The 54,446-nt window shown below is 41.2% G+C and carries 44 protein-coding genes and 5 pseudogenes; 29 read left to right on the top strand and 20 right to left on the bottom strand.

What is annotated here, in order from left to right; genetic code table 11:
* The coding region (locus B2866_RS02195; protein WP_296190243.1) for a serpin family protein at positions 1-994 on the bottom strand (994 nt) is incomplete at its 3' end.
* 102 nt (positions 995-1,096) lie between these two features.
* Between B2866_RS02195 and B2866_RS02190 the strand changes: the two genes are divergently transcribed.
* The gene (locus B2866_RS02190) at positions 1,097-1,606 is read left to right on the top strand and encodes a hypothetical protein (protein ID WP_296190240.1); all 510 of its coding nucleotides are present in this window, start codon (positions 1,097-1,099) and stop codon (positions 1,604-1,606) included.
* Positions 1,607-1,881: 275 nt separating this feature from the next.
* Positions 1,882-2,271: a hypothetical protein gene (locus tag B2866_RS02185; protein WP_296190238.1), complete on the top strand. Its 390-nt coding sequence runs from the start codon at positions 1,882-1,884 to the stop codon at positions 2,269-2,271.
* Between the two features lie 89 nt (positions 2,272-2,360).
* Here the strand turns inward: B2866_RS02185 and B2866_RS02180 are convergent, their stop codons facing one another.
* The 5 genes from B2866_RS02180 to B2866_RS02160 form a co-directional block, all read right to left on the bottom strand.
* Positions 2,361-2,813: a PH domain-containing protein gene (locus B2866_RS02180; protein ID WP_296190235.1), complete on the bottom strand. Its 453-nt coding sequence runs from the start codon at positions 2,811-2,813 to the stop codon at positions 2,361-2,363.
* A gap of 396 nt (positions 2,814-3,209) precedes the next feature.
* The gene (locus B2866_RS02175; RefSeq protein ID WP_296190232.1) at positions 3,210-5,522 is read right to left on the bottom strand and encodes a DEAD/DEAH box helicase; all 2,313 of its coding nucleotides are present in this window, start codon (positions 5,520-5,522) and stop codon (positions 3,210-3,212) included.
* A gap of 39 nt (positions 5,523-5,561) precedes the next feature.
* Positions 5,562-6,875 carry an ATP-binding protein gene (locus B2866_RS02170; RefSeq protein WP_296190228.1) on the bottom strand — a complete coding sequence of 438 codons (1,314 nt, stop codon included), beginning with the start codon at positions 6,873-6,875 and terminating at the stop codon, positions 5,562-5,564.
* Positions 6,876-6,912: 37 nt separating this feature from the next.
* Entirely contained in the window at positions 6,913-9,381 is a 2,469-nt protein-coding gene (locus tag B2866_RS02165) for a TerB N-terminal domain-containing protein (RefSeq protein ID WP_296190225.1), read from the bottom strand.
* 52 nt (positions 9,382-9,433) lie between these two features.
* Complete coding sequence (locus B2866_RS02160; protein ID WP_296190222.1) at positions 9,434-10,300, bottom strand: exonuclease domain-containing protein; 867 nt, start codon at positions 10,298-10,300, stop codon at positions 9,434-9,436.
* A gap of 298 nt (positions 10,301-10,598) precedes the next feature.
* Between B2866_RS02160 and B2866_RS02155 the strand changes: the two genes are divergently transcribed.
* The 3 genes from B2866_RS02155 to B2866_RS02145 all read left to right on the top strand — a co-directional run bounded on the left by B2866_RS02155 (position 10,599) and on the right by B2866_RS02145 (position 12,891).
* On the top strand, positions 10,599-11,450 hold the full coding sequence (locus tag B2866_RS02155) for a thermonuclease family protein (protein WP_296190219.1): 852 nt from the start codon (positions 10,599-10,601) through the stop codon (positions 11,448-11,450).
* A gap of 95 nt (positions 11,451-11,545) precedes the next feature.
* Positions 11,546-11,836, top strand: coding sequence for a hypothetical protein (locus B2866_RS02150; protein WP_227692404.1), 291 nt, complete (start codon positions 11,546-11,548; stop codon positions 11,834-11,836).
* Between the two features lie 80 nt (positions 11,837-11,916).
* The gene (locus B2866_RS02145) at positions 11,917-12,891 is read left to right on the top strand and encodes a hypothetical protein (protein WP_296190216.1); all 975 of its coding nucleotides are present in this window, start codon (positions 11,917-11,919) and stop codon (positions 12,889-12,891) included.
* Between the two features lie 112 nt (positions 12,892-13,003).
* On the opposite strand, the gene B2866_RS02140 is transcribed toward B2866_RS02145, so the two are convergent.
* Positions 13,004-13,411 (bottom strand): hypothetical protein, encoded by a 408-nt coding sequence (locus tag B2866_RS02140; RefSeq protein ID WP_296190250.1) that lies wholly within the window; start codon positions 13,409-13,411, stop codon positions 13,004-13,006.
* Positions 13,412-13,676: 265 nt separating this feature from the next.
* On the opposite strand from B2866_RS02140, the pseudogene B2866_RS02135 reads away from it, so the two are divergent.
* Positions 13,677-13,967 (top strand): annotated as a pseudogene (locus B2866_RS02135) (IS3 family transposase); the annotation flags it as partial.
* Between the two features lie 79 nt (positions 13,968-14,046).
* On the opposite strand, the pseudogene B2866_RS02130 reads toward B2866_RS02135, so the two are convergent.
* A pseudogene (locus B2866_RS02130) lies at positions 14,047-14,334 on the bottom strand (YciI family protein).
* Positions 14,335-14,545: 211 nt separating this feature from the next.
* The gene (locus tag B2866_RS02125) at positions 14,546-14,767 is read right to left on the bottom strand and encodes a helix-turn-helix domain-containing protein (protein WP_296190248.1); all 222 of its coding nucleotides are present in this window, start codon (positions 14,765-14,767) and stop codon (positions 14,546-14,548) included.
* Between the two features lie 221 nt (positions 14,768-14,988).
* Between B2866_RS02125 and B2866_RS02120 the strand changes: the two genes are divergently transcribed.
* From B2866_RS02120 to B2866_RS13285, 3 genes and pseudogenes are all read left to right on the top strand, one after another.
* A complete protein-coding gene (locus B2866_RS02120) occupies positions 14,989-15,276 on the top strand; it encodes a hypothetical protein (RefSeq protein WP_201625865.1) in 288 nt (95 codons plus the stop codon).
* A 38-nt stretch (positions 15,277-15,314) separates the two neighbouring features.
* Positions 15,315-15,611, top strand: coding sequence for a hypothetical protein (locus B2866_RS02115; protein ID WP_227692403.1), 297 nt, complete (start codon positions 15,315-15,317; stop codon positions 15,609-15,611).
* 235 nt (positions 15,612-15,846) lie between these two features.
* A pseudogene (locus B2866_RS13285) lies at positions 15,847-16,708 on the top strand (transposase).
* Positions 16,709-16,856: 148 nt separating this feature from the next.
* Here the strand turns inward: B2866_RS13285 and B2866_RS02090 are convergent.
* Positions 16,857-17,446 (bottom strand): annotated as a pseudogene (locus B2866_RS02090) (HAD-IB family hydrolase).
* Positions 17,447-17,502: 56 nt separating this feature from the next.
* A pseudogene (locus B2866_RS02085) lies at positions 17,503-18,728 on the bottom strand (IS3 family transposase).
* A gap of 143 nt (positions 18,729-18,871) precedes the next feature.
* On the opposite strand from B2866_RS02085, the gene B2866_RS02080 reads away from it, so the two are divergent.
* The 6 genes from B2866_RS02080 to B2866_RS02055 all read left to right on the top strand — a co-directional run bounded on the left by B2866_RS02080 (position 18,872) and on the right by B2866_RS02055 (position 25,442).
* Positions 18,872-19,519, top strand: a complete 648-nt coding sequence (locus tag B2866_RS02080) for a metallophosphoesterase family protein (protein WP_296190205.1) — start codon at positions 18,872-18,874, stop codon at positions 19,517-19,519.
* Positions 19,520-19,812: 293 nt separating this feature from the next.
* Complete coding sequence (locus B2866_RS02075) at positions 19,813-20,373, top strand: GNAT family N-acetyltransferase (RefSeq protein WP_201625862.1); 561 nt, start codon at positions 19,813-19,815, stop codon at positions 20,371-20,373.
* Positions 20,374-20,803: 430 nt separating this feature from the next.
* Positions 20,804-21,811, top strand: coding sequence for a CBASS cGAMP-activated phospholipase (locus tag B2866_RS02070; RefSeq protein WP_201626029.1), 1,008 nt, complete (start codon positions 20,804-20,806; stop codon positions 21,809-21,811).
* On the top strand, positions 21,804-23,150 hold the full coding sequence (locus B2866_RS02065) for a CBASS cGAMP synthase (RefSeq protein ID WP_201626028.1): 1,347 nt from the start codon (positions 21,804-21,806) through the stop codon (positions 23,148-23,150). Before B2866_RS02070 ends, B2866_RS02065 begins: the two co-directional genes overlap by 8 nt.
* Positions 23,143-24,942: a ThiF family adenylyltransferase gene (locus tag B2866_RS02060; protein ID WP_296190200.1), complete on the top strand. Its 1,800-nt coding sequence runs from the start codon at positions 23,143-23,145 to the stop codon at positions 24,940-24,942. Before B2866_RS02065 ends, B2866_RS02060 begins: the two co-directional genes overlap by 8 nt.
* A gap of 11 nt (positions 24,943-24,953) precedes the next feature.
* On the top strand, positions 24,954-25,442 hold the full coding sequence (locus B2866_RS02055; RefSeq protein WP_093071335.1) for a Mov34/MPN/PAD-1 family protein: 489 nt from the start codon (positions 24,954-24,956) through the stop codon (positions 25,440-25,442).
* Between the two features lie 837 nt (positions 25,443-26,279).
* Here the strand turns inward: B2866_RS02055 and B2866_RS02050 are convergent.
* Positions 26,280-28,004 carry an isovaleryl-CoA dehydrogenase gene (locus B2866_RS02050; RefSeq protein ID WP_296190196.1) on the bottom strand — a complete coding sequence of 575 codons (1,725 nt, stop codon included), beginning with the start codon at positions 28,002-28,004 and terminating at the stop codon, positions 26,280-26,282.
* A 90-nt stretch (positions 28,005-28,094) separates the two neighbouring features.
* Between B2866_RS02050 and B2866_RS02045 the strand changes: the two genes are divergently transcribed.
* Positions 28,095-28,895, top strand: a complete 801-nt coding sequence (locus B2866_RS02045; RefSeq protein ID WP_296190194.1) for a PaaX family transcriptional regulator C-terminal domain-containing protein — start codon at positions 28,095-28,097, stop codon at positions 28,893-28,895.
* A 109-nt stretch (positions 28,896-29,004) separates the two neighbouring features.
* On the opposite strand, the gene B2866_RS02040 is transcribed toward B2866_RS02045, so the two are convergent.
* Together B2866_RS02040 and B2866_RS02035 are read right to left on the bottom strand one after the other, a co-directional pair.
* Entirely contained in the window at positions 29,005-29,493 is a 489-nt protein-coding gene (locus B2866_RS02040) for a hypothetical protein (protein WP_296190192.1), read from the bottom strand.
* Between the two features lie 170 nt (positions 29,494-29,663).
* Positions 29,664-30,632 (bottom strand): hypothetical protein, encoded by a 969-nt coding sequence (locus B2866_RS02035; RefSeq protein WP_296190189.1) that lies wholly within the window; start codon positions 30,630-30,632, stop codon positions 29,664-29,666.
* A 262-nt stretch (positions 30,633-30,894) separates the two neighbouring features.
* Here B2866_RS02035 and B2866_RS02030 point away from each other — a divergent pair, with 262 nt between their 5' ends.
* From B2866_RS02030 to acnD, 5 genes are all read left to right on the top strand, one after another.
* Positions 30,895-31,872, top strand: coding sequence for a LysR family transcriptional regulator (locus tag B2866_RS02030; protein WP_296190186.1), 978 nt, complete (start codon positions 30,895-30,897; stop codon positions 31,870-31,872).
* Between the two features lie 331 nt (positions 31,873-32,203).
* Complete coding sequence (locus tag B2866_RS02025; protein ID WP_296190183.1) at positions 32,204-33,502, top strand: NRAMP family divalent metal transporter; 1,299 nt, start codon at positions 32,204-32,206, stop codon at positions 33,500-33,502.
* Positions 33,503-33,882: 380 nt separating this feature from the next.
* Positions 33,883-34,773: a methylisocitrate lyase gene (prpB, locus tag B2866_RS02020; protein ID WP_296190180.1), complete on the top strand. Its 891-nt coding sequence runs from the start codon at positions 33,883-33,885 to the stop codon at positions 34,771-34,773.
* Positions 34,774-34,878: 105 nt separating this feature from the next.
* Positions 34,879-36,006, top strand: coding sequence for a bifunctional 2-methylcitrate synthase/citrate synthase (gene prpC, locus B2866_RS02015; protein WP_296190176.1), 1,128 nt, complete (start codon positions 34,879-34,881; stop codon positions 36,004-36,006).
* Between the two features lie 255 nt (positions 36,007-36,261).
* A complete protein-coding gene (gene acnD, locus B2866_RS02010; RefSeq protein WP_296190245.1) occupies positions 36,262-38,895 on the top strand; it encodes a Fe/S-dependent 2-methylisocitrate dehydratase AcnD in 2,634 nt (877 codons plus the stop codon).
* A 110-nt stretch (positions 38,896-39,005) separates the two neighbouring features.
* Here the strand turns inward: acnD and B2866_RS02005 are convergent, their stop codons facing one another.
* Positions 39,006-39,296 (bottom strand): type II toxin-antitoxin system RelE/ParE family toxin, encoded by a 291-nt coding sequence (locus B2866_RS02005; RefSeq protein ID WP_296190174.1) that lies wholly within the window; start codon positions 39,294-39,296, stop codon positions 39,006-39,008.
* 12 nt (positions 39,297-39,308) lie between these two features.
* Positions 39,309-39,530 carry a TA system antitoxin ParD family protein gene (locus tag B2866_RS02000; protein ID WP_068404729.1) on the bottom strand — a complete coding sequence of 74 codons (222 nt, stop codon included), beginning with the start codon at positions 39,528-39,530 and terminating at the stop codon, positions 39,309-39,311.
* A 100-nt stretch (positions 39,531-39,630) separates the two neighbouring features.
* Here B2866_RS02000 and prpF point away from each other — a divergent pair, with 100 nt between their 5' ends.
* The 4 genes from prpF (at position 39,631) to B2866_RS01980 (ending at position 45,190) form a co-directional block, all read left to right on the top strand.
* The gene (prpF, locus tag B2866_RS01995) at positions 39,631-40,872 is read left to right on the top strand and encodes a 2-methylaconitate cis-trans isomerase PrpF (protein ID WP_296190172.1); all 1,242 of its coding nucleotides are present in this window, start codon (positions 39,631-39,633) and stop codon (positions 40,870-40,872) included.
* Positions 40,873-41,017: 145 nt separating this feature from the next.
* Positions 41,018-42,865 (top strand): ABC transporter ATP-binding protein, encoded by a 1,848-nt coding sequence (locus B2866_RS01990; RefSeq protein WP_296190169.1) that lies wholly within the window; start codon positions 41,018-41,020, stop codon positions 42,863-42,865.
* Between the two features lie 77 nt (positions 42,866-42,942).
* Complete coding sequence (locus B2866_RS01985) at positions 42,943-43,533, top strand: GNAT family N-acetyltransferase (protein WP_296190166.1); 591 nt, start codon at positions 42,943-42,945, stop codon at positions 43,531-43,533.
* A gap of 139 nt (positions 43,534-43,672) precedes the next feature.
* Entirely contained in the window at positions 43,673-45,190 is a 1,518-nt protein-coding gene (locus B2866_RS01980) for a bifunctional 2-methylcitrate dehydratase/aconitate hydratase (protein ID WP_296190163.1), read from the top strand.
* 68 nt (positions 45,191-45,258) lie between these two features.
* On the opposite strand, the gene B2866_RS01975 is transcribed toward B2866_RS01980, so the two are convergent.
* Positions 45,259-46,014 carry an SDR family oxidoreductase gene (locus B2866_RS01975; RefSeq protein ID WP_296190161.1) on the bottom strand — a complete coding sequence of 252 codons (756 nt, stop codon included), beginning with the start codon at positions 46,012-46,014 and terminating at the stop codon, positions 45,259-45,261.
* Between the two features lie 236 nt (positions 46,015-46,250).
* Here B2866_RS01975 and B2866_RS01970 point away from each other — a divergent pair, with 236 nt between their 5' ends.
* Positions 46,251-47,648: a DUF2868 domain-containing protein gene (locus B2866_RS01970; RefSeq protein WP_296190158.1), complete on the top strand. Its 1,398-nt coding sequence runs from the start codon at positions 46,251-46,253 to the stop codon at positions 47,646-47,648.
* Between the two features lie 55 nt (positions 47,649-47,703).
* On the top strand, positions 47,704-49,323 hold the full coding sequence (locus B2866_RS01965) for a DUF3482 domain-containing protein (RefSeq protein WP_296190155.1): 1,620 nt from the start codon (positions 47,704-47,706) through the stop codon (positions 49,321-49,323).
* A gap of 53 nt (positions 49,324-49,376) precedes the next feature.
* Here the strand turns inward: B2866_RS01965 and B2866_RS01960 are convergent, their stop codons facing one another.
* The 3 genes from B2866_RS01960 to B2866_RS01950 form a co-directional block, all read right to left on the bottom strand.
* Entirely contained in the window at positions 49,377-50,420 is a 1,044-nt protein-coding gene (locus B2866_RS01960; RefSeq protein WP_296190153.1) for an ArsA family ATPase, read from the bottom strand.
* A 68-nt stretch (positions 50,421-50,488) separates the two neighbouring features.
* Positions 50,489-50,803, bottom strand: coding sequence for a cory-CC-star protein (locus B2866_RS01955; RefSeq protein ID WP_296190150.1), 315 nt, complete (start codon positions 50,801-50,803; stop codon positions 50,489-50,491).
* 126 nt (positions 50,804-50,929) lie between these two features.
* Positions 50,930-52,609, bottom strand: coding sequence for a carbon starvation CstA family protein (locus B2866_RS01950; RefSeq protein WP_296190148.1), 1,680 nt, complete (start codon positions 52,607-52,609; stop codon positions 50,930-50,932).
* A 376-nt stretch (positions 52,610-52,985) separates the two neighbouring features.
* Between B2866_RS01950 and B2866_RS01945 the strand changes: the two genes are divergently transcribed.
* On the top strand, positions 52,986-53,654 hold the full coding sequence (locus B2866_RS01945; RefSeq protein WP_296190145.1) for a hypothetical protein: 669 nt from the start codon (positions 52,986-52,988) through the stop codon (positions 53,652-53,654).
* Positions 53,655-53,756: 102 nt separating this feature from the next.
* Entirely contained in the window at positions 53,757-54,320 is a 564-nt protein-coding gene (locus tag B2866_RS01940) for a hypoxanthine-guanine phosphoribosyltransferase (RefSeq protein WP_068404752.1), read from the top strand.
* Positions 54,321-54,446: the final 126 nt, after the last annotated feature.

The following is a 54,446-nucleotide window of genomic DNA, read 5'->3' as shown; positions in this document are numbered from 1 at the left end:
ATACTTTTTGAAACACCACCAAATTCTTAACCAATGCCTGCATAGCAGCGGCTTCTTTTGATTTTGGCAAGACGATCAGCATCGACAGGTCATCGCTTTTATAAGGCAGCTCTACCACTTGTACTTGCTCATCTTCCGTGTAATTAGAGTTTTCTATGCTATACATAAAATTCGTATCGGTGATTGTGCCATTGAGGTTATAAAAGGGTTGAGTACTACCTCGTAGACCTAGAGGTTGTGCCCATTCGCTTTTAAAATAAACGGCATTGGTTAGTACAGCAGCGGTAGATGACTTGATACTCCCTTCTGGCAGTAGTTCAGGAATCATCTGCTTGGTATGATTAGAAATAGTCTCATTGATAGTCTTACGTGATGGCTCGGGACGGCTCGCAAAATCAAGATTGGTGACTTGACCGCCATAATAGCGTTTTACGGTATCCAAATAACTTTGATTGGGACTCAAGCCTTGACGCATCCATAAGTCATTAACCGTGCTTAAGTCATAGTTTGGATTGGGTTTATTGAATTGATTGTAGAGTGCTGCACTATTGGGGTTAAGGATAGCTGGTGCTGGATAATGAAAGGTCTTCTGAATTTGCTGTTTAGTTTCACCCTCTGCTGCGGCAAAGAGCATGGCCATCGCCGTAGACAAGCTATAGGGCGAGAAGAAGATGTTTTTATCTGATTGTGCAGGTTGCTTATTTATCTGCTGATATAAATCTATAGCAAATTGATTGTTGGCATCGACGACTTGTTTGACACCTTCAGGTGTTGAAGCAGAGTCGTCAGCAGCGATATAGTTCTTATCAGTCTTTGAGATCGAAGGGGTGTCAGTCTTTACGACTATGGGTTTGCTATTTGTCTGTTTTATCGGTTGATTATCAACCAAGCTATTATTACAACCCGCAATTGCCAGTAAACTGCCTAAAGCAAGCGTACCGACGCTGAATTTAATTGCAGGCTTTTTATAGACGTATTGGTTACGATTTTTCACGGCGTTGTACCTCTTTATAATTCGGATGATGTCCTGATTATATACAAGGGTTTAGGCTGATTTAGTAAACATATGCTAATAAATTTAAGGGTAATAATTCAAATGAATACAGTATATAAGGACAGCTATAAGCTTAAAACATGCTCAATCGTATTTGTAGCAATCTTAATGTCAGGTTGTATGACACCTTCAAAAAACACGATCAATAAGACCGCTAGTGAGAATAAAGTCCTGAAGACTGAAATAGAGGATATCTCGAATATATTAACACCGACATATGCAGATATATTTACATACCCTTTTGATCCTGAGGAACCCCAGTTAGATATGGGGGTCGGTGGACGATTGGTTGTAATAGAGGGTTGTTTATTAATAGAGTCAAGTGATGGCATGTTTTCTACGCCTATACTGCCTGAAGGAGTGACCTATTGGGATAAAGATAAAGGCATTGTCTATATTTATGACAGAGGCTTTTTAATAGGTAATATTATTCGTTCAAATGGTGTTGCTTTAGATAGTCAGTTTCAAAAAGTACAAAATATTTTCATATCAAAAGCGAAGCCCTCATGCCTCAAACGTCATTCAATATTGTTTGGTACTAAATTTGACTAGCAGTCAAATTAGCTTGAAAGGTCAATTATAAAGAGAGTGTGCTGTAAATAAGCTAGGCAGTTAAAGTGCTTTGCAATGTATGAGGGATTCAGAGACTCACTTCAAGTTTATACTGGAGAATTAGAAGTATAATCTATTGATATAAATAATGATTGAGTCATTCTAACCAAGAAGGAATCAGTAAGAATTGTGCTAATATTGCTACTTTGACAGTATGACGGGTTTTCTCATTTTATAATGAAAACCCCCCTTAAATCCAAAAGTGAGAAGAATGAATGAACGCCCATCTTGATTTGACAGTGTATGAACGGAGTCTGATTGATAATGGTGTGAGGATTGCGATGAAAGAAAACGATAAGAGTAGCATGGGATCCACGGATGAACTCATTAAAAAATATCACCAAGACAGTAATTTAGGACTCTTTGAATTACGTTCAAAAATCAAGACACATGATTTGGGTAAGTATAAAAATCTATCACTAAATGATCTCAAGTTGATTACAAACTGTCTAACCCTATGGGATGATTTTACTTATCAAAAAAGCTTAGAGGAAACAGAGAAACATAAAGTAGAGTACTACAAGGACTGCGAATTGCAAATGAGCGCACTACGCGAAAAGCTAAGTGCCATTGAATTGCATACCATGTATAGCGGCATGTTATAAATAGTAAACCCTCACCTATGCTGCTCATTTTTTATCAAGGTTATATCTAACACTGCTGTTCGATGCTTTTAAACGCATCGAACTATTAGCTAATTCCTTATCAAGCCATCATCACCATCGGTCTCTAATGCAGGAACACGTTCTTGTATTGCATGATAAAACCCCTCTTTGTCTTTTGGTGATATCACTATACTCCCCCCTTCATATCTTATCTCAATTCGATCTAAAGATAGGGCTGGAGCAGACAACATACTGTTGGTAGGAATGATATAGATAATGTCTTTCAATGGGATGCTCTGAGTAGAAAAACCATTCTTCACAAACAGTTCGTCATCTGACAAACTGTACTTTACGTTGAAAAATATTAACAAGAGCAATATTGCACCTGGCATGGTAAAAAGACTAATAAACAGTATTCTTTTGATAGAACTATTGTTATACATCCATTCCCATACAGGTACCAAAATGAGTAGTAAGCTAGAACCTAATATTAAAAACGCTAACCAGAAATCGATCTTTGATGTAAATACAGCATTTACCATAATTTTTTTAGTAAAAAGCCCTTAGTTAATGTTTATATTCGGAAAGCTGGCTTCATGTACACCTAGAAGGAAACTGCCACAATTTTAATAGCTGTATCTACTGGTGTATATAGTGCATAGTTGAATATTCAAGTTTTCCCTAAGGAACCTAAATCACTGAATGAGGTAATAATTATTAAGGTGCCTTAATTGGAGTGACTTTCCTATACAGGCATAGAACTACTAGTACCTTATGTAAAGTTAATGACTATGAGATATACAGCATTGGTCATTATTATCAAGTTCTGTGATTAAAATTTCCCAAGTTAGTTTCTACAGGATTATCAGCATAGCTTAGTTTCATCGAAGTATATTTTATTAAAATGGGTAGCTAAAAAACTTACTATCAAACTCACATCATAATCCTAAGTCTGTTTTTTTGAAGTCCTCCAGCCACTTTTTCAACCCAATAATATCAAACGCTTGTGCACCGTAACCAATATTGAGCAAATCATCAGGTAAGTACTCATCAAACTTTTCGGTCATCTTAAAAGGTACAGTTTCAGCAAGCTCAGTTGCTGTAGGTAATACCTGATTGGCAAGCTTCTGTAAAAATTGACAAACCTGAACCGAATCAATCTTATTAACACAAATAACACCTGCATATGCTTCAACAGTGAAGTCATCTCGTATAAGCAACGCCGTTAAGGTATTTACAATTTTATCTCCACGCCACATAAATATATAACTATTTCCATCTTTGTCTACAACAGGCTGATTACTTAAATCATACCTATTAAAAGTATCAATACTTTCTGAAAATAATTGTCTTGCCGTTTTATCAGCAAAATCTAAATGTTGCTCACCAACTTGAATACGGTAATCACCGTTACTTAATACCTCATACATCTCTTGGCGTACTCGGTCATGTATCGACATACTACCGCCACCAAAAGTTGGAGGCTTGCCACCACCTTTGACAGAGATAACATCAACTACTTTTTTATCCATGTCAATATTTTTGACTTGCCAGCGTTTACCCCCAAAAATAATATATTGCTCAGGTAACAACATGGTCTCAATTGGTAAAGTGCCAAGCGTTCTATTACCAGTTACGATACGGTATTCTTCTGGCGTCTTAAAGACTGCATAAAAAGTATAATGACTAACAATACGCTCACCGACAACACCTAACACCAATTGATTATTACCAAGCTGAGTAAGTAGCTGCAACTCTCCCATTTGACTAAGTAGAGACTTAAAGTGCGCTGGTTGTATTTGTTGAAAGGGTCCTTGTCTACATAACAGTATATAAAGCTGGTCGGCACGAATACCGCCCCATTGACCGATAGTCGCTAGCACCTGATGCAATAGCGTTGAGAAGTGATATAACGACGTATCGGCAGGTTCAAACCACTTATCAACAATCAACAGTCTTATCATTGCAAATGACTGGATTAATTCAAGACGTAGCTTGTCAATGAGACTGGTATCTTTATCAATCTCTTTTTCAGTAATCAACATTCTAAGTACTGCCGAACCACCACGCCTACCCGAACGCCCAAGCCGTTGCCTAAGACTGGCTACAGAGTGCGGAGCCGTCACTTGCACTACAGTATCAACCTTACCAATATCAATCCCTAGCTCTAAGGTCATAGTACACACGGCGGTAGTCGGCAACGCTTCTTTCTGTAATCGTGTTTCCAAGCTTTCTCTAAGCTCTTTTGACAATGAGCCGTGATGAGGGAAGAACTCATTAGGCACGATATTATAATCACACAAATCACTAAGCTCTGTCGCTATCATCTCCGTACGTCTACGGCTATTAGCAAATATTAGATGACTACCGCCCCGGCATAATCGGTACAAGTCCGAACAAACTTGCGCCTCGGCAGTATAAGGATACTGAATACCAATATTTTGAGAGTCAGAACTTGCAATACTATTCTTTTTAGAACCTGACTCAAGTGCTAATTGACTAGGCTCTATGTAACCTTTTACTTGTACTTTAATACTAGCCTTTGCGTCATCATCTTCAATAATGACGCAAGGTAGTGACTGATTAGGCCTTAATGACTGCGGTACGCTTTTCAGATCTCCCAACGTTGCACTCAGCGCTACTCTCGGAATAGGTGAATTTAAACGTTCAGTGACATGCTCAAGCCGCGTCAAAAGAGATAATAAATGCTGACCACGCTCGCTACCCAAAAAAGCATGAAACTCATCAATCACAATATATTTTAGGCTACTAAAAGCTTGTTTGACCCAACCTGCATCCCGAATCAATAAAGATTCAAGCGACTCAGGCGTAATCAAAATAATTCCTGATGGCGACTTTTTTTGTTTATTCTTTTTACTCTGTGGGCTATCGCCATGCCATGGCGTCACTTGCATATCAAGCAACTCTGCTAGACTCTCAAGCCTCCGATATTGATCATTAATTAGCGCTTTCAGTGGGCTAATATATAGGATGCCTACTCCGTTGCCCCGCCCTTCTTTTTTATATAGTCCTACATTCTGACCATCGTCTGACTTAACAAGGGCGCTACATGCTGGTAAAAAGAACGCTTCAGTTTTGCCGGCAGCAGTCGCCGCACTAATAAGTACGTCGGTTTTTCCAGACAAAATTGGTGCAATAGCCTTAGCCTGCACTTCACGCAATCCACTCCAACCTTGGTTAAATATCCAACGCTGTATACGGAAGTCGAGCTGGAGATGAGCATCTCTCAAAGGTAGTTTCTCATATTTTTTGTTAAAATTATTATTGACCTATAACCTAAAATCGGCAAGTTCGTCTTCCTCATCGATACTACTCATATCAATATCCATATCAGAGGGCATTTCAGGGTCAATAGATACTGAGTTAATAAGTTGATCCCACGAAATAGCTGGATTTTGATCAATGACAGCTAACATATCCAAAAATGCTTTAATGGTATTACGAGGTGTTCTAAAATAAGCATCACCTATCGTTTGACTGCAATGCTGTAAAAAAGCTTGCAAGGACTCATCAGGTACTAGATATTCTGCTTCGTCACCACCTGCATAAACATGACGTAGGTTTTTCAGTAAAATATATAGCTCTTCTGGTGTAAGACTTGCTAAATGCAGTGCAGGCGACGAATAGTCGATCACGCCTGCCTGCTTAGCAAAGCTATTATCTGCTAAGCGCGTTTGCAAGGCATCATAGCTATACAATCCTTTACGCGGATCAAGTAAGAACTCAGGCGTACCGCCTAACAAAAATCCTAGATGCTCAGCAGTACCTTGCAAACAGTCATTTAGAATACGTAGAATCTGCTCATAATTGGCTTGGCGTGCTTGTGTGCTATTAAGCTTATACAAGTTGACCATCTCATCGAGATTGACTAACAAACCTTGATAGCCTGCTTGCCGTACGAATAGACTCATGATTTTGAGTGCATCATAAAAAGACGCGTCAGATATGATAGTACGCACACCTAAATCGCGCCTTGCATCAGTCTTAGCTGAGTACTCTGCACGCAACCATCGAATCGCATTGACCTTTAACTCATCATTATCTTCTTCATGACCTCGCCAATAAGCTTCAATAACTTTAGCAAAGTCGTAACCGCCAACCAATTCTGTCAATTCAGCTAACTTGTCTTGGATAACATCGCTAATTGCCTCACCTGTACTATCCGCTTGTTTACGGGCTTCAGTAATGAAACGTTCGACTACACTGGCTAAACCATTACCATCCGGTTTATTACGAGTAGATAGATTGCGCATAAGCTCAGAATATAAGTTTCTTGCTTGTCCTGACGATGCTTGAATACGTCTATCAGGTGATAAATCAGCATTAACAGTAACCAGCTTACGCTCAAGCGCAATTGCCCTTACCACACTCAAAAAAAAGGTCTTACCTGAACCATACTCGCCAATAATAAGACGAAACGCCGAGCCACCATCAGCGACGCGCTCAATATCACTTATTAGCGCTCTAAGCTCATTGATACGTCCTACTTGGATGTGCTGAATACCAACCTTAGGTGTGACTCCTGCCTTGAGCGACTGAATGATAGCATCGCGCTCTTTTGCTCTAATTTTTTTACCGGTCATTATTTATCCTTGATAGCTCTATTATTGATTCTTATTTTTAGTACAATGCCTTTAATTCTTCGACAATCTCAAAGTCAATTATTACTTCATCATTTTCTTCTAATACTGGTGCATCGACATTATCATACGCCCAATCATTGATGGTCTCGATAGCACCATTTATCATCAAATTTAGTGACCCACACAGAACCTCAGCTTCTTCTCGTTGCCATACCTCTTTACTAATCAGTTGCTGATAAAGCTGACTATGAATAGTATCTAAACCTTTAACAACAGACTCGTTAATCACATCAACTTCACTACAGTTATCTACTTGTTCATTTGGTTGTGACTCATAATCGCTTTCCATATCGTCATCATCTACTGCAAAAATGCTCGCCAGCATTGCTTTAGCATCGCCGGTCTCGCTTTCATACAAGGCTAATAACTCAGCATTAAAAATATACGTCTTACTATTATGATTGGAAATATCACCGTTAGCACCCATACCTTGCTCATTACTATTCTTAAGCTGTGCCTCATTACTGAACGTTGGCATTATCTTTTTAGCGCTAGTTAAGTGATGAATATCATTAACGACCGCATTTTTATCGAGCCCTAAGGCCTGATACAGCTTTTCAATTTGTTTGATTTGACTGGGTTCGACATTACCATTAGCTAAAGCAACGGAGATAATAAAGCGACTGATAAAGCTAATGTGCTTGTCATCAAGTACTGCTAGCTTTGCCTTTAGACCTGACATATTAGCAGGGCTATTTAAGCGCCATAACAGATAAGCCTTTAATGACGCTTTTTCAATAGTAGTAAGCTGAGTGTCTTGCTCAATAATCGCCAGTAGCGTATCTACCTCTCTTTTATCAACATAGCCATTAATGGTTGCAACCATGCCACCCAATCTAAGTGCTAAACTGATTTGATGAAATGAGGTGCTCGGCTCAAAGTCTTGTCCATGACCGCTATCAAATAGAATCACATATCCATCTGGTTTAAAACTGGTCTGATGGTATCGTTGGTCTGGCACAATACCAAAGCCTGCTAACTCAGCTAAACTTGTAATAATTTCATTATGCTTTTTGGTAAATGTTTTAGGCATCTTATGCGACGACCGCTCATCCAAATACCCACATAATTCTTTAGCCGTCGTCAGACCTTCATCATTTTGAATAACAGATTTTGCCCATGCTTTAAATTTTTGTATTACTGGGTATTTTTCTTGATAGGCTTGCTGCTGAATAAGCGCTTTTGGTAGTAATAAAATAGCATCTATATCTGTTTTATCATTACTATCACGACCTAAATAACGACTATAGGCGTCTAAAGCATCATTACATTGTTCGGCAACAGTAATCAGTTTTTTGATGGGCGCTTTTAATATACTAGGATCTTGTAGATCATCAAGCGTCAGATCAACATAACCAATTGAGCGGCTGGCAGCGTTATAATTTAACGTTAGCTTGGTTTTATTGGGAGAAACGGTGAATCCATTTGGATAAGCTTCTTGATATAAAATATCGAACAGATCTTTGAATTCTGACTCACAGCGCCTTGCAGGCGTCCTAAAGTTATATTCATTAGAAAAAATGAGCCACTCCCATGCTAAAGTGGCAGGAATTGGCAGATTTAAGGTTACCGTTTTTGCTAATTGCATTTTAAAGGTTAGGTTGCGACTACTGGCAGGCGGCGGGTAAACCTGGTGTGCTTGTAATCGTTCTTCAAATAGTGGCGAGCGCACAAGTGCCATAAATTCTAAAAAATGGACAGAATAGTTGTGAAATGATGACTGCTTGCCATAAATATTATGCAGACGAAAAGCTTCGTTATAAATAGCAATAAACTCATCATCAGACACATTGTCTATACTAATACTTTCAATGACTCTGCGCTCAAGCCCATTAAAGTAGATAAACACATAGCCGATGGGCGTATGGGGATTTGTACGATCAGACGCTAACCAGTCTAAATAAATACCACGGCATAAAGCTGAAAGCTGTCCATAAGTTGGCCAGTAACCCAGCGACTCATCACTATAAATAGTTGCCATACTATTTATAGCTGATGGCGGACTTACTGATAAACGCTCATCTATTAATGAGGGCTCAGTACCATAACCCACTAAAGTCTCAAGCTGCCCGCCGAAATAGAAAAAACCTTGTTCAATAGTGCGATTATGAATGGTTATAGACTCATACTTGGTTACCCAGCGACCCTTTGTATGATTGGAGGAGATACTGCATTCCTTTGACCTCTCCGATGAGAGAATAAAAGTAGCAAGGCTGTCCACATTATCCAAGTCATCGCTGTCAACATAATTGTCATCAAAACTATTTTTATCAATACCTTTGTAATGGTGCCTATTTGTACGGTTTTGATCATTATGACTAACTTGCGCCCCTGCAGATGGCTTTATATCAGGTGGCAAGTCTATAAGATGAGTTTTCACCTCATTACTTTTGGCATCATACTTCTCTTTGAATAGCGCCACAACATTTTCGATAAAATTTTTCATTACCTATAAAACCTATTCTAAGAAAGCTATATAAAAGAGGCGGATAGAACGACTAGAGTTTAAGCATTTTAAGAAAATCATGCTCTGTAATAATATTGATGTCGATACCTTCTGCAATCAGCGTCTCTGATTTACGCTGTTTACTACTTTTATCATGTCCATTCAATAATGTTAAGTCTGGTGTACCCACGACTAAATAGTTGAGCTTTTTAGACACACCAGCCTTGACATGAAAACCTTGCCTTGCTGCGATATCGATAATTTCTACGTGTTTTATAGATAGCTCTCCTGTAAAACAAATATTTAACCCAAAAAACCGCCCTTCCTCATTACCTTCTGTAGAGCGGTTTTGAGTAAAGCGCTGCGTACTATTACTATTTTTAGGATGAGATGGCTGATCTGTTAACCAATCCATGATTGAAGCATTATTCTCTCTAAGAATAGTCGTTGTCACAAACCCACACGCTTTAGCATCTTCTAGTGCATCATGATGATCAAAAGCATACCGCCATTCTTTACATACATTAGCAAGATTATATCCTGATGTACTAAACCGCTGGCAAGTATCACGTACCTTGACAGATGCATCCACCCATTGCCAAGACGGCAGTGGCAAATTATGATCTGATAAGCACTTCGTTATCGCTCTTTGATCAAAATTGGTATAACTAACCACAATATTGTTACCAACAAATTGAATGATATGACCATAAATATCAAATACAGAAGGAGCATCTTTCACTTGCTTAGTATCGATGCCATGAATATCTATATTTATTCGACTAAAGCTAGACTGTGGTCTGATAAGGATACAGTAGGTATCTATCAATTTACCTTTAATATACTTTGCCATACCTATTTGGCAAATAGAGCCGACGTCTGAGTTGGCAGTTTCTACATCAATAGCCACAAAACTCATTGTCTATCCTTGTTCAAATAGCGTGTAATATATAAATAATGATAAACTAAAATTGATATTTTTACCTACTTGATTGATAAATACTGAGGTAAGTTTAATCGCAATCAAACTCTCGTCTTGATATTGAATGAAAAAAGTGTGAATTGAGATGAACATCTTCGATCAGACAGAAGCTAGCACATAAATAGATGCTCAGTATTTTTTCTCATGCACAAAAACCTTAAATATCAACTCTAAACAGTTGCCGAAAAGTTACCAATCGTTTACAGTTGGGTAAATATTACCCTGGTGATTGGTCATGAGAAACTTATTGATTGTTGGTTTGGTCTTAGCTCTTGCTGGGTGTGGTGGTTACGATGACATTGACGCCATGAGAGACGCTACTATGGGCTCTACTGGAGTCGTTGGTGGCAACACTGGCTCTAACAGTGGTAATACAACCAAATGCTATGAACCTAATGTGCTGAATGCCACTGGGACACGTGTTATCGATGGTGATACGGTAGAGGTTACTCAAGCATCAGGACAAAGCGAGCGCGTACGTTTACTAGGTATTGATGCACCAGAATCCGCACAAGAGTACGGAACAGAAAGCACTACTGCTTTATCTCAGTGTGTAAACAATGCGATCGTTACTATCCAGTGGACTGAAAGAGATAGGTATTATCGCCTGCTTGGTAAAGTCATTGCCAATAATGTTGACTGCAACTTAGACCAATTGCAAAAAGGTGCAGCTTGGCATTACAAGGAATATCAAAGTAGTCAGACACCTTACGATCGCATCGAATATGCCAACGCTGAGATTGTGGCGCGTTCAAATGGTAGAGGCTTGTGGGCAAATCGATACTCTATAAAGCCATCCGATTATCGAAGCGGTAAAAACAGCTCTGACCTTAATTTTAATAATGATCGTTTACCATCAAAAGGTGCTAGCAAGTGCTATAGCAAACCTAGTGCAGGTGCTTCTAGTGGTTCTGGCACTATTATTCCATTGCCACCTACTGGTGCCATCTGTAGTAATTTCATTAAGAAAACCTGTAGTCAGATAACAACATGCGTAGAAGCACGGCAACAACTTGCCTGCGGTAATACGCAGATTGATGGCGATAAGGATGGTGTGCCATGCGAATCAATATGTCTAGGTGGTTAATTAGCGTAGCTGTCTTATCGTTAGCTGCATGCACTCCTTCTCAAAATGACAGTTACGCTAGTCAATTTGTTTCTGGCTATGTCTCAGTGCATGAAATGTTCTGGTCCGCTGACCATGATACGCCCTATCCATTTACGACATCAGGTGAAATATCCTGTGTCTATTATCCAACGTTTGGCACTGAGGTGTATTTTGAACCTGTAGGCTATATTGACGAGTCCTCTATTGGTACTCCACTTAATAAAGCTGCTACTAAGGCGCTGAAGCGTGATGGTATGAAGCCGAATGTGCCTTATAGCATCAAGGAAGGTGCTGATTTGAGTGAGGCTAGAGAGGTTGGGTTAAAGCTATGTGATGAGCAGATGGATGAGATTAAGGGTGTGTGAAGCACTAGATTAGGATTAGGACTAATACAAGTTAATTAGTTGTTTTGATAACTAATGCAAATATAAATTGGAGAGTTTCTTTGTCAAATAATTCGTATATAGATGATCATCCCTCTACCTTTAATAGTCATATTCCAATAACCTGCGTGAATATTGACGATGATGAAAGCAATGAGATTTGTTTAACGCTACGAAATATATTTGAAGAAATCGGTAAAAGTCTTAATATTAAAAATTTAAAGGGTATTTCTATTGCACTTGGTGATGAAGGCTATCGAAAAGCTATTGATCTCATTGATAGCACTAGACAAGTATCTAATGGCGAGGTGATTGGATGTGCTTTAACAATATCTAATATCATAGAAGGTGTTTTAGAGAGTTACATTGTTCTTAAAGATGTTTCAATAGTCCCTCTATTAGTTGAAAAGGCTGCTAAAGATGAAGAACAAGTAGCTTTTATGCTACAAGTTATTGCGCATGAGTGCGGTCATATACACGGCGATGATTTGTTTTATGAAATTATGGGAGATGTGCCTAAAATTGAAGACTATAAAAGCCATTATGCAGCATTTATTTATGATATATCTACGGTAGGTTGGTCAGAGTTTTCCGCATGCTTTTTTAGTGCTCATATAGGTTTATGTCCAGAAGAAGATTTCAGAGGTATAGTCGAGAGCAAGGTAGAGAATATTGTAAATGAGCTTGAAAGTTTGAAGCTCATGAGACTTGAGCTTTTAGACTTGCTCATAAGTGTTTATAAAAATATAGGAAACTTGATCAAATATTCTAGCTATTATTTAGGCTGGATGTTTAATAGCAAACTCAAACCTGAAAAAACAAAACTATATGAGAGTCTTGAAGATAACTGGTTTTTAAGTTACTTTTTAGAATTAGATAAAATTTATGAGAATATTCTATCTAAACTATCAAATAAGCAACTAGAGTTTGATGAAATCCTAGAAATTGGTCATCTTTCAAAAAGAATTGCAGAGCATTTCGGTTTTACTACTACAGTAGACCAAAGTAATGGAACAGGTATATTTTTCATGGCTTAATTCAATACTTAGTCTGACGTTAATTAGCTGATAAATTATGGCTAACTTCAATGACTATCCACTATTCCTCATAAAAAACCCACATTAAAGTGGGTTTTTTATTATCGAATGCTTAATACAAATCCTTTCGAATCCAATTGGGTAGATAGTCAGACCGATAATCACTTATCCAAGTATCTATCCAGACGACAAGACCGGTAACAAACACACCCCATCCAAGCAATGTAATGCCGTTTGATACGTAGGCAGATATCATTGCAAATGAGCTAGTTCCAATACTTGGTTGAATAATACCACTAACTAAAAAAGCAAATAAACCCATAAATGGTACTGCATATATACCACCACGAATGCCGTGCAGTATGAACCAACATATTTTTTCCAACATGATATGAATATCCTCCTTAGCCAGTACAGACTTTCTTAGACTGGCTAATCTTGCCGTTATTACAAACAAACTTGCCATTTTTGCAATGTGATACACCACCCATGCTTTTAGAGCAAGGATAATTCTGAGCATTCGCCTGTACGACTGGCGCCATCATAAATATAGCAATAAGAAGTACTGACCAATTTTTCATAGGCTGCTACCTTAATAATCAAGTAAAGGAGGTTCGACCATAGCACTGCAAACCACCTCTATCAACGATAATTTAACTTATGTTTATAAATATAAGAAATGAATTGTATTTATATTACTCCTAGATCATATGGATTTTTCTACTCCAACTAAACTGCTGGCAGGAATATAGTTTGAGCCGTTTCTACTTTATCGGAGGCAGATTATTCATTCTGATAGAGGAAGTCAGTACTGTAACAATGATTATCATCAGATCGTTAAGCAGCATAAGTTAAAAGGCTCAATGTCTAGGCGTAGTAATTGCTTTAAAAATACCCCAATATAAAACTTCTCGGGTAAGGAGCACTGCTCCGCAAGGAAGAATAAGCTGGTGTATCATCAAGACTATAAAACAAGATTCGAAACTGTCAGCGATAATACTAAATGTATTGAACTAGATTACAACCAGACTAGAATTAGAAAGGGTTTAGGCTATAAAACGTCAAGACGCATGTAGTTTGATTATTATCGTCAGGCTGCGTAACTAAAACCTCCTAAGTTTGTTTCTACAGATTTAATAGCAGGTGTCATGACGCCTATTCAACGAATTTTTTAATTTCATCCAAATACTTTGAAGGCTCAAATCTCCTAAAACCATAATCCGCTATTTAATGCTTATAAAATGGGTCTAATGCCATTATTTCTTTGACTTCTTGCAGATCGTTAGATAACACGATAATAACGCCACCAACACGGTTATCTCTACGGCCAGATGCTAAAAAAACATTCTTAGCGTAAAATTTCTCCAAGAACACAATATGCTCATTTAAATACTTTTGCACTTCGGATAGAGGCTTTTTATAAGTTAAAGTAGTCACAATCATTGTTAATGGCACCTTTTTGTTATTAAAATTTATCTGTTAAAGATATTCTAATTGCCCTGTCTCCTATTAAAGCTTATTTACCTTCGCTAAGAACAACGTAGTATCAATTTTATTTTCTTTATTTATAAACAAATGATTAGCTCAAACTCAATGTTGTATTAGGTAGACGTCACTTATATAACCGTGCTCAATGCATTTTACATACTGTCAACTATAATTCCTCATTATGCTCTTGTGGTACATACTTCAAAATATCACCTGGCGTCACCTCTAATACTTCACATAGTTTACTTAAGGTATCGAACTCTATCCGAGTGGTTTGATCATTATAGATTCTATGTAGTGTTGATTTACTAATGTCTGTTGTTCTAACTAAATCCGCTACTCGTAGTCTTCTCTCTGCTAAAAGAACAGGTAAGTTACACAAAATCACAATAAACTCCTTGTTGGCAATAACTAAATTATTGCCAGCGACTACTTTTGTGCTAATATAGTACTCGTTGGCAATAACAAAGTATTTATAGAAAACCATTTAATCCTGACTAGGAAGCTATTATGTCACAGACTTCTCTATCCACTCAAGAGTTGGCTTTAATGATGTAGGGAGTAAAGAGCAAGTAAAAATCAATATTAATAATACTGAGGAGACTAACCATGAAGTTTATCGATTATGACCAACTATGTAGTAAATTTAAGCCTAAAGGGGCTATCAGTGTAGACGCTAATATAATAGCCAACATGCTAATTAATGAACATTGCCTTCAACAGGGAAATAATCTAGCCCAGTTTTTAAAAGTAGAGACCTTCTTTGATAACTACATGGCCTTAAGAGTATGGATACAAAGACGACTAAACGCTCAGGCTGACTATATTATAGATGAAATGCATAATCAGCTTCAAAGCGAGCTTTATACCCTTTTACCGCAGCCGTATAGCTATTAATCAGGAGAATTATAATGGGTATAAGGCTTGAGTTAGGTATGACGCAGAATGAAAGAGATAGAAAAATCTGCGAAGATTATTGGGCATATGATAATAATAGTGGGTTTATTAGACATATAAAATCACTTTGTCAACAATACAAGCTTAGTCCTTATATATTATTTGAAACTATAGCCGAATGTTATGCTTGTTTAGATGATGTTCTCTGTGAGTACTGCGGAACTGCTTGTCCAATTGAAGTGCCAGCAGATATACTTCATATGCGTTCGAAAATAAGTTGGTCTTGTACGGTTTGTGAGAATGCACTTTGGCGGGAACATAACATCAATAAGTAACTGTTATTAGACTGGTGCTTCTTTGCAAAATGTACTAGCTCTATTTCTGTACGTTTGGCATTTTACCGTTTAATTGCAGTTATTAAATACGTTCGAACAAATAGCAATGGATGAATCATGTTTCATAGTCAAAGCACACTATTAGTTCTTTAAAAAATACGGATAGGAGTGTAATTAATGAGCCTTTCCTAAAAACTGTGTAACTGCTTATAATCCATTAATAGGAGAATAAGCAATGACTAACCAAACTGACATTAAGAAACTTGCCGAGCAAATGGCTAGCAGCATGAATAGCTTTGACGATATTAAAGACTTCCAGAAGCGGCTCATGCAATCCTTTGTCGATACGGCCCTTTAAGCTGTGATGGAAGATCATCTAGGCTATGCCAAGCATGAGAAATCTGACAAGCCTAACAAGCGCAATGGACACAGTAAAAAGACAGTTCGCAGTGACACAGGTGAGCTTGAGATATCTACCCCAAGAGACCGTGATGGTGACTTTGAACCTGCCTTAGTTGGTAAGCATCAAACTCGCATTAGCGGAATTGATGACAAGATCATCACCTTTTACGCTAAGGGACAAACCACCACCGATATTGTCGACACCATCACAGACATCTACGACGTCGACATCTCCATCAGCTTGGTTTCAAGAGTCACGGACAACGTCTTAGAGGACGAGGACATCACCGCTTGGCATAACAGGCTGCTGATTTAAAGGTCATCTATGGTGCTGATATCCTTGAGATGGCAAAAGCCAATCTTGAGCACTTTGATGAGAATTGGGGCAAAGATTACTCGCACGTGGTTAAGTCTTGGCGCAATAACTGGGAAGGCTTAAAGGTGTTCTTCGAGTAACCTAAAGACATTAGAAAAGTCATATATACCACAATGCTATTGATTTGCTAAACAGTGTTCTTCGGACAGCAGTGAATAAGGGTAAGGTGTTCCTGTCTGATCAATCGGCGTTTAAAGTGGTGTATTTAGCAACTAAGCAAGTATCCAAAAAGTGGTCGATGCCGATCCGTAACTGGAAGTCTGCTCTTAATCGCTTTATAATTATGTTTGATGAACGTATTAGTAAGCATTTAATCTAAATGGCAATTACACAAAATGTAGGATGGTCTCTTTAATAAAGCATACCTAATATTCTTACAGTATTATTTTTTTTATGAAGCTAGAATAGTTCATCTTTAACTATGGAAGACAATAATAATTATCAACTCTATTAATAGAGCATTGTCTCTAAAAGTGACGATAAAAATGCTGATTATCTGATGCCATTGTTAGTAGCTCATTGTCTTCGGGGGTATCACCATAAGCATAGATACTGTCATAGTCAGTAAGATCATAACGCGCTTGCACTAGTCGCCGTTTTCGCTGTGAGCTACAGTCACCTTGCTTACTGAATCCCGTAATAATGCCTTCCTTTATATCGACTTCGGTACAAATCAACTCAATACCATATGTTTTACACCAAGGGCTAAATAGATATCTAGTGATGCTGAGACGATGGTAACAGTATCACCTCTATCTTTATGCCATTGAATACGTTGCATGGCTTTAGGTCGTAGGTAATTTGGCAAATGCTGCTCTGCGTAAATCTTACCTTTTGCGCGTAAACTATTTTCATTCATACCTCTAAATGCAAAGCGTAAGATTTTTTTACGAATTTGATGACCTTTCGCCATGCCAAGCTTGTATTTAATCGTAATTGGTAACAGTGCCAATCGACCAAACAGCAATTTATTTTTAGGCGTGGCGAACAGTATGAACTGCGTAAATGTGTCTCTGTCTGTTATTGTGCCGTCAGAATCGAATAAAGCAAGATTCATTTAATCAGCCTGACCCCTGCTGTCAAATCCGTATAACTAAACTTGGGAGATTTTGATTACGCAGCATGACGATAATAGTCAAACCACACCTGTCTTGGCGATTTATAGCCTAAACCCTTTTGAATTCTCGTTTGGTTGTAGTACAACTCGACATATCTAATGATATCGGTAATGGCGGCAAATCTGGTCTTATAGTCCTGATGATATATTAACTCATTCTTTAATACGCCCCAGAAGCTCTCTATAGGTGCGTTATCAAAGCAGTTACCTTTAGCGCTCATTGAGCCTGCAAGCTGATGCTGCTTGATGATCTTATGGTAGGCATGACTACAGTACTGACTGCCTCTATCAGAGTGAACGACTAGCCCTTTACTGGGTCGTTTGTTCTTGATGGCCATATTCAATGCTTTGCATACTAGATCTGCTGTCATGCGTTTGTTGATGGCGTAACCGACAAGCTCTTTAGTGTATAAGTCTTTAACGCCTGCTAAATACAGCCAACCCTCAAGCGTCCAAATATAGGTGATGTCACTGACCCACGCTTGGTTAGGGCGACTGGCATCAAACTTCTGATCCAGTACGTTTGGATAGATCAGCTTGTTGTGATTGGAGTCGGTAGTGACTTTAAAGCGCTTGTGGCGACGGCATTTGATGCCATATTCCTCTTTAATGCTTCTAACCATGTATAGGCTAATGTCATGGCCTTGCTCGGTGAGCGTTGCATGCAAACGTTCATAACCATAACGTTCTTTACTTTCACTGTGAGCGGCTTTAACGAGTAGCTCGCAATGGTTGCGATGTATCTGCTGCTCGCTGATATCGCGACTCAGCCAGTCGTAGTAACTTGAATGCTTAATCTTTAGCACACGGCACATAGTGGTGATGCTAAAGAAGTGCTGGTTATCTTTGATAAAGGCGTACCTGACTAGCTGTGCTTTGCAAAGTACGCCGTCGCCTCATTCGAGCATAGCTCTCATCTTGCGTCGGGGCGAAGCAGTGCTTCGCTTTATCCCTCCTCATTTAAGATCTCGCGTTCCTCTTCGGCTACTTTAAGCTGTCGTTTGAGGCGCTTGTTCTCTTCAATCACGGCTATGAGCTGTGGATCGTACTGCTCTGTTCCTACAAGCTTGCCTTGGTTGGCTTTGTTATGCCAATTAGATAAGGTCTGCATGGCGATGCCAAGCTGCTTTGCGGTCGCTGAGATATTGCCATTATTGTTTGCTATCTTCTTAACGGCTTCTGCTTTAAATTCTGTGCTGTAAGTTCTGATTTTCTTGGCCATGGTAAACTCCTGTGAATACGCTTAGTTTACCAAGTTTAGTTGTACGGTTTCTTCAGCATAGCTCAGCCTATTAAATAGTAAGTATAAATAATTATAGTATGCTTGAATATTCTTAAAAAAACCTTTTAAAGGAAATAACTATAATGTCATATTCCAAAGGTATTAAGCCGATAATTACTATAGCTGCCATTTCAGATATACACAGTAATATTTTCGCTCTCGAAGCTGTACTAAAAGATATTAAACAAAGAAATGCTAATCAAATTGTTAACCTTGGCGATATTCTATACGGACCAATTGCTCCTAGAGCCACTTATGAATTGTTGATGGAACATCAAAAAGATATTATTACTATTCGTGGCAATCAAGATAGACAGATTTATGAAGCTACGACGGCTGATATTGATAGCAACCCAACTCTACATTTTATTGTAGAGGACTTACCCAATGAAGCTATCCAATGGATGCAAGCGTTGCCTTTCGACTATGAATTAGATCAAAATGTTTATCTATGCCACGGCTCGCCAACTGATGATACGGTATACCTGTTAGAAAATGTAGAAACTGGTCAGCCAATAGTGCGTAGCGATTCAGATATTTTGAGCATACTTAACGATATTGATAAGTCTATTATTATATGCGGTCATACTCACACCCCACGTATGGTAAAGTTATCGACAGGTCAAATTGTAATTAATACTGGGAGTGTGGCTACCCTGCCTATACTGATGACTTACCTGTTGTCCATAAGATGCAAAATTATTCCCCTGATGCAAGCTATGCTCTTGTAAAAGTTATTGAAACCGAACAAGGGAAAAATTGGAAAGTTGAACATATCAAAGTCCCTTACGATTTTGAAGCGGCCGCTAAACTGGCTTTAAAAAAACAATCGCAAAGATTGGGAGTTTGCATTAAAGACTGGACGAGCCTTGTAGATATGGTAAATTAAAAGCAACTTAAAATACCCTCGAAAATCCCGCTGTATGTACACCACAAAGTACACTGTCATGATTTATATTAGCTTACAGCTGAACATTCAAGTCCTCATTTTCATAAATCACTTCTAAAAAAACGTAGAGTAGATATGCAAACAAAGATAGAAACAGACCGTCTTTATTTAAGACAGTGGCAGAAGACAGACTTAGAGCCATTTTCTAAAATGAATTCTGATAGGGACGTAATGGAGTATTTCCCTAAGTTACTATCGAAAGAAGAAAGTGATAGCATGGCTTCAAAGTGCCAGTCGCTCATAGAAGAAAGAGGCTGGGGAATTTGGGCAGTAAGCCTAAAAGATAGTGATACTTTCATAGGATTTGTAGGCTTACATCAACCGCAATATGATTTCCCATTCAACCCTTGTATTGAAATAGGTTGGAGATTAGGTAAAGAATTTTGGGGCTACGGCTATGCAACGGAAGCCGCAAATGCTGCTTTAAAATTTGCTTTCGAAGAACTAAAACTTAATGAGGTAGTATCGTTCACTTCAAAGATAAATAAACGTTCACAACTAGTCATGCAACGGCTTAAGATGAAGAATACAGGAAAAGACTTCCATCACCCTGCTTTTGAGGTAACAGATCCACTCTCCGAATACGCACTGTACAAAATAAACCAAAAACAATGGTTAGAAGACAGAAAAGAATGAATATTAATTAGATTATGACAAATGACTTTAGATGTGTTTTAGACTGGTTTCAATAGGTTATACGCTACTATTTTAATTACCTTTCAAATAACTAAATAAACAAGATGCAAAACTATTAGCTCGATATCTTTACAGACAATATCTAGAGTAAATCTAGCGGGTATCTGAAGTACTAAAATCTATCCATCCTCCTCCATAATCTAAAACCACATCATTTTCTTTAATACTATAGTGGATTCACGTTAAAAAAGATACGGCGCTGCTGGGCAAAATTTATTCCAGTAACGCTGTGTATTTATTTAATAGTGGATCAACTATATATTGATCTAAGACTAAATTTTATTAAACTTATGTAGCGAAATATTGTTGGTAACACCTTGAAATTTTAAAAAGATAAACCAATATATATAAATTATTAAGGAGATTACGTATGGTCCATGATGATTCATTTCGAATACTAACTTTAACTGGGGGAGGTTTTCGAGGTTTGTACACCGCTAAAGTTCTAGAAGAGCTGGAAAACGAGTATGGTTATCCTATAGGTAGATTTTTTAACTTAATCGCCGGTACTTCTATAGGTGGAATCCTAGCTCTTGCAGTTGCTGCTGAAATACCCATGTCAGACGTGGTTAAGCTTTTTGAACAACATGGTGATAAGATTTTTAAGAAAAGAAAGGCTAATCTATTTTCGATAAAACGTTCTACTTATAGCATTGATGTGTTGAAAGAGCAGCTAGAGATAATGTTTAAGGAAGACAAGCTAGACAGTCTTAAATATAACGTTATTATACCAGCCATCAACTTTTCTGTAGGTAAGCCAGTAGTATTTAAAACTCCCCATCATCATACGTTCAAGCGTGATAAGCATCATTTAATTGTTGATGTGGCATTGGCTACTTCAGCTGCTCCCATATACTTTCCTAAGTACGTATTCGACAATACTCAATATGTAGACGGTGGACTGTTTGCCAATAATCCAAGCATGTTAGCAATTCACGAAGCGCAGTATTTCCTAAATGCTAAGCAAGAGAATATTCTACTTCTTAATGTTGGCACCCTATCTTCACGTATTTCAGCAAACCCTAAAACAAACAAATTAGGTGGAATGTTAGACTGGGCACATGGTAAAAATTTGAGCAATGCACCGAAAAATATTATCGAACTCACCTTGTCCACACAACAGCAAATGATGACATTTATTACCCAGCATCTGCTAAAAGAAAGGTACTTAAGTATTGACGAAAATTTAACAAACGAAGCTGCCAACTATGTATCACTAGATAGAGCGGATGCTGCTGCTAAAGAAGTACTGTTATCAACAGCTATGCAAAATTCGAAAGAAGCTCTTGGTAAAGAACTTATAAAAACAATTTTCTTGAAACCAGTCGAACTTCACAACACAGCCATACAACCAAATACTGAGGATTCAAATGAGTGATAACCTTAAAACAAACAACTTACATAGTGTTTTCAAAAACGATGCTGATGGTTTTTTCAAGAAGCTTTTACCTAAAGGCGAGCAGTTCCAAGTGTTCAAAGACTGCAAAGATCAGATTAAGGCTGTTATAGAAATACAAGTTGAAAAGGTATATGGTGTCAGACCAAAATTTAGACTCCAAGGTTCCTGGGCTTATGGTGTATGTAATGCCCCAGCACTCCCTGAGCAAGAAATGGATTTTGATTACGGTTGTTATCTACCAGAGTCATGTTTTTTAGAAGGTCAAAGCGCTGAAGTGGCTAATAAGCTGTTTGAAACTGTAGAAGAATGTCTGGATATACTATGTAATGATAATGGTTGGGAATTGGATAAAGAACATAAAAATTGCATTCGAATTAGAGGCTTTATGCCTCAAGGTCAACCCAAAGCACATTTTGATATTCCGTTGTATGCTCTACCAAACGAGATGTTTGATGATTTGACAGATGCTAGCGTTAAGCAAGATTCTTCAACAGTTAGTAAAGAAGAGGCTTCTTACAATAGTATCCAAGAAAGTAGAAGCTTTGATTTTTCAGAGGATGTAGATCCTAATAACTTATCATTATTCTTTAATGAAAGTACATTTAGTGGTACAACTTTATCTGCCAACTTATCTTACTCCCCCTCTTATGATTCTATGATCACTGAAGATTCTAGTAAGGCTAATGCAAAGAATATTAAGAAGCGTTCAAAAATAAAAAACGTAAGTCTAATACAACGAGATGAAGATGAATGGCTCGTTTCAGACTGTGAAAAGGTACGTGAATGGTTTTTAGCAGAATGTGAAAAATATCCCAATACTGGACAACAACTTCGTGCAGTCATTAGGTATTTAAAGTCATGGCGTGATTATAATCAATATCAAAAGGCTCCTAGCTCTGTTTCATTGATGATAATTGCTACTGAACACTATCAGTATTTGCAGCAAAGAGATGATAGAGCGCTTTTTGAAATACTTTTGAATTTAGAACATGCACTTAAAAACGATATAAAATGCAAGTATATTGAAGGACATTCTACAGAAGACTTTAATAGAGCAAATAATGAACAACGAGAAGAGAATGCTGAGCTGGCATCAGAGCTTTGTAGTGGCTTTGATAGAGTTCTTCATAAATCCCAAAATGAGAATACCTGCCTCAACATATTAGAAAGTTTTTTTGGTGAGAGAATACCATCTAACAGACCTGATTTAGTAACGATTAATGTCGATACCAAGGCTTCAGTCGCAACCGTTGTTGACAATGCACCTGTACAGGTTGCTGCTGAGTCTGCATCAATAAAGCCTCAAATCGGTGGGTAGAGCATTGCAAAAACAAATGTCTTTGTACGATATAATCTCTGGTATAAATGACAATTTTTGTAATTGGAGATACACAAAAGGTAGGCGACCATCATCGGCTAATAGTCGTGATAAATCAATGTATGATGGTTGGTTTACTTCTTTTGAAACTAAGGATAATACAAACTTTCAAATACTGATTCAGGTAGAAGATTGGGACTTCGTTAGTTTGCCAAACGTGTATGTTAAAGCTCCTCTTCCTGATTATATTCAAAACCTTTTACCCCTTGCTCATTTTTCTATTGATAAACGCGAGTATAAAGGCGATTGGTATTATTCAGTTTGCTATAGTTTACATGATGCTTATGAGCTTAAAATTTCAGACCCTTTAGGAGTTTTAGGCTGGGTTTTAGATAAAACTAAAATTATCATAGAAGCGCTTATTAAGAATAAGCGTCATAGGTCTGATGAGTTTCTAAGAGAGTTGACCCCGATATGGCAAAGTATAGCAAGTTACCATTCTAGTAATTTAATTAAATCTAACGATGCAGCTGTGCAGTCTATCCACGATCTTTTGTTGCCTGTAATTTATGACTTAAAACAAGGATGGCATCTTGTTCCTTGGATAGTTAAAGACGGGCATATAGAAGCAAATACGTTAATTATTCATATTCCTAGTAAACAACTTGCTAAAATACCTTCTATGCCTTCTGTATTTATTGATGTGAAAAGTAGCAAAGGTATACCGCTCAAGTATTTCTTACTATGGCTCAAACAGTGGAGTCATGTAGCCTTTAGACTGATAGTCAGTGAAATTGCATCCAATATTGAGCGACATAGAGAGACAACATTATATTTTCCAGTGTGTCTTGTCGTCGATAAACAGTTACTGTCATTGTGCATAGAGCTAGAAAATCTAAAAGAGTTAGTATCTGGTAGCGCTAGTAAGCACTTAAAATTAGCAAACCATTCCAAGTTACTCTCTAATTCTAAAGTAGTTTTTAGCAGTGCTGTAAACCTTACTCCCAATTTTTTATTTACGAGGAACCTCGACAATTTGGAACAACCAAACTTAATAGGTAAGAATATTGCCCTACTAGGGTGCGGAGCGATTGGTGGTTATTTAGGATTATCTTTAGCACGTCTGGGTGCTGGTGCGAGTGGTGGAAAACTCACGTTGATAGACAGCGACATCTTCCAAGAGGAGAATATTGGTAGGCATGCACTTGGTAAAGTGTATCTTCATAGAATGAAAGCTAGCGCGTTAAAGCAAGAAATAGCTCAGCAGATACCTGACCTAAATATCGAGGTACATAATATCAACGCTTGTAATAGGAGTATTTTAAAAAATATTTCAAACTATGATCTTATTATCGATGCTACTGCCAAAATAGAAGCATCTGAAACAATCAATAAGTTTTTCTTTGATTCAGACGGCAAGACACCCCCATTGATTCATAGTTGGATTAGAGGCAATGGAGAGTGTGTTCAAGCTTTGTATAATGATAAAAATACAAATTATGCCTGTCGGTCCTGTATAAATAAAAGTGGTAATTCGATACGTGAAGAATATGACGCCCTAAAAGGTATGACTGCTACAAGGTCTTTCATGGCATGTGCTGATTTTACACCTTTTGCTGTATCAGCAAGTATGTCAGCTGCTGCTTTAACAATTGATATGATTTTGGACTGGCTACAAGGAGATGTTAGTCCAAGATATAGAACTCGTTATACTGAGAAATGGATGGGGGAGAAAATAGAAAGTAAAGATTACGCTCCTTCTCTTGAATGCCATATATGTAAAATTAACTGATTTGGTTCCGTATGTTTAATAATTCTTGGGAATTTTCTAGTACTTCTCCTGTAAATGCTGTTTTGATGCAGCCTTCGGTACTTGAAAAAATAGATCAATGGAGACAAAAGGGTTTTCTGAGTCAGGCGGAAGCTTGTGGTATCTTACTTGGTGAGCGAAAAGGTTTTAAGGGAAAAGAACAATATCTGAATATCACAGATATAACGTTACCTTATAACACTGATATTAGAAAACCAACAGCGTACATAAGGAATACTGAAGGTCATCAAGCTTATCTAGATGAGTTACATAAACAAAGTAAAGGTAGAATACAGTATTTAGGCGAGTGGCATAGTCACCCTCAAAACGTAGCAACTCCCTCCTCGATTGACTATAGAGAATGGCATAAAACCTGCTTAAATTTTCCCAACCTACCTTTAGTGTTCTATATAGCAGGAGTAACAGAAGACTGGATGGGTATCCAAGCTGATCAATCAATATATCTGCCTAAAACTTTGTAGTAATAATTTCTGATGTTGTTACCATCACTAAGACCTATTTGCTATTTTTAATTTATTAGTTTGCATCAATATTTATTTTACTCGCTTATACTTCATAAATTTATTTCTATTATTTGTAATTAACTCTATATCATTGTTTTGGAGTATTTATAGTGAATCGCACAGGGATAGTCGCTCGCTGCTTCAATTAGCATGTGAACGGCGCGTTCTTTAATCTCAGGAGTATAGGTTTGTCTTTTAATTGTCGTAATCTCTCAGAAGTTGAGTCTCCGACAATCCCGGTGAGGTTCATTCTAGCTTAAATAATAATATCAGAGCTCTTATCACGCGCACCTACGGAAGTTTATCAAAGCTATTGAACTGGCAAAATATCACTAATGCATTAATAACTAACGGAAATCTACACCAAAAATACTGCAAAATGGCAGCCTATCTTTTGGGTGATCATCGAAAAAGTCTTGATAAGTAGACTCAAGTCTTCGAATACTTATCTACTTTCATATACACTCTATAATAAATGAGAATTGTGGTACACAGTCTAAGTCAGATATTAAGGTTCATGAACCATTAGTTTTCTTCCTAACTGTAGAGCATTGTTTTTATTAGTTAATCATTCCTATTTTATCGTGAACCTAGCTTTAGGTACGCATATGTTAAATAAGCACTGTAGAAGTCTTGCTAGCCATGGCTTTTCATTAAGGGGCTTTTTATTAAAGGATAAGAATTTAAAAAGCTGCTGATACCACACAATGCTATTTATTGTATGGTATCAGCGGCTTAAATGATAGAAGCTCTCTTGACTCTAAACTATCTTATCTTTCTTAACCGTTATTGGCTTTAGCCGATAACAGTACCGCTATCAACTTCAGTTGTTGTTAAAGGCTTTCCTAAATTTTGCTGCAAGTTTTGCAACGTTTCGGTTGCGCCAGCAGCGCGCTTTATCAGCAGATCGATCGGTGCATCAGGACTTAATGTGCCAAAAGCAAGTCCATGCTCACCTGTAAGCCGTGAACGACAAAATGCTTCTGCAATCTCTGGATGAGCGCTTGATAATAAAATGGACGCCTGCAGCATCAATGCTAAGCGCTCAATCACATAGCGACTGCGAAACTCTAAGGTCTCAATGTCATCAAAGCGTCCTGCTAACAGGCTAAGCTCGGCATCGTAATGCTGATTTTTACCAGCGGCTTTTTGCAGCTCGGCAAATAGAGCATCACGGATTTCGGGCTCTTTGTTTAAGGCGCGCAGCACATCTAAACATTGTACATTACCACTACCCTCCCAAATGGAGTTTAAGGGCGCTTGGCGGTAGAGACGTGGCAGGATATTTTCTTCAACGTAGCCATTGCCGCCTAGGCACTCTTGTGCTTCATTAATAAGCACCGGCGTGCGTTTGCATATCCAGTATTTGCCAATCGCGGTCGCAATGCGGGCAAGAGCCGCTTCATGCGGGTCGCTTTCTATCATGCCTACCGCGCGCGCGATGCGCATTGTCAGTGCCAATGCTGCCTCCGATTCTAGCGCCAAGTCAGCAATTACATTACGCATAATCGGCTGGTCAATCAGTAATTTACCAAAGGCTTCACGCTGACTGGTGTGATGAATGGCTTGTACAATCGCTTGACGCATTTGGGCGGCAGAACCAATCATGCAGTCCAAACGAGTCAGCGCCACCATTTCAATGATGGTGGCAATGCCGCGACCTTCGACGCCGACCAATTCACCAAAAGCGCCATGAAATTCGACTTCTGATGAGGCATTTGCCCAGTCGCCAAGCTTATCTTTAAGACGCTGAATACGAACGGCGTTTTTTGTACCATCAGGACGAAAACGTGGCACCAAAAAGCAACTTAGACCGTTTTCAGACTGCGCTAACACCAAGTGCGCATCACACATTGGCGCTGAGAAAAACCACTTATGACCGACGATTTCATAAGTAGTATCTTCTCGGCGTATTGCGCGCGTGGTATTGCGACGTAAATCCGAACCACCTTGCTTCTCAGTCATGCCCATACCCATGGTACAACCCAGTTTTTCTTCCATCGGCAAGCTACGCGGATCGTATTGTTGCGATAATAATTTGGGTAGCCATTTCTCTGCAATTTGCGGCGTGTGACGTAAGGCAGGAATGGCGGCATAGCTCATCGACATCGGGCAACCAAAACCTGCCTCAGGCTGCGAGCCTAGATACATCACAGCAGCCCGTGCAACATGGGCGCCTTCGCGATCCTCGTTACGCCAGGCAAAGTTATTCATCCCATACTTCACGCCAGCCGTCATAAGCTCATGATAAGCTGGATGAAATTCAACTTCATCTAAGCGGCGACCATAACTATTAAACGCGCGTAATTTAGGTGGGTTTTCATTGGCTAAAAACCCACTAGCCATCATATCACCGCCAGTACGAGCACCAAACTCACTTAAATGATCTGTCGCCCACCCTGCTCCTTCACGCGCGACCGCTTCCATCAGGGCTATATCTGTGAGCCAAGCGTTATAGTTTGCAAGCGTGAAAGGTTGATTATTGACTTCATGCGTATTAAATTGATTTGTCAGTGCCATAACTGCTATCTTCCTTGATGTCGGCTTATATATAATATTTTAAAACACTCAGTATTACATCATACTGTTTATTTCGTCAAGGCATGTAATATGAATAAACCCAGTCCCCGTCTGCTCATTATGCGCTTATTGACGGTAGCGGATAACCATACCCTTAATATTAGTGAAGCTATTTTGGCAGGCTCAGTATTTGGCATGACAGAAAACAGCATTCGCGTCACCATGGTACGCCTGGCCCAAGCAAAGCTTGCCGAGCCAATCGCACATGCGACTTATCGATTGGGCCCTAAAGCGCAAAAACTAGGCGATGATGTGGCTTCATGGCATACGTCCAATACAAAAACCGTGAAATCAGATGGTTCGTGGATAGCAGTAGCAACGGGTGGTTTGCCGCGCAGCGATCGCAAAATACTCCGCGCTCGTGACCGCGCTTTATCCTTATTAGGATTTCGTCAGCTGGACAAAGGGCTCTATATACGCCCAAATAATCTACACGGCGGTATAAATGGCGTGCGCAAACGTCTATTAAATTTGGGATTAGACGAAGAAGCCATCATCTTTAAGGCTGGTGATTTTGATGCGTTAAGACAAGAAAAGGCTTTGGCGCTGTGGTCAGATATGCAATTGGCAAACCATTATAAAGAGATGTCTGCTCAATTGAATGAATGGTTAGCGAATAAGGATGGTTTGAGCGCGGATGCGACTTTACGCGAGGTATTTATGCTTGGCGATGCCGGTATCCGTAGTGTGATATTTGACCCTCTGTTACCTGCCCCTTTAGTAGATGAGGCGGCACGGCAGCAGTGTTTTGATACGGTACGGCGCTTCAATGATGAAGGTCGCCGTCTATGGTTAGCGTTTTTTGCGGCAAATACGGTGAAGGTGGATTAGGCTTGCCAGCGGTGTTTTTTTGATGGTGTTTTTTTGATGAGGTTATCTTTGATAAAGTCTTGTTAATTAAGACCAAGGATTGCGGTTGATTAAACAAGGCTATTGAGGGTCACTTACTCTCATCACGGTATAACACCTGCTCGGCTTCTACTTTAAAATCCTCATTACTGATGGCAGCGTTCACTTCTATTACCTGAGCTTGTAAGGTTGTAGGCTGTTTCCCTTCATCGCGAAACACCATGCTTTGTGCCTCTTGTCTAAAGTCATTCTCGCTAAGTACTGTTTTACTGGCTCGTGTATTATTTTCTAGATGTGCATACTGTCTTTCAATAGGCTCAAGGCTGGTGGCTACTGTCGCATGCGCTTGATTGGTAGATGGCGCCTGCTTAACTGAAGCATCGTTCATCACTTTTTGTGTCTGCGACCCTTGAACAAGGAAATAGTCGAAGGCAAATACAGCAACTAAGAATACAGCACAAAAGATACCGATAACGCTTAAGAATTTGGCATGGCTAAATAACTCACCCTTTGATGATTTATCACTGTTGGTAAATTCTACCGCACTATCAAAATGAATATCATTGGTTGAGCTGTTCATAGGTCAATACCCTATCAATATATTGGATTAGCGCGATATCACCGCGTCTTTTATATAATGATACAAATACTGTCATATTGTGCAATGGTTTTTAGGATGAGCGTAAGAATTAACAGATAAACGGTATCAAAACACAAACTTGTTGCTCAACCCCCCCCTTTTATCTCAGCTTAATCATTGGTCTCACGATACAAGGTACTTTGCGACTCTTGTCTAAAGTCCTCGTATGTGATTGCGGGCTCAGGCGTCGATTCATTTTCTGAATCATTGATAGCGGCGGCTTGTTTATTTTTAGCGTCTTTGTTGTCAGTGGTTGCTATATTGGTCTGGGTATCTACCGTCGATTGATTGCTGCTATCGGCATTATTGTTTGCTGTATTTACGGTATTACTCTCGCTGTTATTGGCACCGTTCGACGTGCCAGCGTTATCAGATGCCACCACCTTAGGTACAGGTACAGGTGCAGGCGCTGTGGTTGACGTTGATAAGACCCCCGTAAAGATAAGGGCTAGTACCACCGCAGCAATTAATAATGAGCCCACTATCATACCAATAATGAGCGGTTTTTTGCTACTTGCCAGCTTTCTATTTTTTGAGAGAATAAATGCGGTTGGACTTTGTGCTACCAAATGGTCGTTATCAATACTTTCATCAGAGTTTTCAGAAAGGCGCTTGGCATCATCTACATAGTCAGTACTGGTAAAAGACGCTTGCTCTTTTTTCATAGCGTCATGAGGCACGTTGTCTCTATTGATTGTTGCCTTACTTATATCTAGACGCTCATCTTCATCAGAAAAATCTAAATGAACCCCTGTACTTTTACTGCTCGTTTCCTCGAGGCTGCTATCTGGTTGCCAATCCTCTTGCTGGCTGGCAAATAATTCAAGCTCCGCTGCACTCAAAGGCTCGTATGAGGACAGTTTATCAGCATTTTTTAGCGGTGTGAGCCTACCGTCGGTACTAATGCCATTAGCTTGTTCACGGCTCTCTTCATTATCATTGCCGTCCACATTTTCGACGCGCGTGATAAAGCGCTCATAAATATCGTTTTTACGTGAGCGTCTGCGCGGCTTAGCGTTAGCGATTTTAGCTAAATTTGCCTCTAGATCGGTGCTTTTCTTGCTTTTTTTATCGCTCATGAAGAGATACCAGAACAGTTAATGCCACAAAAATTAGATAATTGCTAAAATTAAGGTATAAAGGTATAAATGGTTTTTTACGTTTTATCTATATGACTAATTTACATCAATTGTTTGCTAAATTGTAACACTATCGTTGCCACACAATATAGTGGGTCGCCTCCTATCCTTCAAGTATAATTTTAGCTAGGTCATTGCTATTTGTATAAAATAGCGACACTCTCTGATTAAATAAGCATCATAAACAGGTCAGCATCATCATATGGATTTAAAACAGCTCAATGCCTTTATCGCTATCGCTGATCTCAAAAGCTTTAGCGCAGCTGCTAGCAAGACGGGATTGTCACAGCCGACGCTCAGCCGGTTGCTCAAGCAGCTTGAAACTGATATGGGGGTAGAATTAATCGACCGCTATCATAGACCGCTGCACTTGACCGAAGCGGGTGCATTTTTTTACGATAAAATCAGCGCCATCCTGACAGAGATTGATACCGTCACCAGTATGACCCAGCGCCTATCTGCGCCAAGTGCGTCTTTAAATATTGGCTTTGTGCCGTCGGTGCTGTACGGGCTATTACCCGAGGTTATCGCTAAGCTTAAGCAATCTAATCCGGATATCGAGGTCAATCTCAAGGACATCAGCTCCTATCAGCAAATTGACGCCCTAAAAAGCGGTGAGATTGACATAGGTTTTGGGCGCTTCGCTCATCAAGACCCATGGATTCAGCAAATACTATTGCGTCATGAGCGTTATCTGGTGGCGTTGCCTAAAGCGCATCCGCTCGCCGATAGCGATGAGCAGCGTCTGATTGACTTGGCAAATAACCGCTTGATTTTATACCATCAAACCCATCTGCCTATTTCGACGACCGCCATACCTGTTAAGCCTTCTAACGATCAGCCTTCTCTTGAGCCGGTGACTGAGCCTTTGCTGCATCTATTTGCCCAGTATGGTATCTCACCATTTATGACTACCACCGTCAGCGATTTACAAGTGGCGCTCGGTTTGGTTGCCGCGGGCGAAGGCATTACTTTGGTACCTGCCAGCCTAAAAACGGTGCGTACCGAGCAGATCGTTTATCGTCGCCTATTGCATGAAAATGCCACCTCTCCTATCTACCTGCATACCCTTAAAGACTTTATCCATCCAAAAATCCCCGACTTACTTGGCGCGATTTACCAAGTTTATGAGCGCCGCGGTATCACTTATCGTAAGCAAAGTTTTACCTCGCAAGGGTAAAGAGTATTAAAGTATATCGAAGCGCTTTAAATCGTGCGAAATGGCAGCTATCGGTAGCATATTGTGGTATAAAGAACCGGCAAAAAAACTTGGCGCTAACCCTTGATATTCATAAATTATTATGCTAACCATCAAGAATAGGCATGCAAACTATTAGTAATAATAATTAAAATAATCCTTATCCTGCTCAGCAGCAGTATGCTAAAGTCGATACAAGATGAATCGTTTTATATTTACATTTTAAATGCTATATAAATCGTTTCTCTCATGATCACTGGCAAACTGACACAGGTAAGTGATGTTTTGCCGTTTTAACCATTTCGAGGTATTCATGACCACACAACCACTCAACACTCCAAGCGCCACCGACGATGGCGCAACTGGGCACGCTGTTCCCCAGCAAGAAGGATTTAGCTGGCGGATTTTTGGCCCCGGTATATTAATGGCGACTGCTGCTATTGGTGGCTCGCATCTGATTTCATCGACGCAGGCGGGCGCACTTTATGGCTGGCAGCTGGCGATTATGATTATTTTAGCCAACGTCTTTAAGTATCCGTTTTTTCGCTTCGGCACCGATTATGTTTATGATACGGGCGAGAGTTTAATCGCAGGCTATGCCAAACGCTCAAGGGCCTATCTTTGGATTTACTTTATTCTCTCCATCCTATCAGCGGTGATTAGTACGGGTGCGGTGTCCCTAATTGCAGCGGTTATCTTAGGCTTTATGCTGCCCGCCTCACTGCAGCTCTCAACCATGAGCTTGTCGATGATTATCGTAGCAGTATCATGGTTCTTCTTGATTGCTGGTCACTATAAGCTGCTCGATGGCGTGACCAAGTGGATTATGATTGCCCTGACCACAGCAACGGTCGCCGCGGTGGTCATTGCCGCTGGCAAGCCAACTGTTATGGTGACAGATTTTGTCGCCGCATCTCCTTGGAATCTTGCGACCTTGGGCTTTATTGTCGCGTTGATGGGCTGGATGCCAGCGCCACTTGAGTTTGCAGCGATTACCTCGATGTGGACGTCAGCCAAAAGAAAAACCGACAATACCACTCACCGCCAAGGTTTGTTAGACTTTAACGTTGGCTATGCAGTGTCGGCTATTTTAGCGCTGTTTTTCTTAGCGTTAGGCGTGTTCGTACAGTATGGCTCGGGTCAAGAGATTGAACTGGTCGGCGGCGCTTATATCAATCAGCTGATTAACATGTATACCGCCACCATTGGTGAATGGTCACGCCTACTGGTCGCCTTCGTCGCCTTTATGTGCATGTTTGGCACCACAATTACCTGCGCTGATGGTTATGGGCGTGCCAATGCTGAATGCTGGCGTTTGATTAAAGGTCAAAGTGAGATTAATAAAAAACAAATCGCTTTTTGGACCACTTATGCGATTGGTGGCGGATTGGTGATTATTACTTTCTTTACCGGACAATTAGGGGCGATGCTGAAGTTTGCTATGATATCGGCATTTGTCTCGGCGCCTATTTTTGGTTGGCTTAATTATTCATTGGTTAAAAACCATAAAAAACTATCAATGGGTATGAATGCCTTATCGATTGCAGGGTTGATATTCTTGACAGGTTTTGCACTTTTGTTCCTTGCCAACCTTGCAGGATTTATTGGTTAAGCAATACTTACCATCAAGATTCTATGATAGAAGTAAAAAGCCCTTTTAGCCCTGCTATGAGGGATTTTTACTGGTAAATGATTATTTTTTTAAGGATTGACTGACAAAAAAACCAGCCATTTGTAACTAATTGTAAATAAACTAAGATTACAAGCTCTGTGACTTTAGCAATATGAATAACTATTGTCATAAAGGTTTAATAAATGGATATTACTATTCAATAAATGAATGTTTTTAGCAAAAATTACAAGTGGTTAAATAATTATTAATGATAGCTAGCAAAACACCGCTTTGCAGTCATGGATAATTGGGTATAATCAAGCACAACAATTTTATCCTTCATTACACGATAAGATTACCCTCCACGTAAGGACGACGATATGACCTCTTCAGCTGGCGCTCGCTTTCGCAGTGCAATAAAACAAAAAAACGATAACAATCAACCATTACAAATTGTCGGCGCAATCAATGCTTATACAGCGATGATGGCAACCCAAGTCGGTCATCAAGCGCTATATCTCTCTGGTGCAGGCGTGGCTAATGCTTCATTTGGTCTGCCTGATTTGGGTATGACCAGCCTTGATAACGTGCTTGAGGATGCGCGCCGTATTACTGATGCAGTTGAGACGCCATTATTGGTCGATATTGATACTGGTTTTGGCGGCGCCTTTAATATCGCTCAAACCATTAAAAAAATGGAGAAAGCCGGCGTTGCAGCGGTGCATATCGAAGACCAAGTGGCACAAAAGCGCTGTGGACATCGCCCAAATAAAGAAATTGTTAGCATCTCAGAGATGGTTGACCGCCTAAAAGCGGCGCTTGATGCTAGAGCGGATAACGATTTTGTTATCATGGCGCGTACAGATGCCTTATCTGTTGAAGGGCTTGATGCGGCTGTTGAGCGCGCGGTTGCCTTTGCCGAGGCCGGTGCTGATATGATTTTTGCTGAAGCACTGACCGATATCGAGATGTACCGTAAGTTTACCGACGTACTTGATATTCCAGTGCTTGCCAATATGACTGAGTTTGGTCAAACCGACCTTTATACGACCGAGCAGCTATATGGCGTTGGGGTCGATATGGTACTTTATCCATTATCAGCGTTTCGTGCGATGAACAAAGCGGCATTGAATGTTTATCAGCATCTGCTTGATGATGGCACGCAAGAAAAAGTCGTCGACACCATGCAAACCCGTATGGAGCTTTATGACTTCTTAAACTATCATGAGTTTGAGCAAACGCTAGATAAGTTGTTTGCCGATAGTAAATAAGCATTAAGTCAACCATAAGCAAAATCATCTACCTTTGGTTTTGCTTATTCACTTTTTAGTTGTCTTTATTTTTTAACCAAGAGCTACCAACAAAAGGAATTTAACATGGCAGCACAAAAAGAACTTTCAGGCGCAGGTCTACGTGGTCAGGTCGCTGGCAAAACATCACTATCGACGGTCGGTAAATCAGGCTCAGGTCTGACCTATCGCGGTTATGATGTGTCAGAATTGGCCGATAAATGCGTCTTTGAAGAAGTGGCTTATTTGCTACTTTATGGCAACTTGCCAACCCAAAGCGAGCTTGATGCTTATCAAACTAAATTGAAAGGTTTACGCGGTTTACCACAAGCATTAAAGGACGTCCTTGAGCGTATCCCAGCGGACGCCCATCCAATGGACGTACTGCGTACTGGCTGCTCAATGCTTGGTAACCTTGAGATGGAAACCGACTTCTCACAACAGAACGATAAAACCGACCGTATGCTAGCGGTTTTCCCATCTATCATCAATTACTGGTATCGTTTTACCCACGACAATGTGCGTATCGAAACTGAAACCGATGATGATACGATTGGCGGTCACTTCTTACATCTGCTCAAAGGTGAAAAGCCAAACGAGCTGCATACCAAAGTTATGAACGTATCGCTCATTCTTTATGCTGAGCATGAGTTTAATGCGTCGACCTTTACCGCGCGTGTGTGTGCGTCTACCCTATCTGATATCCACTCTTGTATTACTGGCGCGATTGGCTCATTACGCGGTCACTTGCATGGCGGCGCCAATGAAGCAGCGATGGATATGATTGAAGGCTTTAAATCAGCCGACGAAGCTGAAGAAGAGATGATGGCGATGCTGGCGCGTAAAGACAAAATCATGGGTTTTGGTCATGCCATCTATAGCGAATCAGACCCACGTAACGTCGTTATTAAAGGTTGGGCGGAAAAGCTGGCCGCTGACGTTGGTGATGAGGTGCTATACCCAGTATCAGTACGCTGTGAAGAAGTGATGTGGCGCGAGAAGAAACTGTTCTGTAACGCCGATTTTTTCCATGCCTCTGCTTATCACTTTATGGGCATTCCAACCAAACTGTTCACGCCAATCTTTGTTTGCTCGCGTCTAACCGGCTGGGCGGCACACGTGTTTGAGCAGCGTGCGAACAACCGTATCATTCGCCCAAGTGCGGAATATACGGGTGAAGAATTGCGTCCTGTACCAGAGATGAGTGCGCGTTAACTTGTCTTGAAATAATAATGTTTCTTAAAACAATATGTTTGTAGGGTGTGCTTCACCTTCAGTTTTAGTAAAACAGTTGAAGACACGTCCTACAAATCCCTACCTTCAATGTTTAAAAAATTAATGCTTAAAAGTTTTTTTAGCAAAGTCTGATTTTATTTTGACGCTTTTACTAAAAAAATTTACCCCTTTTTAGCCTCATTGCAACCAGCCAACAGCCAAAGGTGACTTATGGACAACGCCCTCGTACAACCGATGAATGAACAATTTAAAAAGCCATTACCTGGCACAGACTTGTATTACTTTGACGCCCGTGAAGCGATTGAAAATATCGAAGCTGGCGCCTATGACAAACTACCGTTCTGCTCAAAAGTATTGTGTGAAAACTTGGTACGCCGCTGCCCACCAGAAGACTTAACCGCAGCGCTTAAGCAGCATATTGAAGGCAAGCAAGACCTCGATTTTCCGTGGTACCCTGCCCGTGTCGTTTGCCATGATATTTTAGGTCAGACTGCGTTTGTCGACTTGGCAGGTCTACGTGATGCCATCGCTGAGCAAGGCGGTGACCCATCAAAAGTAAACCCTATCGTACCGACTCAGCTTATTGTCGACCATTCACTAGCCGTTGAGCATGCAGGCTTTGAAGAAAACGCCTTTGAGAAAAACCGCGCCATCGAAGAGCGCCGTAACGATGACCGTTTCCACTTTATCAACTGGTGTCAGTATGCCTTTGATAACGTCAACGTCGTACCGCCTGGTAACGGCATCATGCACCAAATTAACTTAGAAAAAATGTCGCCGGTTGTGCAAGTGGTCAAAAACAAAGCCGGTGAACAAGTTGCCTTTGCTGATACTTTAGTCGGCACCGATAGTCATACGCCAATGGTTGATGCTTTGGGTGTTATCTCAATTGGTGTTGGTGGTCTAGAAGCTGAAAGCGTGATGTTGGGTAACCCATCATACATGCGCCTACCGGATTACGTTGGTGTTAAGCTAACCGGTAAATTGCAAAAAGGCATTACTGGTACTGATTTGGTCCTTGCGATGACCGAGTTTTTACGTGATGCAGGTGTAGTATCTACTTATATCGAATTCTTCGGTGAAGGGGCGCGCCAGCTTAGCGTTGGTGACCGTGCTTCTATCTCTAATATGACCCCAGAATATGGTGCAACCGCAGCGATGTTCTATATTGATGAGCAAACTATCGACTATTTGCGTCTAACGGGCCGTAGTGAAGAACAAATCAAACTGGTTGAGCAGTATGCCAAGCAAACTGGTCTATGGGCTGATGGTATGGAACATGCCGAATACGCGCGTGTGCTTGAGTTTGATTTATCAAAAGTTGTCCGTAATATGGCCGGTCCTTCGCGTCCGCATGCGCGTGTTTCAACCACAGACTTAGTGGCTAAAGGTATTGCTCACGGTGAGGGTGATAAATTACCTGAACCAAAAGATGGTTTGATGCCAGATGGCGCGGTGATTATCGCCGCGATTACCAGCTGTACCAATACGTCTAACCCGCGCAATATGGTTGCCGCTGGTCTTGTTGCGCGTAATGCGAATAAAAAAGGTTTACTGCGTAAGCCTTGGGTGAAATCGTCATTAGCACCTGGCTCAAAAACGGTCAAGATGTATCTAGAAGAAGCTGGCCTGATGCCTGAGCTACAAGAAATTGGTTTTGACGTGGTTGGTTTTGCTTGTACCACCTGTAATGGTATGAGTGGCGCGCTAGATCCTGATATCCAGCAAGAAATCATCGACCGTGACCTATTTACCACCGCGGTACTATCGGGTAACCGTAACTTTGATGGTCGTATCCACCCGTATGCCAAGCAAGCGTTTTTAGCGTCACCGCCATTAGTGATTGCTTATGCTATCGCCGGTAACATTCGTTTCGATATCGAAAAAGACTCGTTAGGCAAAGACCAAAACGGCAATGACGTGTATCTAAAAGACATCTGGTTTGATGATGACGAAGTTGATGCTATCGTTGCTAAAGCGGTGAAGCCTGAGCAATTTAATGCCGTGTATATCCCGATGTTCGATGAAGCCAAAAAAGACACCGGCAAAGCGCTAAGCCCACTGTATGACTGGCGCGAGATGACCACTTATATCCGACGTCCGCCGTATTGGGAAGGCAAAATGGCGGCGATGAATAAGCTAAAAGGTATGCGTCCACTAGCGGTGCTTGGTGACAATATCACCACTGACCATTTATCACCGTCTAACGCAATTTTGGGCGATTCAGCAGCTGGCGAGTACCTTGATACTATGGGTCTGCCTGCGGAAGACTATAACTCTTACGCGACCCATCGAGGCGACCACTTAACGGCGCAGCGTGCGACCTTTGCCAATCCTAAGCTATTGAATGAGATGGTACGCGACGAGAACGGTGACGTTATCCAAGGCTCATTGGCTCGCGTTGAGCCAGAAGGTCAGGTCATGCGCATGTGGGAAGCGATTGAAACCTATATGAACCGCGAGCAGCCGCTAATCATCATCGCAGGCGACGGCTATGGTCAAGGCTCAAGCCGTGACTGGGCTGCCAAAGGTGTGCGTTTAGCTGGCGTTGAAGTCGTGGTCGCAGAAGATTTTGAACGTATCCATCGTCAAAACTTGGTCGGTATGGGTGCACTACCTTTACAGTTTAAAGAAGGTGTCAATCGTAACACCCTAAATATCGATGGCACTGAAATATTCGATATCGAAGGCGAAGTATCTGCTCGTGGTGAGATGACGTTAGTGATTCATCGTAAAGACGGCACCGTCGATAAAGCACCTGTTATCTGCCGTTTAGATACCGCTGATGAAGTCAAAATGTATAACGCAGGCGGTATGCTACAGCGCTTTGCCAAAGAGTTTATCGATGGCACGCTAGATATTGCGTAAGTGTCATGAGTATTAAATAATTAAAGAGCCGATGTTGTATAAATTATACGGCATCGGTTTTTTAATCTTTGGATATGAAAAATAATGAGCCTAGTGCTTTATAACGAGCATTAAAGTATTAATTTAACATCACGATAAAAGTTCTCATGTGGGCCAAACATTAAAAAGGTAAGGACAAGCTGACCATCATCGATTTGATAAGCCAATAATGTTAACTGCTTTCGCATTTTAAACTTATGAATTCGTACGGATGATAATTCACCTACCTTTTGCACACCTAGCTCAGGATTGTCAATGATGGCACGTACAGCAACATCTAGATCAGCTTTTTGATTATTGTGCAATTTTTTAACGGCTTTTTTAAAACTATGTGATTGAATAACACTTAAAGACTGAGTCATTATTTATCTAAACTATCCAAATTCGTAGGGTTCAACCATACCAGCATCAACTTCCGCTTGCGCAATCAAAAGCTGACGAACAAATTCGTAAGACAGATCAGGGTTGTCTTCCATAATTTGTCCAATGGTAGCCCAATGCTCTATTTGCTTTGGCGGGGTACGATGTTGTGCTTTAGATATCGCATAGGCTTTATCAACCAGCGCCTTGTTAAGACGTATGCTTGCAGTGGACATAAATTTCTCCATATTCAAAATATTAATCCTTGTGGTATTTTACCACAAAGATAGTGTATTAACGACTCTCATCCTCATAAACAGATATAAGGAATAAAAAATGACCCAATCAACTTTAGAAAGTAAACCAAAATTTGCCCCCCAAATCTCAGTTCCTGCTACCTATATGCGCGGTGGTACCTCAAAAGGGACATTTTTTAAATTATCCGACTTACCAGAGCGCTGCCAAGTGGCTGGCAAGGCGCGTGATAATTTCCTATTGCGGGTCATTGGTAGTCCTGATCCTTATGGTAAACAAATTGACGGCTTGGGTAATGGTAGCTCTAGCACTTCAAAGACGGTGATTTTATCTAAAGCCAAGCAAGCAGACCACGATGTCAATTACTTGTTTGGACAGGTCAATATCGCCAAGCCTATGATTGATTGGGCGGGCAATTGTGGTAATTTAACGGCAGCAGTAGGTGCTTGTGCGATTAATATGGGTCTGGTAGATGCTGATAAGATCGCCAATAGTGCGAATACTGGCATATGTGAAGTGCGTATTTGGCAAGAGAATATCAGTAAAACTATCATTGCCCATGTGCCTGTATACAAAGATGAGCAAGGCAAAGTACAAGTCCAAGAAACCGGCGATTTTGAATTGGATGGCGTGACCTTCCCTGCTGCCGAAGTGAAGATTGAATTTATTGACCCGGTTGATTCCTCTAGTGATATGTTCCCCACGGGCAACCTAGTCGATGATTTTGATGTGTCTGGCTGTGGTCTAAATACCGATAGCGTCAAAGCCACCTTTATCAGTGCCGGTATTCCAACCATCTTTATGAAAAGCGCTGATTTGGGCTTTACCGGTACGGAACTGCAAGGTGATATTAATAGTAATAGCGAAACCTTGGCTAAGCTTGAGAAAATCCGTGCCAAAGGCGGCGTGGCGATGGGACTGTTTAAAGACGTCAGTGAAGCACAAGCCAGTCAACATATTCCAAAGATTGCTTGGGTCGCCCCTGCGCAAAGCTACAGTGCTTCTAGTGGTAAAGCCGTTGATGCTGCTGATATTGATTTGGTCGTACGTGCGATGAGTATGGGGCAATTGCATCATGCGATGATGGGCACGGCAGCGGTGGCGATTGCCGCAGCAGCGACCACACAAGGTACCTTGGTCAATGAAGCCGCTGGTGGTAGCGAATTAGGTGAAGTGCGCTTTGGTCATCCGTCAGGAACGCTACTCGTCGGCGGAAAAACCGAACAAGTCGATGGACGCTGGCAAGCCAAAAAAGTTTCCATGAGCCGCTCAGCACGCCGAATTATGGTTGGTGAGGTGTTTGTACCAGCCGATGCTTTTTAGTAATGACAATTTTTAGGAAACGAACTTAAAAGAAACTTAAAAGTAACAAGGTTTAAGATGCTGCTTAAATTCTTTATACTGGCTAGTGTTTATTACAATAAACACTAGCCAGTACCAAACTAAAATCAAATAGCGCCTTAACACTATGAGTACTCCGCCACGCCGTGTTCCTTTAGATAACAAGCCTCCCACCAAAAAAACGGAACGGGGGGCTTTGCTGTGGTCAATTCTAAAAAGGCTTGGAGAGTTTGCAAGGCCCTATCGCGGGCTTTTTATTTTAACCTTGATATTGACGGTGCTTGGGTCGTTTACCGCACAGGTTAACGCTTTTGTCTTGCAATATACCATCGATACTTTGACCAATATTGTTGGTTTGCCTGACCCATGGGTAGAAGGTGTCAAATTACTGACGCTGATTAGTGTGATTTTATTGGTGAAAGAAGTCCTCAACGTCATCATCACCTTTGGTCAGCGCTATTTTGGTGAGCGTATCCGTATTAACCTATCGCGTGATTTGTCACAAAAAGTGGTCGACCGTATTTTGTCTTACAAAATGGCGTTTTATACCAGTGATGAGAACGCCAGTGGTAAGCTGCAAACCCGTATCGATTTGGGTGTCAGCAGTCTCACGCAACTGGTGCAAAACTTCTTTATTGACATGCTGCCGCTGTTTGCCAGTGCCATCGTGTCATTAATCATTATGTTTAATGCCAATTTTTGGGTCGGTATGGTCGGTTTGATTATTGTGCCGATTTACTTTTTTGTCAGTCAGCGCCAAGCCAACCGTCTACAAGGGTTTCGCAAACAAATGCGCCAATACCGCGAAACCAAAAGCGGCTTGGTGATTTCGATTATTGACTCTATCACGGTGATTAAGTCCTTTGTGCGTGAGCCGATTGAGTCCGGTAAGCACTGGGAAATCCAAAAAGATATGACCGCCAATCAGCTACGTATTCGCAGTATCGCGTTTATGTATAACGCTGGCAAAACCTTTATCGAGCAAATCGGCGTGGTGGCGATTATTGTCCTAACCTCATACTTTGTGCTCAACGGACAGATGACCATTGGCGCCATTATGTTTCACATCCTACTATTTCAAAACGTTGCCGCTCCCATTCGTGAATTGCATCGCATTTATGATCAAATCAACAATGCGCTCACTTATGCAGAAGGCTTTTTTGACATCTTGGACGACGACCAAGCGATTGAAAACGAAGGTAAAGTCAAATGTACCGATTTAAAAGGTCATATTGAGCTAAAAGATGTTAATTTCTCCTACCCCAATGGCAAGCAGGCGCTGCATGATGTGAGCTTTAACATTTATCCCAATCGCATTACCGCTTTGGTTGGGCTAAGTGGCGCAGGTAAAAGCACGATTATTAATTTATTGGTCAAATTCTATGACCCAAGTAGCGGCACTATTTGCCTAGATGGTCGCAATCTAGAAGATTACAGCACCCATAACTTGCGTGAACAAATCGGATTGGTGCTACAAAAGAACCATATTTTCTCAGGGACGATCGCCGACAACATTCGTTACGGGGCGATGGATGCCACTGATGAGGAGATTATCGACGCCGCCAAACAGGCCTCTATACATGAGCAAATTATAGGCATGCCTGAAGGCTATGACGGTGAAGCCAAACTACTCTCCGGCGGTCAGCAGCAGCGTATCGCGCTGGCACGGATGTTTTTAAAAAACCCACCGATCGTATTTTTGGATGAACCAACGGCCAGCCTTGACGCTATTGCCACCCAGCAAATTAAGCACAGTCTAGATTTAATTAAAAAAGACCGTACGGTGATCATTGTCTCGCACAATATCTCACAAATTATTGACGCCGATGACTTGGTGGTGATTGAAAATGGCCGTGTGATGGAGACTGGCACGCATGAGGAGCTTTATGCCAATCACGGTAAATACTATGAGATATTCAATGCCATGTCCGATAGTTTGAACTTAGATAAAATCAGTCAAACCTTAAATAGTTAATGCAGGGCAAAATCGTTATAATGCTCAGTCTTTAATACGTTATAAAAGCCCTTTAAATCGTTAGAAGCTATTTGACTATGACCTGTGAATTCTCTATAAAAACCTTTGATGAGCTGACCACCGTTGATGTTTACCATATTTTAAAAGCCCGCTCACAAGTATTCGTGGTCGAGCAAAACTGCCCATATCAAGATATGGACGAGGTCGATTTTGATTGTCTGCATCTGGTCGCCCATCAAAATGAAGCCTTGATTGGCTATTGCCGCATCATTCCGCCGCAATTTAATCAAAAAAGATCCTCGGTTAATCCATCAGGTCCGATACCGGCGATTGGCAGGGTTTTGGTGTTAGCAGAGCATCGCGGCTATGGCGTTGCCCGTCAAATGATGCTTGAAGCCATCAAATACTGCCGCAAAAAGTATGGTAAAAAAACCATCATCATCTCCGCGCAGACTTATTTGCTAAACTTTTACGAATCACTTGGATTTATTGTTGAAGGTGAACGCTATCTTGAGGACGGTATCGAGCATGTCATCATGGTTTTACCTGTCATTAAAAAAGTGAAAGTGAAAAAACAAAGCTCAGGGATGGTGAGTAGTATTCTCAGTTTTTTGCTATTAATACTGGCGCTTTTATTTATTATCGGTTTGGTTTATCTCATGGTTTAAACCATTAAACGATAAAACAGTCTTACACGACTTCACTGTTGTTCGATATTGAGTATGTTATTTTTGATGCATCACTGATTGATAAATCATGTCGCTTATCAATCGCTCAAATATTCGACTCAAGGAAGAGGTAACGACCATGTCTACGACTCAAAACGCTACGGTAGAGAGCAATGTCCGTCCAGAGTATGACGATGAAATTCAAAAAATCGCCGACTATGTGCTCAATTACTCTATCGATAACGACTCGCCCAATAGTGCCGATGCTTGGAATACAGCCCGCCACTGCCTTATGGACACCCTAGGCTGCGGACTGCTGGCACTGCGTTTCCCTGAATGTACCAAACACCTCGGACCCGATTGCGCCGATCAAATCACTCCGAACGGCGCGCGCGTCCCTGGTACGCCTCATAGACTCGACCCCATTAAAGCCGCTTTTGATATTGGCTGTATGGTGCGCTGGCTTGATTATAATGATACGTGGCTTGCTGCCGAATGGGGGCATCCTTCGGACAACTTAGGCGGAATTTTGGCAGTAGCGGACTATATCAGTCAACAAAACGTCAGCCAAAATAAAGCACCGCTCACCATGCGCGACGTTTTAGAAGCGATGATTATGGCGCATGAGATTCAAGGCGTACTTGCCTTAGACAATTCATTTAACCGCGTGGGTCTAGACCATGTGTTCCTCGTCAAACTCGCCTCAACAGCAGTGGTTGCTAAACTCTATAAATTACCACGCGAACGCATCATGGCGGCCATCTCGCAAGCGATTGTCGATGGTCAAGCGCTGCGCACCTATCGTCATGCACCAAACGCTGGTAGCCGTAAGTCATGGGCGGCAGGTGATGCCACCAGTCGTGCGGTACGCTTGGTCGATATCACCCGCCGCGGCGAAATGGGCATTCCGGGCGCATTAACCGCGCCGCAATGGGGCTTTTATGATGTGTTGTTCAGCCATACCAATAAGGATTTAGCACTCAAACCTGAAAACGAGCGCCGTTTTACCTTTCAGCGCGAGTTTGGTAGCTATGTGATGGAAAATATCTTATTTAAGATAAGCTTCCCTGCCGAATTTCATGCCCAGACCGCTTGTGAAGCCGCGGTTATCTTGCATCCTATGGTTGATGATAGGATTGATGAGATTGAAAAAATCGTCCTGACCACGCATGATTCAGCCATTCGAATTATCTCCAAAGAAGGCGCACTTGCTAATCCTGCCGATCGTGATCATTGTTTGCAATATATGGTTGCCGTGCCTTTATTGACGGGTGACTTGATGGCAGAGAACTATGAAGATGATTACCACGAGCAGCACCATATCTTGATTGATGGGCTGCGCCGTAAGATGGTGGTCGTCGAAGATCCCAATTATTCAAAAGATTATCACGACCCAAGCAAACGCTCGATTGCTAATGCCATTCAAATATTCTTTAAAGATGGCAGCAGTACCGATAAAGTCGCTGTCGAATATCCTATTGGTCATAAGCGCCGCCGCGCTGAAGGCATCCCAGTACTTAAAGCAAAGTTCCGAGCAAGCTTGGCAACGCGCTTTACTGACAGTCGTTGTGCAGATATTTTTGCGCTATGTGATGATCAAAAGCGCTTAGAGCAAACCCCGGTTAATGCGTTTATGGATTTATTTGTCGCTAATTAATGTTAAAGCGTATCAATAATAATAATTCAGTGCGTTTTTGTTTTTATGAATTGTATTTTTACCAATTTTTACCAAGGAATGGACTCACCTGCCCAATCGACAAAACTGCCAGATTGGGCGGCAGTCATACTATCAAGCACTTCTATTAAACGCTCGGCGCTATAAGCTGGCGAGAACAGTTTTTCGTCAGCCACATTGCCCTGAAAAGGTGAAGATAACTGGGTATCAACCGTACCTGGTTGCATGACGACCACGCAGACATCCTTTAGCGAGCGCGTCCATTCAATACTCAAATTTTTCATACCCATATTGAGTGCCGCTTTACTCATACGGTAGCTATACCAACCGCCAAGCTGATTGTCGCCGATACTACCAACCCGAGCCGATATGGTCGCAAAAATCGCCGGTGCGTTCGTACTGCGCTCAGCTTTTGCCAGTAATGGCTTGATATGCTTGGCAATCAGCAAACTGGCTAAGGCATTAATCTGCATACTCTGCAAAAAGAAGTCCGTCTCCAGTTGTCGTAGCGCTTTTTCTGGTTGATTATGCGGCGTATGCAATAGCCCCACACAGTTAATCACCCAATCGATATGAGGGGCTTGCTGCTTAATATCAGCAATGGCTTGTTCAATACTTTTCTCATTGCTGACATCCATCGGTAACCAATACAAATTATCGGCCGCAAAATTAGGCTGATTTGCATGATAAGTGGCAAATATTTTTCCCCGGCTTTTATTATTAGCACTCATCTCCATTAGCTGTTTAACAATAGCCTGACCGATACCACCGCTAGCGCCAATGATGAAGTAGTTTTTTTGATTCACAAAGCACTCCTTATTAGCATATATATGCATTCTTGCATTCATTTTGGCGTATTTACTTTACATTTACTATGCTAAAACGCTAAGAATAATAGAAGTTATCGCTATTCTATATAGGCTACAATAATCACTGACGGGTAAATACTCGACATCTATCAGTTGAGATGTCTAAATACCGTTAACCTTTAATCTTAACCTTTTAAATTTAACCAACGCCTTTATACGGATATCATCGCCCTATGCTATCGCCCCAAGACCAATTGACCGAGCTGGTACGAACGCTTGAGACGCAGCAGCATGTCTTTGCCACTGACCCGCTACTTATCACAGAAAAGCTGCAAGGTGAGGATGGGAAGCCCATTCAAAAGTTGCATCGCCGCGCCTCGCGTATCGATAGTAACGGTGCGCTGGCACGTGTGCTTGGTAAAATTGATGGGCGCATCAAAGGTATTATGCTGGTTATGAGTGTGGTGTGGTGCATTTCGGGGTTTTTGGGACTGTTTACTCTGCTGCAGACCAATGTGGTGAATTTCTTTTATGTGCTGGTTTGTCTGCTTGGGTTTCATACCCTTATGCTGTTAGGCTGGCTAGTCATGACTTTGATTAATCAGGGTAAGCAGTCGTCAAATTGGTTTGCCAGTTTTGTGAGTCCAAGTTATCTGATACGCGGTAAGGACGATGTCACCAAAGCGGCGGTTGATTTGTATGAGCGTCAATTACAACATAGCGGTATGCGTTGGTATCTGGGGCGCTTTAGCCACCAATTGTGGCTCGCTACCTTGACTGGTATGCTGCTTGCGATCATATTTTTGTTGATTGTGCGCCAGTATAGCTTTAGCTGGGAGTCGACATTACTGTCTGATCAGGCGCTTATCACTTTGACTCAAGTACTCGGCTGGTTACCAAACAAGGTTGGATTTACCGTGCCTGACAGTGCTGCTATCGTACAGAGCCGTTTGGTGACTGATGCCATGCCATTATCGATGGCGCGGCAATGGGCAGGCTTATTGGTCGGTAGTTTGCTGATGTACGGTATTATACCAAGGGCGATTGCTTGGGCATTTTGCGCATTGATGTTCCGCCGTAAAAAAATGCGCTTAGATATCAAGCAGCCGTATTATCAAAAGATTCTGAACTTTTGGCAACGTCATGTGGTCGATGAAGATGATTTTAAGGCAGCGCCCGCTCCTGTCGCGCCAAAAGCGACGCTTAGTACTGGTAAAAAACTGGTTGCTCTACTTGAATACCCATCACAGCAGGATCATTGGTGGCAATCAGGACTTAGTGCCGACATAAGTAGCCATAGTAATAGTAACATTAGCAATGTCGAGAACTTCGGTATTGTTGACGACCGTGATGATATGCATCGCTTAACGACTTATTTGGACAGCCATCCGGTTCAAGTATTATTAGGTATTCATAGCAAGGCTTTACCTGACCGAGGTACACTGCGTAAACTTGATCGTATTGCCGAACATGCCACAGACGGCCTTATTGTACAGCTGCTCAGTGATACCAGCGCTACTAACACCAACGAGCAAGAGCAAAGCCCAGAAAACCAAAGCCCAGAAAATCAGGACGTTCGTTATCAGCAGTGGCAGACCGCCCTTGCCGCTCGAAAAATCGGCTTGGTTTAGCTTGGCTACATCCTGTTATACCGATACTCAATAATATTAATAATAAGATCCTATTATGAATAATGACAATAATAATCAAAACAACCATCAAGATAGTGCCAAAGCTGTCGGCCTCTTTGCTGATAAAGCCTATGAGCCAATACTTGCGCCAACATCCAACTCAGAAACTGAAGACGAGCAGGCCCTACCTACTAATAATACTGCCTCTAAAAAAACTATTGCCAGTGGCGAAGCACTCAAACTAGCGGTCGTTGGTCATACCAATACGGGCAAAACGTCACTATTGCGCACATTACTCCGTGATGTTTATTTTGGAGAAGTGAAAAACGAAGCAGCAACCACCCGTCATGTAGAGCAAGCAAAATTGACCGACAGCCAAACGGGCGAAATATTGGTGGTGCTTTATGACACACCGGGTTTAGAAGATGCTTCAGGGTTAATGGATTGGCTAGAAGACAACACTGCCAGTCGCCGTGACGGTATTGAGCGTTTGCAGCAGTTTTTGGCAGCCGACATTGCCCAAGGTGGCGATGCGCTAACTAGCAATGAGGACTATAGCCAAGAAGCCAAAGTGATTCGGCAGCTGCTTGCAAGTGACATGGCCATCTATGTCGTCGATGCCCGTGAGCCGGTACTCGGTAAGTATAAAGATGAGTTGGCTATTTTATCTTGGGCGGCGATACCTGTTATGCCAGTATTTAACTTTACTGACAGTCAAGATGCCAATATTGACGCATGGCAGACAATGCTGGCAAGACGTAATTTGCACATCTCAACGCGTTTTGATTCCGTGGCTTTTGAATTCAAAGATGAGATGCGCTTATGGCAAAATCTTGCCACCATGCTCACCCATTCTGAGATGCTTGAACAACTGATGGCACGCCGTACGGAAAACTGGGCGCAGCTCTATGAGGAGGCCAATATCATCATTGCCGATTTTTTATTAAATGTTGCCTCCTTTGTGCGTGAAATTAGTGAAGATGTTGATCCAATGCCCATACTTGCGCAAATGCAAGAAGCGGTCAGGCAGAGTGAACGAGCAATGCAGAACAGCCTGCTTAACTTATATAAATTTTATGATAACGCCGTGGCAGCAACGCCGCTTGAGTTACAAGCCTATCAGCAAGACCCGTTTGACCCTGAACTGCTTAAAAGCTATGGTATTCGCACGACATCTGGTGCAGCAGCGGGCGCATTATTAGGTTTGGGCATTGATGCGGCGGCGCTTGGTACAACGTTAGGTTTGGGCGCGGCCATTGGTGGTATCGCAGGCGGGCTATTATCGAATACCAGTAGTATCGCTGATAGAATTACTGGGGTAAAACGCTTATATATCGACCCTGCCACTCTAACCTTGCTTGCCACGCGAGCGATAGATTTACTCACCGCCCTGCGTCATCGTGGTCATGCAGCAACCGATGCCACCCAACTGATATATAGCGGCGCAAAAAATGATGCTGATATCGCAAATAATGACAATTTAAGTAACGATAATGAAGATAGTGCTGTCACGCCATGGCCGCCACATAAACTGCCCAGTGAGCTTAAAAAAGCTCGTGGCAAACCACAATGGTCATCACTTAGTAGCGGTAAATCTGAACAGGCTCAGCTACTACGTGCAGATATGGCGTGGTCGCTGGCAAATAAATTACAATTATATAAGCCTGAGCATTAAGTATTAACCGTCGGTTTCTTCTATTTTTCAAACATCTGGTTTTCAAGCCACCTTTACGATGATGGGCGTAACAGCATACTTAATGCTTCAGTACCGCGTACGTCTGTTTGCTGCAAATAGATTGGATACAGTGGATAATTGGAGAAACTGTTTTCAATATCCTGCAGCAAGTGCTGTTGCCGCTCGGCACGAAGACGCCAAAATTCATCTGACTGCGTGGGTACTATCAGCTGATTGATAACTATCGCGGCTGGTGTGAGTTTACTTTCTTCCAATTGTTCGATAGCGCGTTTGGTTTCTGCTAATGGCAATACGTCGGCAGTCATCACCAATACAATCGCTGTTTGGCTACGGTCGTGAAGCAGTATCCCTGCTTGTCGAAACAGCTGTTTACGTTTTTCTAGTACTGCTACCGCTTGCTCCCAGCGGTCAGATTTTTTTTTGGCAAACGGATTTGGTACATCTTTTTTATTAATGTCTTTTTGACTGCTCTTTTGATTGTGACTGTCTAAATGGTTCGCGACCGAGCGTAATTTTGCCTGACGGCGCTGCTGTGCTAGCAGCCCATCTGTCCACGCGCCCATCATCTCTGGCAATATGAGTAAGCGCAACGTATGCCCAGTGGGCGCGGTATCAAATATGATATGTTCATACCTTTTATCAGAGTCAGCATCTGCAGCCGTGATTAAATGCTGACACATAGATTCGAGCATGGCCGCTTCTTGTGCGCCAGGTGCTGACTTTGATAGCTTTAGATGCTCACGAATTTTGGGCATCATATCTGGATTGGCATAAGATTTAATGGTGGATTCAACTTGAGCAAAATGTGCATCGACGATGACATCGGGGTTGAGCTCAATGGCATCAAGATACGGCGTGATGGCAGTTTTCTGGTTATTGAGCTGTACATTTAATACATCACCCAAGCTATGCGCTGGATCGGTTGAGACAATTAAGGTCTTTTTTTGCTGGCACGCATAATAGCTGGCAAGTGCCGCAGCCGTCGTGGTTTTACCGACACCGCCTTTGCCACCAATAAATATGATAGGCTGGGTCGATAGTTGGTCTACTAATCCGTGTAGAGGGTGTAATGCCATATTGGTATCTCAATTTTAATTCATTCATTTTTTATCATTTTTTCTTATAAATCCAACTAGCAGTTGACTTAACAACAACCAACGTGGTCAAAGGGGCATTTATCCAACCCCATGCGTGTATGCCATTCATGGAAATTTTCTAAAAATAATGGCTGTAATTCCAAGGTATAAAAGCTGGCAGGATTATCAATACCTAAGCTCTCTGCAAACATCAGCAGCATAAAGAAATCTTCTTCATCACGTGCCGCGCGTGCCATCGTCTGGCGATAAGGGGCATGATAAAACTCATTGAGTCCTGCCGCAAAACGTTGCCACCATGGTGCTTTGTTTTTTACTTGGTTTGACAGGCTTTCTAGTTGTTTTGGTATCGGGTGATCTTCCATGATTTACTCACTTCTACTTATTTTTTATGATCCATCATGCCTTCTATGATGCCTGCCTCATACAAAAAACGCCAGCAATTGCTGCTAGCGTTTTTTTATATGGATAAGTGTAGGTTCTCAGCTCAATTACGAATCCGTTTTACCTTTATGCAATGTCCACTCTTTACGCAGTACAGATAGACTCTCGAACGTTACCAGAATCGTTGCGATCAAGATAATAATGTCCATAATAATCAGCAGCCAATTGCCATCTGTAAAAAAGGTTTTTAGCTGAATCAATAAGGCGAAAACGGTCATAACAAGCAAGAATGACAAAGGTGCTAAGGTGTACCAAACTGGCTTGCCTTTACGTAATAAAATGACCGTGACAATCATAAGGGTTAACGCCGCCATAAGCTGATTGGTGGTACCAAATAATGGCCAGATAATCATGCCACCTGCACCATCAATACCACCGGCGCCAAACGCCAATAGTAGACAGCTGCCGACGGCAAGAAAAGTAGCTACGACACTCTTACTTAGCACTGGAATATTATAAAACTCACCAAACTCTTGGAAGATATAACGTTGCAGACGGACGCCAGTATCCATCGTGGTGCCAGCGAATAATGCTGCCATGACAGTCAGCATCGTTTGTGAAAGTACCATATCGATACCAACGCCTGCATTTAAGATGGTCGCACCACCATCGATAAAAGCACCGATAGAACCGTCGCCAAATTTTTGATAAACCGCTTGCCAATCACCGAGTGTCGCAAAACCTGCGGTGGCCGCAAGAATGGCACCCAATGCGAGCATACCTTCACCCATGGCACCAAAATAACCAACAAAGCGCACATCGCCTTCTTTATCAATCTGCTTAGAAGTCGTTCCGGTCGCCACCAAACCATGGAATCCTGAGATAGCTCCGCACGCAATAGTGACGAACAATAATGGCATTAATGACGGCGTACCGATGGGTAAATCATGATTAATCGCTGGCGCGACAATGTTTGGTGTCGCAATAAATACGGCGGCATACAATAAAATCAAACCAACAAATAATTGTAACCCATTAATATAATCGCGCGGTTGCAATAGCATCCATACTGGTAATAACGAGGCAATCGCCGCATAGGCAAATAAGATAATAATCCATATAGCGTTATCAGGTAGTCCCATAAAGGTCTCTGGTAACACGACTGGGAACATAGGGCCAAGATAGATAAGTCCATATAAAGCGACAACGCCAATGATAGATACCCAGACCAGATTCATCTTATAGCGATAGATACATTGACCGATGATAAAGGCTACGACCAATGCGCCCCAGACAGGTAACACAGAAGACGGGGTCTTAATCATCATATTGGCAATAGCGACGCCAAATACTGCGTTCACCATCAATAATAATAGGAAAATAACTACCATCATTAAGCTACGCACACGTGTGCCCATGACGGTACCAGCAATCGAGCCAATAGACTGACCCTTATTACGCATACTGGCCCAAATGGCTGACATATCATGGACGCCTGCCATAAAAATGGTACCTAAAACCACCCAAATAATGGCCGGTACCCAACCCCAAATAACCGCAATCGCAGGACCGATAATTGGTGCCGCTCCTGCGACCGACGTAAAATGATGCCCCCACAATACATATTTATTAGTAGGAATATAATCTACCCCATCTTTCATCGTATGGGCTGGCGTGGGACGACTGTTATCCAAGGCCAAAATTTTAGTAGCGATAAATTTTGAGTAAAACAGATAACCGCAAAGCATTGCGGCGACACCAACCAACAGTACAATAGCACTATTCATCTTATCTCTCCCTAGACAAGTATTAGATAGCCTTATAAGTTCAAGCTTTTTAAATCAAAATCTTAAAAATATGCTAGATTAGTGAGCAGTGAGTGACACGGCTCACTGTTTTTTAGCTCACTGTTTTTTTTAAACAGTTGTGAAGAAAACAGCTATTAAGGACATAACAGCACCTCTTACTATCATTACTGACTAACAAAGTATGGCGATTTAAGGGTAAGACGCTTTAGATTTAAGTCGCTTGGCCAATTAGCCATAAAGTATAATGAGTCTTTACTTAGTCTGTGACTTAGCATTCTGTGCCTTAGATAGTAACTTATTTAGCAGTAATTGTAACGTTGGTGAAACATTAAAAATGATAAATACAGGAGTTAGAATGGCCCATTATTTTGGATTTGTACCGTCAGACGAATTAAAAGCGCTGATTATTGAAGCAGAGCAAGTCGTTGAATCAAACGCAAAAACAGATTACTACCCGTATCGTGATGCCTTAACCCATCAAACGGCGCGTGATCTTACGGATAAATTGTTGGTCGGACTGGTAGATATTATTCCAAATCCTGAGCGCCAAGCCTCTATGCGTAAAATCGTTGGAACGATTGAACGAGCGACGGACACCTTACTCAATATTTTATTGGGTAAAGAAAACAACGAAGAAGTGATGCCAAGCTTTCATTTCTTACGGGATCAAGCGACCTTTATTGATAATGAAGGGGTGAAGCGTATCGGTTTTAAATTATCAGATACAGATGCTAAAATCATCGATGACGGTTTTGCAGCGATTACGCCCGAACATGTTGATAGAACGGCCTTTAAAAAAGCACTTGAGACTGTAAATGAAGAAACGTTGACGCACTTTATCAGTCGTTACTCTGAAACGTTAAAACTTGGCATGATTAAGCGTAAGTCTGTACCAGTTGCCAAATCCGCTATCGATAAAGGTATGAGCATGGCACTAAACAAACTGCTACCCGACTTACCGGACGCCTCATTGAACCGTTTGGCCAATTATTATCGTCCTTTTATCGTAAAAAAGCCTGAATAGCGGCTACATTAGCAACTAATATGTTTTTATTAAGGCGGTAGTGTTGGGCAAATTTGCTAAAATTTGCTAAAATAGGCGGCACTTTTATCAAAGGCGCAACTCATGACCCAAATTAACAACCAAGAAATTGAAAAAACCCTGCGCAACTCAGAGTGCCTTATCAGCAGTATCGAAGTAGCCGCTGCTTATGAGCGTCTGGCCGCCCAGCTCAACCTACATTATGCCGGCTTAAACCCAATCGTGATGGTCGTTATGAACGGCGGGCTTATCCCAGCTGGTCAATTATTGACGCATTTGACCTTTTACCATCGCATGCACTATATCCATGCATCACGCTATCGTGATAATGCGGGCACTAATGAGCTTGATTGGAAATTCAAACCTGATGTCAGCATCGAAGGCGAACACGTTTTATTAATCGATGATATTTTTGATGAAGGTATTACTTTAAAAGCCATTGTTGAAGAATTAGGTAAAGAAAAGCCCCTATCGATTGAATGTTGCGTACTGCTCAATAAAGAGCACGATCGCAAGGTTGCAGACTTTGATGTTGATTTTGTTGGTATCAACGTTGCAGATCGTTATGTCTATGGCTGTGGCATGGATTTTCATGGTTACTTGCGTCATCTGCCTGGTATCTACGCTATTAAAGAAGACAAAATATAGTCAGTCTTTGACTCATTTTACGGCATAATAAAAAAGCATCCAATCGGATAATGCCAGGCAGTTAACGCTGTCTGGTATTTTTTTTTGGAAATTTTTGTGGTTTACCCTTAACTATGCTGGTGCAAG

The sequence above is a fragment of the Psychrobacter sp. UBA3483 genome (genome assembly GCF_002377905.1).
Classification (GTDB): domain Bacteria; phylum Pseudomonadota; class Gammaproteobacteria; order Pseudomonadales; family Moraxellaceae; genus Psychrobacter.
This window is presented reverse-complemented; position numbering and strand designations above follow the sequence as displayed.

Excerpts from the sequence above, each read along its gene's own strand:
- B2866_RS02190 (WP_296190240.1), top strand. The coding sequence starts at position 1,097 with ATGAATACAGTATATAAGGACAGCTATAAGCTTAAAACATGCTCAATC.
- B2866_RS02185 (WP_296190238.1), top strand. The coding sequence starts at position 1,882 with ATGAACGCCCATCTTGATTTGACAGTGTATGAACGGAGTCTGATTGAT.
- B2866_RS02180 (WP_296190235.1), bottom strand. The coding sequence starts at position 2,813 with ATGGTAAATGCTGTATTTACATCAAAGATCGATTTCTGGTTAGCGTTT.
- B2866_RS02170 (WP_296190228.1), bottom strand. The coding sequence starts at position 6,875 with ATGACCGGTAAAAAAATTAGAGCAAAAGAGCGCGATGCTATCATTCAG.
- B2866_RS02165 (WP_296190225.1), bottom strand. The coding sequence starts at position 9,381 with ATGAAAAATTTTATCGAAAATGTTGTGGCGCTATTCAAAGAGAAGTAT.
- B2866_RS02160 (WP_296190222.1), bottom strand. The coding sequence starts at position 10,300 with ATGAGTTTTGTGGCTATTGATGTAGAAACTGCCAACTCAGACGTCGGC.
- B2866_RS02155 (WP_296190219.1), top strand. The coding sequence starts at position 10,599 with ATGAGAAACTTATTGATTGTTGGTTTGGTCTTAGCTCTTGCTGGGTGT.
- B2866_RS02150 (WP_227692404.1), top strand. The coding sequence starts at position 11,546 with ATGTTCTGGTCCGCTGACCATGATACGCCCTATCCATTTACGACATCA.
- B2866_RS02140 (WP_296190250.1), bottom strand. The coding sequence starts at position 13,411 with ATGCTCAGAATTATCCTTGCTCTAAAAGCATGGGTGGTGTATCACATT.
- B2866_RS02120 (WP_201625865.1), top strand. The coding sequence starts at position 14,989 with ATGAAGTTTATCGATTATGACCAACTATGTAGTAAATTTAAGCCTAAA.
- B2866_RS02115 (WP_227692403.1), top strand. The coding sequence starts at position 15,315 with ATGACGCAGAATGAAAGAGATAGAAAAATCTGCGAAGATTATTGGGCA.
- B2866_RS02080 (WP_296190205.1), top strand. The coding sequence starts at position 18,872 with ATGTCATATTCCAAAGGTATTAAGCCGATAATTACTATAGCTGCCATT.
- B2866_RS02075 (WP_201625862.1), top strand. The coding sequence starts at position 19,813 with ATGCAAACAAAGATAGAAACAGACCGTCTTTATTTAAGACAGTGGCAG.
- B2866_RS02070 (WP_201626029.1), top strand. The coding sequence starts at position 20,804 with ATGGTCCATGATGATTCATTTCGAATACTAACTTTAACTGGGGGAGGT.
- B2866_RS02065 (WP_201626028.1), top strand. The coding sequence starts at position 21,804 with ATGAGTGATAACCTTAAAACAAACAACTTACATAGTGTTTTCAAAAAC.
- B2866_RS02055 (WP_093071335.1), top strand. The coding sequence starts at position 24,954 with ATGTTTAATAATTCTTGGGAATTTTCTAGTACTTCTCCTGTAAATGCT.
- B2866_RS02050 (WP_296190196.1), bottom strand. The coding sequence starts at position 28,004 with ATGGCACTGACAAATCAATTTAATACGCATGAAGTCAATAATCAACCT.
- B2866_RS02045 (WP_296190194.1), top strand. The coding sequence starts at position 28,095 with ATGAATAAACCCAGTCCCCGTCTGCTCATTATGCGCTTATTGACGGTA.
- B2866_RS02040 (WP_296190192.1), bottom strand. The coding sequence starts at position 29,493 with ATGAACAGCTCAACCAATGATATTCATTTTGATAGTGCGGTAGAATTT.
- B2866_RS02035 (WP_296190189.1), bottom strand. The coding sequence starts at position 30,632 with ATGAGCGATAAAAAAAGCAAGAAAAGCACCGATCTAGAGGCAAATTTA.
- B2866_RS02030 (WP_296190186.1), top strand. The coding sequence starts at position 30,895 with ATGGATTTAAAACAGCTCAATGCCTTTATCGCTATCGCTGATCTCAAA.
- B2866_RS02025 (WP_296190183.1), top strand. The coding sequence starts at position 32,204 with ATGACCACACAACCACTCAACACTCCAAGCGCCACCGACGATGGCGCA.
- prpB (WP_296190180.1), top strand. The coding sequence starts at position 33,883 with ATGACCTCTTCAGCTGGCGCTCGCTTTCGCAGTGCAATAAAACAAAAA.
- prpC (WP_296190176.1), top strand. The coding sequence starts at position 34,879 with ATGGCAGCACAAAAAGAACTTTCAGGCGCAGGTCTACGTGGTCAGGTC.
- acnD (WP_296190245.1), top strand. The coding sequence starts at position 36,262 with ATGAATGAACAATTTAAAAAGCCATTACCTGGCACAGACTTGTATTAC.
- B2866_RS02005 (WP_296190174.1), bottom strand. The coding sequence starts at position 39,296 with ATGACTCAGTCTTTAAGTGTTATTCAATCACATAGTTTTAAAAAAGCC.
- B2866_RS02000 (WP_068404729.1), bottom strand. The coding sequence starts at position 39,530 with ATGTCCACTGCAAGCATACGTCTTAACAAGGCGCTGGTTGATAAAGCC.
- prpF (WP_296190172.1), top strand. The coding sequence starts at position 39,631 with ATGACCCAATCAACTTTAGAAAGTAAACCAAAATTTGCCCCCCAAATC.
- B2866_RS01990 (WP_296190169.1), top strand. The coding sequence starts at position 41,018 with ATGAGTACTCCGCCACGCCGTGTTCCTTTAGATAACAAGCCTCCCACC.
- B2866_RS01985 (WP_296190166.1), top strand. The coding sequence starts at position 42,943 with ATGACCTGTGAATTCTCTATAAAAACCTTTGATGAGCTGACCACCGTT.
- B2866_RS01980 (WP_296190163.1), top strand. The coding sequence starts at position 43,673 with ATGTCTACGACTCAAAACGCTACGGTAGAGAGCAATGTCCGTCCAGAG.
- B2866_RS01970 (WP_296190158.1), top strand. The coding sequence starts at position 46,251 with ATGCTATCGCCCCAAGACCAATTGACCGAGCTGGTACGAACGCTTGAG.
- B2866_RS01965 (WP_296190155.1), top strand. The coding sequence starts at position 47,704 with ATGAATAATGACAATAATAATCAAAACAACCATCAAGATAGTGCCAAA.
- B2866_RS01960 (WP_296190153.1), bottom strand. The coding sequence starts at position 50,420 with ATGGCATTACACCCTCTACACGGATTAGTAGACCAACTATCGACCCAG.
- B2866_RS01955 (WP_296190150.1), bottom strand. The coding sequence starts at position 50,803 with ATGGAAGATCACCCGATACCAAAACAACTAGAAAGCCTGTCAAACCAA.
- B2866_RS01950 (WP_296190148.1), bottom strand. The coding sequence starts at position 52,609 with ATGAATAGTGCTATTGTACTGTTGGTTGGTGTCGCCGCAATGCTTTGC.
- B2866_RS01945 (WP_296190145.1), top strand. The coding sequence starts at position 52,986 with ATGGCCCATTATTTTGGATTTGTACCGTCAGACGAATTAAAAGCGCTG.
- B2866_RS01940 (WP_068404752.1), top strand. The coding sequence starts at position 53,757 with ATGACCCAAATTAACAACCAAGAAATTGAAAAAACCCTGCGCAACTCA.